Source organism: Hymenobacter baengnokdamensis, assembly GCF_008728635.1.
In the GTDB taxonomy this organism is placed as follows: domain Bacteria; phylum Bacteroidota; class Bacteroidia; order Cytophagales; family Hymenobacteraceae; genus Hymenobacter; species Hymenobacter baengnokdamensis.
This window is the reverse complement of the sequence record NZ_CP044285.1, coordinates 2,290,655-2,347,255: the sequence shown is the minus strand read 5'-3', so window position 1 is coordinate 2,347,255 and position 56,601 is coordinate 2,290,655. Positions and strand designations below refer to the sequence as shown.

Below are 56,601 nucleotides of genomic sequence, written 5' to 3'. Positions count from 1 at the left end.
AATTTATAGAGAAAAGTGGTGAGTTCCTCGAAGCTGATGAGATGGGACTTGGTGGAATCAAACTTAAAAAGCATCCTCTTCCAGTTTTAGAGCCGCTTAAGCTCTTCTCTAAGATTTATATTTACTCAAACACGGAAATTCCTTCAAAAGACAAAGCAACCTTCTTAAGATTGTTCCCTGACCGTGTTGAATTTAAGCGTAAGAATATCCGGATTGATGAGCCTAAAGGTATTGAAGCAGAATATGAGCTTATTAAATCTGAACTTGCCATATTTTCCGCTAAGAACTTAAACCTTGATTTTAGCCTAGTTTGGAGTCGTGCTATTAATCAGTCTCTCCAAAGCATATTTAGTGAATTATCAGCCGCGCATAGCTCGTGGTTAAAAGTATTGTATGATACTAGCAAAAACGATAACCTAAATGCCATACTAGAAGTCATTGAATTGATGAACAATTTACTAGCAGAAGAGCTAGTACAAGACACTAAGTTGCGGGAGGAGATAATTAAGCAAGCCGATTCCACTGCTTTACCATCTAACCCGGATAAAGGTGCAGCTAAACTTTTCCAACGTATCTATTACACTGCTGTGCCAAATCAAGATGTTCCAATTATGACTGGGGATATTTTCGATTTACCAGGGGATACCTATGGCATCCTTATTACACCAGAATGTGACGTATATATTCGCGATAAAATCACAAAAGCACCTTCTCTAAAGGGCATGTTAGAGTTGCTTATTTTCGACAAATCCAACCTGCTTACTGAATTTTCTCCGCCTAAACCAGAGGACAAAGGGCAAGTTCAAAAATTCAATCAAGATGCTCAGGCTAAGCATATTCTACCTTCTTTCCCTTATCTAGGGGAATCAAAACTTATTCCGGCTGTTATTACATTCAATGCTGCTTTCCGTTCAGTTCTTAGCAGCGAAATTACCACGGATAAACGCCGCTATAAGCTTAACGCTCCCTATATACAGCAGTTGCGTCAGCGGTTCTCATCTGCTCACAGCAGAGTAGGAGTACCAGCAATCACTGAACTGGTTAGAAAATTTAATTTATCACAAGCTAAAGAGTACCAAGATTCTTTACCAAAACCAGTTGCTCTTGCTACAGAAGAAACTAAAAAAGCAGTTGAGGAACTGCGCCCTCGTACAGTTCCAGACAGTGAAAGAGCTCTTGCAGAAACCTCTATCTCTGAACAATCCGAAGACGTTACAGCACCAATAATAACTGACACGTCCGAAGCCGATAATAGAGCAACTACATTGTCCACTGATGAAAGTAATTCGCCAACTGCATAGGGACAAGTTCACCAAAAAGGCTAGACCCACATCCAAATTATTATTTGCTGGGTGCAGCAGCAATTGTGCTTGTTCAGCGGCGAGCGTACCCACCTAGAATGGGGAGATGCCGAACAGGAACAAGTAGGCAGCATCAAAGGCAGTTACTACGCCGACATAAACGACCAGTTGGGGTCATTAATCTGACCTCGGTCAAAACCGAGTAGGCCGCCGACTTCAGACGCGGAAGTGATAGCACATGCCCTGCCGACTCAAAGGCTCCCTGCTGAACAGCGCGGCGACGGGCAGCCAGCGCCCGTGGCAGCCGATTTTGAGTTTGTATAAGATGGTCCCTACAACCTCGGCTGGGGCCACGCGTGAGCGGTGGCTAGTGGTCGGAAAAGGCACATGAGGCAGTAGCCAAGTCATAATGATATCTTTGGGCAAGACTTCCACGAGTCGGCGTGGGGAATTTAGTTGGGACACACTCCGAAGTTCTCCCCGCCGTGGGAGTCTTTTCTGCTTTTAGCCTGCTTCCCTTCCCAAGTAGCTTCATTGACACGGGACAATCCATTCAGAGCCATTAAGTGCCTCGATAGGTAACCTTAACTACTGACGGTCCTACTCAAATCGTACACGTGTAGGAACACAAAAACTTTCATCGTAGCTTTGCAAAAGAAGAGGGCCGCCAAACGATTGTTCGACGACCCTCAGGCGGGCAGAGTGAGGTTGGAATTCATCCCCCGGTTTAGTTATTCCTGAATAGCAGGTTTGGACCCTGCTATTTGTTGGCGGTTTAACCTACTAAGAGTTGCCCTAAATCGGCGGTCGCTACTACGACTGCCGATTTTTTTTTGCGCTTTGCTACTGTTGTTCAGTTAGTAAGCAGCACAATGCAAGCGAATTGAAGTTCAATTATTATGGTTGGGCACGGGATTCAACGAGTAGCCTGCTTCAATTACACGAGTATTGAATTTGGCTTCGTATTGCGGCTTCAAAATACGACGCTCTTCATCGAGATAGAATGAGGAAATTGAATGGAGGTAAAAAGGGAAATTACCTTTGAACACTGGTAGTCCGACTACCTCCTTCCGCTTCCTAGCATGTTTAACGCTATCAATCATTTGCTTTCTAGTGAATTCTATAGAAGGATATTGCTGCTTTAATTCAATTTCAATTTCTTCAGTTGTTAGAAACGTATCTTTTTGCAGGATAGCAGTAATAATTGCTTTTATTATTCCGCCAGGTAATTCGTTCAATGTTGCAACAGATGCATTAATCGCTGGCGGCGAACTCTTTTCCTGAATAGCTAAGGCAATTGAGTCAGTAGCTTGTGAAACGCGTTGTGCCTCCTGAGAAATTGAATTACTATATAGCTGCTTAATAGTTTCAATTGTAATAGACAAATTAGTGCGACGCTCTACAATAGCGGCGATGGCGGCATTGTGACGAAAGTTTTCTGCTTCCTCTTCGCTGGCACATGCGTTGAAGCTATGCTCCAGGTCTAAGAGGATGGCATAACTCGCTTGTGCAGCTGACACTCCATTGCTTTGAGAAGATGAGGTGCTGTTCATAGGTTCGTCCTCCATTCTAACAAAGATAGGGAACAAATAACTTAGCTAGTACTCCAATCCTCCTTAATTTGTTCAAACTGCTCCCTATAAACACATGTAATCCTCCATCTGCGTGGCCAAGCAAGGAGCTGGAGCAACAAACTAAATTTTTACTACTCCAATTAATATCACAAGCACAACTCGACACTATTTACCTGATAACAAGATTCTTAATCTTGCAATATTTCCCAAAACAAATGCTGGCTCAAGCAGAAACCGAGAATTTATTTTGAGTAATTCCTTGTACATCTGCCTCATTTGACAACCTGAGTAAAAGAGCTTACTACATTCGTTGACCGCAGTGAATGCGCGCTCATCCTTGGCTGCGTAGTCATTAATTTGCTATTGAGAAGTACGGTGCTGATTAGTGTATATTCGCAGCAATTGACTACCTAACCTTTTTTGATAAGCTAGTAATACCTCCTGTTTTTCTTTGAGTTGCTGCCTGTCCGTGGTTTCCTGAACCGGCCAAGTTTACCCCGAACCACACGCGAACAGATAGACCAGCACTCACGCCAAGAGGCGTGGGGCTGTCCTGTTGCGTGTTAGCCGTTCTTGGCCGGACGGAGGAAACGTGGGGTGGCAACACGCCTCGATTCGTTTTCTCACTTTTCACTTCCTCCCTCTTTTCGGCCAATGTATACCGTTACTTACTCATTCGTTAACTTCTCAAAGTCAGCAGGTAATGTGGTACGGTAAGCACCTACGACGCCTGCGCAAGGCACGCCAAATGCTGAAACGCCAGCAGCAGCAGTTACTCGACCTTGAACTTGAAGGGCTGGTCGCTATTACGCTGCATAGTGTAACTGGCAGGCTTACTATTACCATGGAGCACGAAGTAATCATGCAGGCAGTAGACCTACTGCGCGAGGGCCTACGTGACCGTCGCAAGCAACTCAAAACGGAAGCCAAGCAGTTGCGGTATAACTGGAGTGAAACCGAAATACTACAGGACCGCTCCGCCCAACGCTCTCAGTCCATGCCGGGTTTGCCTAGCTGAGCACCGCAACTACATCGCTTCTGCCACGCATGACAGCCTACTTCATAAGTGCAATCAACCTAGCATAGGCCTGTTATAGACGTTTTTTCTTATGCATCGAGAGGGCTTGGAAGTATCTGCCTACGTACAAGTTCTCGATGACTACCCTTTGGAACCAGAAGGGGATAGCAGGCATCGCATATAGAAAGGGTGTGCTGGTAATGGGGTAGCGTTTCACCATTTCCAAGAAGCGCTCGGGCCAATCTGTTAGCAACCATTGGGCCTGTCGTAGCACGCCGCTTCGGACTCGCAGTGGCAACAGTTCAATCGATACCTTACCCGTCCGAATCGTAAAATTCTCCTGTAATGGGCTCCAGCCCGTTTCAGTATCTATGGCCTGCTGAAGAGCCGCGCTGGCCGAGCGGGCGTTGATAAACTGCTTTACTAATTGGCGTAGCACGACGAAGTAGAGATGCGGATGGAAGACCTGCTCGTTCCATCCTTCGTATAGGATACGCTCCAATTCCCGCTGGTCGGCCAGTACTGGGGCTGGGGCGTGCTCCGTAGGTATCTTAGCTAAATCAAGGCCGCAGTTAAAGCAGTGTGAGATAGGTCTATCGGCCAATTCTGATTTACGGCCCAGCTCCACCCGGAAGAAGGTTACAGGCTGCCCGCAGCCGGGGCACCGGTCTTGCAGGTATACCCCACACCGGGTGCAGGCGTACGAAATTGCCAGTCGCCAATGCGTGCGAAAGTATGGAGTCTCCCCATCCCTTCGTAAACATAACGGGCAAAACAGCAACCCATAGTAGCGCCGCGTGCGGTGATAAATGCCTAGTGGTAACACCCAAGGGGCGATTCTGCCCTGCCCGCTGTGCAGATATAATTGGCCCTCGTAGCGACGCAGGACCGTCTGCTCTACCTTGGCTAGCGGCGTGCCGGTTCGCTGGGTTAGGATGTGCAACATACTCTCCGGTGCGCTACGGTCAAGGTCCGTGTTCCACACGTTGGCACCTGAAAACAACATCTTGCCAAATGTGTGCGTCTTAATCAGGTGGTCGTGGGCCAGGCGAGTCAGCCAGCTGGACAGCAGTTCGTCGGTTTTCGGGTAAGTTGCACATGGGAGGCGGCTGGCTTGGCTCATCACTAGTCTGCCATTAATTTCTCGTAGTTGGATAAGTCGGACCGCGTAGAGTAATCCAATTTCCCAAGCAAGCCCAGGCTGATATATTCCTCTTTCGTATCAACGGCCTGAATGGCGGCCCGCTGTAAAATATTAGTCAGCTCTCCTAGGCTTCCTTCGCTCAGACTCAGAAGCTTGTAAGCCAGTTTTTCCTCGCTCAAGTTAGAGGGCTTCTGCAAGGGGAGCAGGCGTTCGAAGGTCATCAACAGGCGGATATACTCCTCGCCCATCCGCCACCGGGGCAGGCCGATAGGCTCAAACCGACTTGCTAGCTGCTCATCGTGCTGGATGGCGTTGAACGCGGTACCAATGCCTGCGCCGACTAGCGGCAGCATCAGTTCATTGGATAAGTACTTGAGCACGTTCAAGAATTGACGCTGCTTGGTCTGGTTACCGGCCAGCACGTGCTGGATTTCGTCAATGATGAGCAGCCGGGTTTCTAGGCGCCGAAGCGTATTAATAACCTGGCGCTGCTTACGGTCACCCCGGTCGGCAACCCGGTAGGGCGTTCCTGTTATATCAAGCAGCGCGTGGTAAAAGCTACGCTCGTCCGCATCGGGTGGGGCCTGGAGGTAGAGTACCGGGGCGATGAGGTGCCCATCCTCTTCCCGGGTATAAGAGGGGTGAGCAGCCGCAAAGCGTCTGATGATGTGAGTTTTGCCATTGCCGGTATCCCCCACCACGAGTAGGTTAGGCATCCGGTAAGAAGGCGGGTGATGCAACAGGTCGTGCATCTTCTGCCCGATGCGGCGGGCCCGAGCATAGGGGATCCACTTCATTTCCCTAATTTTTCCTTTTCGTTCGGCCACGGGCAGTTCCAGCATGGCGGCTGCCTCTGGAGATAGGTGCGGTAGGCTCATAGGGCGTAAAATCCTGCGTCGTCAAAGGGTTGAAGAGTAGCTGTCGACCAGGAAGGGGGAGTATTCTCAGGTTGACTTAGCGGCTCGACTAGTACAGTTGCCGGGGCTACACTGTCTAGCGGCTCCGTTTTGGTACGCATGAATAGTTCCTCCACAGGTACCTCCTTCAGCATCCGCAGGACGCTGGGAGTCATGGACTGGGTTTTCTTTACTGCCGCTAGTTCTTGCGCCCGCATCCGGTCATAGGCAGCAAAAATGCTATCCTCGTCCACCTGCGCTACTCCCTGCTGCTTGAGTTGCCGAATGGCGGCCCGGTGTTCCCAGATGGAAATGCTGGGGCGGCTGGTGTTACGGTATGGAATCCGGTGATACAGATTGGTACCCGGCTCCAACAGGTACAGGACACTAAGGTCGCGGGGGTCACGCTTGAAGGTGAGCAGTTGCTTGCCTCCGTGCTTGCCACTGCCCGGCGTCCGGCGGTTAACGTAGGAGCGCAGCACATCGGCATAGTAGTACACATGGTCTACCTGTACCCCGTATTGCTGCACCGAGCGCTCGATGGCGGGCATGAAATCCAGCCGGACCTGCCGCTCGTCGTAGTAACGCTCCGGTAAGCCCGTACCCGGCTGGTCAGGCGTACCCAGGATGCCAGCGCGGAAGCGCTCATAGGGAGTCTGGTAGGTCATGCTGTGTACGCGCTTATGATACACCTCGGTAATGTATGTCGTCAGCCACTGCTCGAACTCGCGGAGCGTGAACGCGGCCATTTTCTCCGAATCGTACTCCCCTCGCTGCTGGGGATTAGAAAACGTGGCCCCGGGCAGCGTGTGCACCTTGCGCATTGTATGGCCCATCATCCGCTCGATGTGGCCTCCATAGTGAGGAGTCCGCACGGGTCGGTATTCCAGCCGAATGTCATATTTCTCACAGGCCCGTAGCAGCATGTTTCCCCGAAACTCGCGGGCGTTATCCAAGTGGAGCACGGCGGGCACCCCCCAGCAGGGCCACTCCCCCTCCACCCCCACCTTGGCCAGCCACGTTTCCTTCGGCAGCAGCATATGGGCGATGCACAGACCTGTGCCGATGGCTCCCGGCGGGTCGTAGGATAAGTGGATACCCATTATCATACGCGAGTACGTATCAATGGCCATCGTCAGGTAGGGCTTGCCAAGTGGCTTGCGATACACCTCGTCCACGAGAATGATATCTACCTTGGTGTGGTCCAGCTCCACCAGTTGGAGCGGGTACTCGGCATCGGGTAACTCGCCCTGCTGGGGCCGGTAGCGGTCCTGAGCAGCCTTGTTACCTAATCGCCGGCGCGTCGTCTCCTCCTCTTCTAATTGGTGGATGCGCCGCCGAACCGTCTTCTCCGTCGGTACCTTCAGCTTGGGCTTGGCCTGCTGGCAGAGCCGCCTTACCTCCTCTACTACTTCGTTAGCCGTCTTTTTCTGCCGGGTCAAGTAGTGAGTGGTGATGGCCTCGGTAATAATCGCATTCTGGGCCTCACCCAGCCGGGACTTATCTTTGCCCCCCGAGCGGGGCAAATCGACCAGCGACCGCACAGAACCAGTGTCATCGTAGAGCTTCAACCAGCGATAGATAGTGGACCTGCCCACTTCATTGTCCTGACAGGCCTGGTCGACAAGTGCCAGGTTCCCGCGGTCCGCCAGGATGGGTTGAAGAATGGAAAACCGGTGCTCGGCCTTAGCCCAGGCCTTTTCTGGGATGCTGAATATATCATCCCGTGGCTCAGTCTGCCTGGCCGCCTCGTCAAGTGGCCGTAGGTCAGCCACGGGAATGCGCACGGATTCTCCCGTGGCCTCATACTCACCCAGTACCAGATGCAGGTCGAGCGTGTACCGGATTCGAACAGGCTGCTCGCGGTAGAGATAGCGCTGGCCGGGTTTTGCTTCTATCTTAACCATGACGCGATAAGGATTGGTTATGCAGGCTCCAAAGCGGGCTACTCATCGTAAGCGGCTCTAATAAATTACAGCCCAGTTGGTGGGTACTCACCAGGTGCCACAGCACCGGCAATAGCTCCGCCTGCCGCTCCGGATTTTCGAAGGCTACCAATAGGACCTCGGCCGGGGTTGCACGTCCCAGCTGGGCCAACACTTCTAGCAGTAGTTGTCGGTATTCGGACCGCACGACGAGGGTCGAGGAGCGGAAGCGCAACAAGAACTTGGCATTCTTCAGATACGGGGTTTTTATTTCCGCCTCAGTCCAGATGCTGAACTCCCACCCTTGGGCCTGCGCGTACTGCCGGGCGGCTTGGAAGCGGGCTACGAACTCTTCCTGCTTGGCTACTAGGTCGGCCGCATACTTGACTTCTATTAACTGTGGGGGCTTACCCGCCACATAGCGAGCCAGAAAGTCAGGCGTGTAGCGCCGAGTCTTCCCCTGGTCAACGTAGGAAATGGTAACAGGCTGTTCCACAAATTTCACGACCTGTGGGTTGAACTCTAATAGGCAGCACATATCGCGCTCCAAGGCAGACTCTGCGTGGACAGCTCGCCCATTTTTCTCCGATGGCTGAATAGCCCGCAAAGAGCGAGTGGTAAACTTAAAATTTCGGGCCGGTAGCATAACTGTTCCCACCTACTTGTGCTAAAATACAAACTATTCTTACTCACTTGTGCTAGTTTTCCCAGCTACTTGCGCTAGTTTTCAGCCAAAAACCCTAGCATTTTCCAATTTACTAAGAAAATTGACATGCACGCCTGGAAGTAAGCGTACCCAGGCGTGGTGACAGCCGGCTGCTGGCCGACCAGGCTTTTCGCTTTTAGTAAAAACGGCTTTTCATTTTGAAAATACTATCCTCCCGCTTGGCTTGCTGCCGGGCGGGTTTTTTTATTTATTATTCTGATTAGTAATAGTTTATAAATTAATTGGCAGTGTTCCTGCCGGCTCGGCACTGGTATTGGCAATAGGTACGCATCCCTCACCTACCTGCTTTTACCGACATGGCCATTCTGGATAACCTGGCGAAAGCCGCCAAAGACTTTTTCGTCGAGCCCGGCGACGAAGCCCCGGCAGTAGCTGCGCCGGCCCACGCCGTGCCGCCCGCGGCGCTGCCGGGCACGGCCCTGCCGCTGGCCGACCTGCCGCCCGGCGTGGCGCAGCCCGAGCAGCGCCACCTCGACCACATTGCCCGGCTGCTGGCCGGCGACGGGCGCGACTTTGCGGCCTTCACCAAGATGGTGAAAAGCCTCACGGCCAGCGGCCTCAGCGGGCCGCTGCTCTACCAAACAGCCTTCAACGCCTTCACGGCCATGACGGGCCAGGACCTGCCCACGCTGCTCACCTCGGCCGACGAGCTAACCCAGAAGCTGGCCGACGACCGCGCCAACGTACTCGCCCGCCACCGCGAAAAACTCGGCGAAGCAGCACCCCGGCAAGGTCCGCCCAGCGCCCTGGCCCAGCTGCGCGAGCAGGAAGCCCAGCTGCAAGCCGCCGTGGCCGACCTCAGCCAGCAGCTGGCAGCCAAAAGCCAACAACTCCGCAACACCCAGCAGCAGCTGCACCAGGAGCAGACCAAGGTGCAGGCCGCACTGGCCAGCTACGAGCTGGCCAGTGCGGCGGCCACGGCCGAGCTGCAGGCTCATCAGCAAGCCACTAAGTCCTTTTTAATCAACTAGCTAAAACGCTTTCTACGCATGAAAACCTTGCTTTCATCGAACCTCAACCCGACCCTGCCCAAGTGGCAGCAGCCCGAAAAGGTAGCCGGTTGGGTGGTGCTGGGCGGCGCGGCCGCCGCCGGCGTGTACTACTGGGGCCAGATTGTGCCCTACCTCGTTGACATTGTGTTCAATAGCGTAAAGCTGGGCATTGGACTCGGGGCGCTGTTCGTGCTGTTTTTGCTGGGCACGAATAAGCGCATTCAAACCGGGCTCTGGTACGCCGGGCAGCGGATTCTGCGCACGGCGGCGGGCATTTTCGTCAACACCGACCCCATCGGCATCATGGAGGACTACATCTCGAACACCGAGAAGGAGGCCCGGCAGATGGAGACGGAAGTTGGCCGCATCGAAGGAGCGCATGAGCTGGTAAAGCGCAAGCTGGCCGCCAACGACGCCCAGATGAAAGAGTACCTGGCCCTGGCCGACTCGGCCACCCGCCAGGGCGAAAAGGACGCCGCCGAAGCCTACGCCAGCCGCGCCGCCCAGATTCTGGATTACAACCAGCGCCTGCAGCCCATGGCGACGACGACGGCCAACGTGAGCGTAGTGATGCGTCAGATTCTGAAAGCTGCCCTGCGCCAGATTGACGGCAGCAAGTTCAAAGTGGGCCTGCTGAAAGACGAATACGAGCTGGTGAAACGCACCAGCTCGGGCATGCGCGCCGCCATGAATATCCTGCGCGGCGACCCCGACAAGAAGTATTTCTTCGACCTCGCCACCGACCGCGTGGCCCAGGATATGGCCCAGCAATTGGGCCAGATTAAGCAGGCCATGCGCTACTCGCAGGAGTTCGTGAAGGAGATGGACATCCAGAACGGCGTGATGAGCGAGAAGGGCCAGCGCCTGCTCGACCGCTACCAGAAAGGTGACTTCAACGCCCTGATGGACAACGACAAAAAACCCGCTTCTACCTCCGTAGCCGCCACTAAACAACGCTCCGATGATGCCTATTCTAGCCTGCTTGATTAGTGGCTGCCTGGTGCTGCTGCTGCTAGCGGCGCTGCTGTAGCGCGGACTCTGCGAGTCCGCGCGTCGCGTCGCCTACTTCCTTTTTCTTCAACCTTTTACTTACTCGCGGACTCACAGAGTCCACGCTACTTGCCATGACAACTCGCGGTAAAATCGTGCTATTCGCACTCTTTCTGGCCCTCGCTTACTTTGGATTTAACAAGCTGATTGCCAGCGGCAGATTCTTCAAAAAAGCCGATACCCAATCGGTACTCCTCAGCTCCATCGAGCTGCCGGCGGCCCCCAGCGGCAGCCGCGCCACGCTGGTGGTGCCGCTGGCCCCGCTGCCCGGCACCGCCCCCGCCGAAAACGGCACGCCCGTAGTGTGGGAAGTGATGGCCTGGAACTCCCAGATGGCTGGCATGCTCGCCAACGGCGGCCCCCGCACCACCATGGGCTCGGCCCTGGCCGCCAACAAGGTCGATATGCAGATTGTGCGCCAGGACGACGTATCGAAGATGCAGGCCGACCTGGTGAAAAATGCCCTCGACCTGCAAAGCAATCCCAGCACGCCGGGCCTGATTGTGAGCATCATGGGCGACGGCCTGCCGGCCTTCTCGGCCGTGCAGAGCCAGCTGCAAAAGGCGGGTACGCAGCTCCAGGTCATTCCCTACTCGGTGGGTAAAAGCTTTGGCGAAGACAAATTGATGGGGCCGAAGGAATGGCTCGATAACCCCAAGGCCGCGCTGGGCAAAACCATCGCCTGCTACCTGCGCGACGGCGACCACAACATTGCCCTGAAATGGTGCGCCGACAACGGACTGAAAGTGAACCCCGACGAAACGACCTACGACCCGGAGGCAGTAAACTTCATGGCTGCCAGCGACTTCCTGGCAGCCGCCGAAAAGTACATCGTGGGCAAGCCCGAGTCGCGCACCAAGGTGGTAAGCGGCCACAGCACCGGCGTAAAAGTGGACGTGGTGGCCGACGCCGTCGCCACCTGGACGCCCGGCGACGTGAACATCGCCAAGCAAAAAGGCGGCCTGGTGAACATCGTGAGCACCAAAGACTACTCGAACCAGATGCCCAACATCATGGTGACGACCAAGCGCTGGTACGACGCCCACCAGCCCGCCGTGCTGAGCCTGATGACGGCCTTCGCCGTGGCCGGCGACCAGGTGAAATCGCACCCCGAAGCCCTGACCCGCGCCGCCGACGTCTCGGCGCAGGTGTACGGCGACCAGGACAAGCCCGGCGCCTACTGGCTCAAGTACTACAAAGGCACCAGCGAGGCCGACCGCACCGGCCAGGTGGTGGAGCTGGGCGGCAGTAAGGCCTTCAACTTCAACGATAACCTGACGCTGTTTGGCCTAGACAACGGCGGCACCAATATCTACGCGGCCGTATATAAGACCTTCGGCGACGTGCAAAGCAAGCTTTACCCCAAGGAAATGCCCAGCTACGTGCCGCTGACCCAGATGCTCGACCTGAGTCTGCTGCGCAAGCTGCAAGCCCAGTACAAGGGCAAGACCCTCGCCCCGGCCGAAACCCAGTCTTTTGCCGCCGACGATGAAATTCGCCGCAGCGTGAGCAAGCGCGCCTGGAACATCGAGTTTAACACCGGCCAGAGCACCTTCACCCCCGCTGCCCAACGCGAATTGAGCCAGCTCTTCGACGACCTCGTGGTGGCCGGCCGCCTCAAAGTGGCCGTACACGGCTACACCGACAACACCGGCAACGCCGATAAGAACCAGCAGCTCTCCGAGGCCCGCGCCGAGGCCGTGGCCCACTGGCTCGAAGCCAAGAGCGCCAGCGCTTTCCCGCAGGGCCGCGTGCAGGTGTACGCCCACGGCGCCGCCGAGCCGGTAGCCCCCAACACCACCGAGGCCGGCAAAGCCCAGAACCGCCGCGTGGAAGTAGTGCTGGGCAACTAAGCAGTAGCGTGGACTCTGCGAGTCCACGCCACACCCCGCCATGAGCCCTCTCTTCATTCCCAATGCCCACCCGCGCCGCGCTACCCTGGCCGCCTTGGTGGCCGGCCAGGTGCTGGCCCTGCTGGCGCTGTGGCTGTTCTACCCGCTCCAGCTTTTCCCGAGCCTCGGTGATGTTTTTCGGGCCCTCGGCGACCTCATCACCAGCCAGGGCTTGTTGCAGGAGCTGTGGGCCAGCCTGCTCACGGCCTTCCAGGCGCTGGGTATTGCGACGGTGCTGGCGCTGTTTATTTCGTATCTCACGGCGCTGCCGTTTTTCCGGCCACTGGCGTTTGCGGCTTCCAAGCTGCGCTACCTTACGCTTACGGGGCTCACGTTTTTTATGGCGCTGCTACTTAGCTCGGGCCATCAGGTCAAGCTTTCGGTGCTGGTGTTCGGGGCCACGGTGTACCTCGTCACGGGCATGACACGCGTCATCCTGGGCACCACGCAGGAGGAGCTGGACCACGCCCGCACCCTGGGCCTGGGCGAGTGGGGCAGCTTCTGGCAGGTAGTGGTGCGTGGCAAGCTGGCCGACATGCTCGAAGTCGTGCGCCAGAATTTCGCCATTATCTGGACCCTGATAACGCTCGTGGAAACCCTCTACCAATCGGAAGGAGGTATCGGTCTTTTGCTATATAAACAAAACCGCTACCTGCACCTCGATGGCGTGGTAGCTATTCAGCTGGTCATTCTGGCCGTGGGCGTGGCGCAGGATTATGGCTTCGAGGCAGTAAAGAAGGTATTTTTTCCTTACGCCGAGCTGGGTAAAATGTAGCGTGGACTCTGCGAGTCCGCGCGTGGGAACGCCGGTGAGTCGTTCGGCCATCGGCCTACGCGCGGACTCGCAGAGTCCACGCTACAAGGGGGTCACGTATGTGTAGGGCCACTGCTGCCAATCCGTTACCAGACCAGCTTTTACCGGGTTCTCCGCTACGTAGGCCATAATACGCGCCAGCTCTCCCTGGCGTACTACGTGGTCGTAGCTCTCGGCTTGCCAGAAAGCCCCCGTGCGCCCCAGGAGCTTATTCGCCTGGGTGGCCGTGTAGCCCTTCAGGCGCTGCAAGGTTTTCACCAAAGCCGGCGCGCCAATGGGAAGCACCGCAACCAGGTGTACATGGTTGGGCATTAGGCAGTAGCCGAGCAGGTCGTAGCCTTTACCATCAAGGTAATGCAGCGACTGTCTTACCAGAGCAGCTACTTCGGGCTGCGCCAGCCAGACCGGGCCGCAGTCGGCCCTGGCCAGCTGCACATCAAAACGGCCGAAATACCGCTTCTGCGCTTCGTAGCGCTGGTCAGGACTCAGCTCCAAACGATTTCGCTTCAGCTCGTCTTCCTCGCGCCACTGCGCCAGTAATTGCCGAGGCAATGAGCCCGCCAGCCGAAAGGTGAGAAAAACAGCCTTGCCCGGCGGTAAACGGTGGGGCAGGCGACGCTCATACTGAATCAAATCGGGCATGCCCGCAATATACCAATGTAGCGTGGAATTTGCGAGTCCGCCCGTGGGAACGACGGTATCAGCTCACCTTTATCCACCTACGCGCGGACTCTGCGAGTCCACGCTACTGCCCATGTAGCGTAGACTCTGCGAGTCCGCGCGAGTGAACGACTATCTTCTCCCCTCTCACTACTTACCTACGCGCGGACCCTCAGAGTCCACGCTACCATCTGCCATGACCGCTCTTCCCCACTCCTACAAAGACCCGCTGCTCACGCTGCAAGATGTGTCGATGCGCTTCGGCTCCGAAGTCATTCTGCGCGACCTCAACGTGCAGGTGCTCGATGTTATCCGCCCCGGCGTGTGCCAGGGGCAGGTGGTGGGCATCTACGGGCGCTCGGGCATCGGCAAGTCGGTGCTGTGCCGGCTGCTGGCGGGGCTGGCCACGCCCAGCACCGGCACCGTGCGGGTGGGCGAAGCCCAGCAGCCCGTGCAGGCCGGCGCCGTAGGCTACGTGCAGCAGCGCTACCCGCTCTTCAACCACCTCACGCTGCTCGACAACCTGCTGCTGGCCGCCCGCCGCAAGCACGCCTCCGCCGAGGCCCAGGCCCGCACCGACGCCTACCTGAGCCGCTTCGGGCTGGCCGCCCACGCCCGCAAGTACCCGGCCCACCTCTCGGGCGGGCAGCGCCAGCGGGCGGCCATCGCGCAGCAGCTACTCTGCTCCGACCACCTCATCCTGCTCGATGAGCCCTTTTCAGGCCTCGACGTGGCCATGATTGACGAGGTCAAAAAAATCATCATCGAAGTCACCACAATGGACGAGCTGAACACCGTGCTCATCGTCTCGCACGACATTGCCACCACCACGGCCCTCGCCGACCGCCTCTGGCTGCTCGCCCCCGAGCGCAACCCAACCACCGGCCAGCTGCTGCCCGGCGCCACCATCAGCCCCCGCCACCAGTACAACCTGGCCCAGCTCGGCCTGGCCTGGCACCCCGACGTGGAAGCCGAACCCGAATTCGCCCAGTTTGTGGAGGGGATAAAGGCGGAGATTCGGGGGAGTTAGAATAACTTGCGAAGCAATGAGAACCCAACTGTAAACGAACACAACCTTATCACAATCAAATCACAAAAACATGTCATCAAATTTTATCGACTTCTTAGCAGCTGTAGGTTCAATACTTTCAGCAATAGTGGCTATTGCCGCTTTATATTACTCATATTACCAATTTAAAAATTCTTTAGCTTATGCTAATGCCCAGGCAGACTCTCAAAATAGTGTTAAGAAATATGAGGTCAAACGCGACTATCAAAATACTATTTTGGATTGGTTTGCTGAAACCACAAAAATCTTATTAGAACTGCGTTTCCTTCTGATGAGTGGAACAAAAGAGTACCAAGAGAAAAAAACTTGCTTGCTTGCCGACTTATCCACCCAGATAGAATTAGGCAGGCTGTTCTTTCCAAATATTGACAAGCATGATGGGTTTGGATTAGAAAAACCAAAAGCGTTTCAGGGATACCGAAATTTGACACTTGACTTCTTAGTTTTTAGCTTCAATATTTTCCTAAACGAAGATGCACGTCAATTTGAGAACCATTTAGTTAGGCTTCAGCGTGAGTTCACTTCTATTATTTGTGAAATACTTGACCCAAAGGAATTTTTAAATGAAACTGAAAGACATTCAGGCAGATACTTCTCTGGAAACCTAAGTTACGAGGAGTTTTTGGATAAAGACCCTAATAATATCGACCTCTTCTTTCCAAGGCGGCCTAAATAGTTTTCCCTAATTTAATTCGAATTAATAATTTTCATGCCCACCGGAACCCTGCTCCTCATCGACGACGAAGCGCGCTTGCGCCAGCTGCTGGCCCAGGTGCTGGAGCTGGAAGGCTACGTGGTGCTGCAAGCCCCCGACGCCTACCGGGGCCTGGCGCTGCTGGCCGAGCACGCCGCCGAGGTGCTGGTGGTGCTCTCCGACGTGAAGCTGCCCGACGGCCACGGCGTGGAGCTGCTGCCGCGCTTCCGGGCGCTGGCTCCTTTGGCTGAGGTGGTGTTGCTCACGGCCTTCGGCACCATCCCCGACGGAGTGAAGGCCATGAAGCTCGGGGCTTTTGACTACCTCACCAAGGGCGATTTTGAGCAGCAGCTGGTAGTGGTAGTGGAGCGCGCCGCCGAAAAGGCCCGGCTCCAGCGCCGCGTGCACGAACTGGAAAAGCGCGTGGGTCAGCGCCACAGCTTCGAGAGCATGATTGGCGAGGCGCCGGCCCTGCGCCGCGCCCAGCACCTGGCCCGGCAGGTGGCGCCCACCGACTCGACGGTATTGCTCGAAGGCCCCACTGGCGCGGGCAAGGAGCTGTTTGCTCAGGCGCTGCACGAGGCCAGCGGGCGCCGGAGCAAGCCGTTTGTGGCCGTCAATTGCAGCGCCTTCCCCAAGGATTTGCTCGAATCGGAGCTGTTTGGCTACAAGAAAGGCGCTTTCACCGGGGCGCTTACCGATAAGAAAGGGCTGCTGGAAGAAGCCAGCGGCGGCACGCTGTTTCTGGACGAAATCGGCGAGCTGGAGCTGAACGTGCAGGCCAAGTTCCTGCGGGTGCTGGAGATGCAGCAGTTTACCAAGCTCGGCGATACCAAGCCCACGAGCGTGAACGTGCGCCTGGTGGCCGCCACCAACCGCAACCTCAAGCAGGAGGCTGCCGAAGGGCGCTTCCGGCCCGACTTGTACTACCGGCTCTCGGTGTTCACTATCCTGGTGCCTTCCCTGAAGGAGCGCGCCTCCGACGTGCCGCTGCTGGCCGGTTTTTTTCTGCAGCACTTCGCGGCCCGGCTGGCCAAGCGCCTGCCCGGCCTGGCCCCCGATACCGTGGCTGCGCTGCAAGCCTACGCCTGGCCCGGCAATGTGCGCGAGCTGAAAAACGTGCTGGAGCGCGCCGCCATCCTGGCCCCGGCCGGCGAGCTGCTGGCGCTGGAGTATTTGCCCGAAGAATTCCAGACTGGTGCCCACCCGGTTTTCTCTACTGACGACGAAAGCCTGCGCGCGCTGGAGGCGCGCCACATCAAGCGGCTCATGGGCGACTTGCAGGGCAGCAAGCCGGAAGTGGCCAGGAAGCTGGGCATTGGCCTGACGACATTATATAGGAAATTACAGGAATACGGATTGGAGGAGTAATTCACTTTTCGTATTCAAATAGTAAGTTACGAAAGTGTAAACGAACACCCTGCTGGCTCCGCTGCTGGCGCGAGTTTAGCGCAGCGTAACTCGCGCCAGGTTTTCGGGGGTGGCTGTGCCTCCCATAGAACGAGCTAACCAAACGACCCGAGCGGCGCGGTCCCGCCTTGCCGCTAACGCGGCAGTGGAGGTGCAACCTCCACAAGAGAAAAGGCACGAGTTACGGCTGCGCCTAAACTCGCGCCAGTAGCGGCCAGCCCCGCTGCACCTTTGTTTTAGTATCTGAACCCATGTCTCTAAAAACTCAAATCCGTCTGGGGGTATGCCTGATGCTGGCGCTGCTGCTAGGGCTGGGCTCCTACGTGCTGCTCACCATCGCGCGGCTTGAAACCGAGACGCCCAGCGTGCAGCTAACCAATGCCCTGGCCGCGCAGCACGCGGTATGGCTGTTCCTGTTCATTAGCAGCGCCCTGGGTATTGTGCTGATGGTGAGGCTGCCGCGGCTGGTAGTGCGCCCGCTGCACCGCCTCACCGCCGATGTGGAGCGCGTGGCGGCGCCCGGCCCGGTTACGCGCGTGGCCGTGACCCGCAACAACGAAATCGGCAGCGTAGCGGCGGCCGTCAACCGGGTGCTGCGCCAGGCCGAAGATGAGCGCCGCGCCACCCTGGCCGAGCTGATAACCCAGCGCAACCGCACCGACAGCCTCGTGCGTGGCCTCGACGAAGGCTTGCTGCTCATTGACCAGCACGGCCTTATCGTATTAGCCAACCCCGTGGCGTGCCTGCTGCTGGGTCAGCCGGCCAAAGAATTGCTCGGCCAGCCCGCCGCCGCCGTAGCCCGCCACAACGAGATGCTGCGCGAGTGGCTGCACGCCCTCGATAAGCCGGCCGCACCGCCCGCCGACTCTGCCAGCAACCCGGAAGCTAACCGGCCGGCCGGCCCAGTATATACGGTGCGGCCCCACGGCGAAAACCTGCATTACCAGCTCACGGTGAGCCCCGTAACGGAAGTTAATGAGCAGCTGCAACAGGCGGTGCCGGCCGGGCATGTATTCTGCTTGCGCGATGTTTCGGCATTTAAAAACCTCGACCAGGTGAAGTCGGAGTTTCTGGCGACCATCTCGCACGAGTTGAAAACGCCGCTCTCCAGCATCAACCTCAGCCTGATGCTGCTGCAAGACGAGCGCCTAGAGGCGGCCCGACGGCAGGAAATAGCGGGCGGCATTCGCAGCGAAACCCAGCGGCTGCTGGGCATGGTGGGCCAGCTTATCGAAGTGGCGCGGCTCGATGCGGGCCGGGGCATCAAGCTGACCCTGGGGCCGGTGCCGCTACCCGAAGTAGTGCGCTACGCCACCGACATCGTGCGCGCCCAGCTTACCGACAAGGCTCTGCGCCTGTCGCTGAAGCTGGCCGAGCCGCTGCCCGCCGCCCTGGCCGACGTAGAAAAAACTACCTGGGTGCTTATCAACCTCTTATCTAATGCTATTCGCTACTCGCCGCACGGCGCGGGGCTTACCATCCGGGCCGTACCCTGGGGCGAGATGGTGCAGCTGAGCGTGGAAGACGAAGGACCCGGCATCTCGAAGGAATACCACCAGCGTATTTTTCAGCGCTTCGGCGGGGTGCCGGGGGCGGCGCAGGTGCGCGGCGGCTCGGGCCTGGGGCTGAGTATTTCGCGCGAGTTTATTACGGCGCAGGGCGGGCAGCTGTGGGTCGAGAGCCAGCCGGGGGCCGGCAGCTGCTTCACTTTTACGCTACCTGCTGCGAATTAAAATCGCGGTGCGCCTGGCCCAGCCGGCTGTGCTGGCACTGCGAGAGCCAGGCCGTCAGGGCCCCTTCCTCCGCGAAAAACCCTATCTGGCTACTACCCGCGCCGGGGCCGCCGAGCTCCGCCAGCAGCGTCGGCGTGAGCAGATAGCCCAGGCATACGGGCCCATTCAGCTGCTGAGTAGCCCGCTCCAGAAACTCGGTGGTGAGCCAGCGCTGGGTAGCCTCGTCGGGGGCGTTGCGGCTGCGAATGTCGATTTGCCAGAACGAGCAGCCCACTTCCTGCGCCAGCTGCAGCGTGGCGCGGTAGCCCTGCCGCAGCTCGGCCGCCGACACCGGCCGCCGCCAGCGCGCCACCAGCAGCTGCACATCGGGGCGGTAGCGCAGCTCCAGAAAATCGACCTCCGGCTGAGGGCGGGCAAGCGTGGGCTCGGCGTTCATGGGCAATACGTGAAGGGTGAGGACCGACAGGCGGTGCGTGGGTTTCGACTGCAAAGCTGGCCGGTAGTTTAGCCTGAATCAGCCTTTGTTCGCCCGGTAGCGCCACTTTCCAGACCAACCGGGCGTTTTCTTCGGGCACCTTGCGTTACATATAATTTTTACTATGTATTGCAGCGTGAGCGCTGGGTTAAGAAACCCTGCCCCGCCCCTCTTATCGCTTACTTTGCCTTCATGATTTGCCGCCTGCTACGCCTGCTTCTTGTGCTTTCCCTTCCCGCTGCCGCCCTGGCCCAGCCCGCCGCCGAGGCCGCCCGCTACCCGCTCAGCCAGTACCCTTTTTACCAGGGCCCCGACCTGGGGCTGACCTTCGACCGTCTCGGGCAGGGTACGCTGCGGGTGTGGGCGCCTACCGCCGACGCGCTGCGCCTGCGCCTCTATGCAAGCAGCGCGGGCGGCGGGCCCACCGCCATCTACCCGCTGCAACGCAGCACCAGCGGCACCTGGACCCTGAGCCTGCCGCCCGGCACCACCGGCTTTTACACCGTGCAGGCCACCATCGCGGGCCAGCCGCGGGCCGAAGTGCCCGACCCCTACGCCCGCGCAGTGGGCGTGAACGGCCATCGCGGGGCCTGGCTCGACCCGGCCACTGCCGCCCCCGTGGGCTGGGACGACGACCGTCGCCCGCGCCTGCCCGCTACTACCGACATACTGGTGGGTGAGGTAAGCGTGCGCGACCTGTCGGCCGACCCGCAGTCGGGCATCGTGCACAAAGGCCAGTACCTGGGCCTCACCGAAACCGGCACCGCCGGGCCGCAGGGCGTGAGCACCGGCTTGCAGCACTTGCAGGAACTGGGTATCACGCACGTGCATTTGTTGCCAGTCAACGATTTTGCGGCCATCGACGAAAGCCGGCCGCCCTCGCCCGACCGCTACAGCTGGGGCTACGACCCGCTCAATTACTTCGTGCCCGAAGGCTCTTACGCCACCAACGCGCTCGACCCGGCCGTGCGCATCCGCGAGTTCCGGCAGGTAGTCCAGACGCTGCACCAGCACAATTTGCACGTGGTGGTTGATGTGGTGTTCAACCACGTGGCCGACGCGGGCAGCAGCGCGTTTGAGCAGCTGGTGCCGGGTTATTATTTCCGCCACACGCCCGATGGTAAGCTCTCTAACGCTACGGCCTGCGGCAACGAAATCGCCTCCGAGCGGCCTATGGTGCGCAAGCTTATTGTGGATGCCGTGAGCCACTGGGCCCGCGCCTACCACGTCGATGGCTTCCGCTTCGACCTAATGGGCGTGCTCGACCTCGAAACCATGCGGGCCGTGCGCGTAGCCCTCGACCAGCAGGACCACCGTATTTTCGTATACGGCGAAGGCTGGGCGGCCGGGGCCAGTCCGCTCCCCGAAGCCCAGCGCGCCGTAAAGGCCAATATTGGCCGGCTCGACCGCATCGCGGCCTTCGGCGACGAGCTGCGCGACGGCGTGAAGGGCCACTACGCCCACCAGGCCGAAGCGGGCTTCGTGGGCGGGCAGCCCGGCCTGGAAGAGAGCGTAAAATTTGGTATCGTGGCCGCGACCCAACACCCGCAAATCGACTATAGCAAAGTTAATTACAGCCACGCGCCCTGGGCCGGTCAGCCCGGCCAGGCGATTAACTACGTGGCCTGCCACGACGACCGCGTGCTGTGGGATAAATTAAAAATCGCCAACCCAACCGCTCCTGAAGCGGAGCTGATTCGCCTGGATGCCTTGTGCAATACCATCGTGTTCACTTCACAGGGCGTGCCGTTTTTACCCGTTGGCGACGACTTTCTGCGCACCAAAAAAGGCTCTTCCAACTCCTATAATCTGCCCGACAGCGTCAATCAGCTCGACTGGGGCCGCAAGGCAAAGTATAGAGAAGTGGCCGAGTTCTACCGCCAGCTGCTGGCACTGCGCAAGGCGCACCCGGCCTTCCGCCTGCCTACGCAGGAGCAGATTACCCAGCACCTGGTGTTTTTGCCCGGCCTGCCGCCCGGCACCATCGGCTACCAGCTGAAAGACCACGCGGGCGGCGACGCCTGGCAGACCATCACGGTGCTGTTTAATGGCCGGCGCCAGCCGGCAGCCGTGCCCGTGCCGGCCGGCAGCTACAAAGTGGTGCTGCGCGGGCTGGAAATCAGGCAAAGCGGGCTGGAAACGCTGCGCGTAGGCGCCAGCGGGGTGGCGCTGCCGGGCAGCACCGCCTTGCTACTGGTGCAATAGTCAACGGGTGGCGGCTACGGTACTTGTACTAACGGCACCTTCCTGCGCGCTTACCCAGGCCATAATCGCCTGAATATCTGCCTTCGACAGCTGCGGGAAAGCCGGCATCTGCTGCCGGGCATTGTCCTCGAAAAGCTTAACGGCATACTCGTCGCCGCTGGCAATGACCTTGCTGGAATTATGCACCCACGCCACCACCCACCCCACGCTGCGGCGCCTGCTGATGCCGCCCAGGGCCGGGCCCACTACTTTGTCGTTCACGGCGTGGCACTGGGCGCAGTTGTTTTTGAAAAGCGCATCGCCGGCCGCAACCGCCGCTGCGTCGGCGGGCGGCGCGGGCTGGTAAGCTACCGTCGGCGTAGTGTGGTTGCCGGGCCGGGCAGCCGCCGGTCCTTCACCGGCAGGCAGCATTTGCTCGGCAATGGCGTCCTCGACGGGGGCCAGGCTCACCAGCCCCGCCGCACTCAGCGTTAAAAACCCAATTAGCAACACGATAAGGCCCATTGCCAGGGAAAGCACGAAGGCAGCCGGGTTGGTACGCATGGCAGCAGTTAGGTAAGTACATCATAGAGTGTACCTACATAACTCGGCAGCCAGGATTTTGCTTACTGAAAATTCATTTTTCGGCGACTATTTTCACGCCGGGCCAACCTGCTGCTAGCGCACCTGTCGCCCTTTCCAGCGGTAGCCGTGGCCACGCTGCCCGGCCAGGCCCACGGCCAGGCTATAGGGCGCATACAGCAGCTGCAAGGGCAACAGCCAGGCCAGCCAGCGCCGCCGCTTCAGCAAGCCCAGCACCGGCCAGAGCAGCCAGGCATCTGCTCCCAGCTTCAGCAGCCAGCCAGCTGCCACCCAGGGTCGAAGCAGAGGGAAGAACCAGCCGAAGACCAGTCCCAGCGCCAGGCTGAGATTGGCAGTGAGCACAAGCAGCGCCAGCTGGCGCGGGGCGGCCGGGCGGTAGTGCGGCCACTTGCTGGCCCAGCGCACGCGCTGCCACAGCAGGGCCCGCAGCGTGGCCGGCGCGGGCGTATCGACCAAAGCCGCCGCATCGGCCAGAAAGCGAACCCCGGCCGGGTAGCGCTGGTGAATTTTATGCAGCAAAAACTCATCGTCGCCGCTGGCCAGCCCCTGGTTGTCGGCGTAGCCGCCTACTTCGTGAAAGGTAGCGCGCCGAAAAGCCAGGTTGGCCCCGTTGCACATGGTGGGCCGGCCCCGCCCGATGCAGCCCGCCCCCACCCCAATGAGCCCGGCAAACTCCAGCCCCAGCAGGCCATCAAACCAGGCCCCGCCCGGCGTGAGCCGCACCGGCCCGCTGATAAAATGAAGCGGCTGCCGGGCTGGCTCCCGGCTTTCGATAACGGCTGCGTAGGCTTGCAGCCAGCCGGGCGCGGGGCAGCAGTCGGCATCGGTGCACACCACCCAGGCGGTGCGGGCCTGCGCCTCGGCGGCAGCCAGCGCCGCTTTCTTGCCCGTGAGGCCGGGTGGCAGCTTGATGAGACGTAAGGCAAACGCAGCCTGCGCCGCTGCGGCCGCCACCAGCGCCGCCATGCCGTCGGTAGAGTGGTCGTCGGCAATAAGGACTTCGAACAGGTGCGGCGGCAGCGTCTGGCGCTGCAAGGCGAGCAGCAGCTGCGGCAGCGCAACGGCTTCGTTGCGAGCCGCAATGAGTACGGTAAGCAAGGGCGCGGCAGCTGGCTCGCGCTCCCGGATGACGGGCCGAAAAGCAGCCGGCAAGCCGGGCACAGCCGCACTACTGAAAATGCCCCCCCGCAGCCAGCTTAGTACAGCTGCGTATAGGAGCGGCCCCAGCAGCAAGGTTATGCCCGGCACTACCATTATCAGCGGCTTTTTCGCTCGCGCAGCACCCGCAGGCCGGGCAGCAGCAGCAGCCCCAGGGCGCTCGGCAGCGCAATATTAATGACCCACAGGCTGAGGCTGGCGCTCAGTACCGGCAGCACCGGCTGGCCCAGCAGCCCAAATAAGTGCGTGGCCGACAGCTCACGCACGCCCACATCGGCCAACGCGTTGAGGGAGGGTACCAGCGACTTAAACAAAAACGTGCCCGCCACCGCCGCCACTGCCGGCCCCAGCGGCGTGCGCACACCGTAGGCATAAAGCAGCAGCAAAAATTGCCCGCAGAACAGAACATATCGAATAAAAGATATTAACAGCACCGCGTGCAGCTCGCCCGCCGTATAGGTTGGCATCACGGCCAGGTAGCGCCGGAAGCGGCGCAGCGGCTTAAGCAGCGCCAGGGCTGCCAGCAGCAGCCGAGAGCGGTAGAGCGGCAGCAGCGCCGCGGCCCCAACCAGTGCAGCGGCCACCGCTACGCCCACTTGCGCGGCGGGGTAGCCGCCCAGGTAAAATGCCAGCAGAAAGTACAGCAGCCCCGCGCCACCCGCCAGCACCGTAGCCACAAACTGGGCATAACGGCCCAAAAACACCGCCCCCACGGCTTCGAGCCGCCGCCGGGCGTGCAGCTCCAGGATGCGGGCGGCGTAGTCGCCCACCCGGTTGGGCGTGGCAAAGCCCAGGGTAAGGCCCAGCAGCACCGCCCGAAAGCTGCGCCCAAACGAGTGCCCCGGCTCCAGGTGCTGCGCCAGGCGCTGCCACTTCCAGGCTTCCAGGCCCCAGTTGAAGGGCACCAGCGCAAGGGCGGCCAGCACGGGGCCGCGCCCCCGCCCGCTAAGCGTAGAAGCCAGCAGCTGCCGCCAGGCCGCCGCCGTATCGGGCGCGGCAACTACCGAGTGGTACAGCAGCCCCAGGGTAAGCAGCGTGAGGCCGATTTTGCCCAGCCGCACCCACCCTGCAGCGCGGCGCGGCGGTTTCGGGGGCATTGGGGCGTAACTTTGGGCTAGATGGCCGTTTCCCGCACCTTGCCCCCCCCTACTCCCGCGCAGCGGCTCCCGCCGGCCGAGAAGGTCATCATGGGCATCGACCCCGGCACCCAGATTATGGGCTACGCCGTTATTGAGGTGCGCGGGCAGCGCATTGATGTGCTGCAATACGACGTTATCAACCTGAAGGCCCTGGGTTCGAATCACGCCGTAAAGCTAAAGCGGATTTTCACCCGTATGCTCGAGCTCATTGATGAGTTTTTGCCCGATGAGCTGGCCATCGAGGCACCCTTCTACGGCGTTAATGTGCAGAGTATGCTCAAGCTGGGGCGGGCTCAGGGCGTGGCCATTGCCGCCTGCCTCTCGCGCGATATACCCTTTGTTGAATATGCCCCGACGAAAGTAAAACAGGCCGTAACCGGCTCAGGCTCGGCCGATAAGGAGCAGGTGGCCCGCATGCTGCGCCAGACGCTGACCCTGCCGCCCATCGAAGAAGCGCCGAAGTTTCTGGACGCCACCGATGCGCTGGCCGTGGCCCTGTGCCACCACTATCAGCAGGGCAACAACGCGAAGGCCGGCAGCAAGAGCTGGGGTAAATTTCTGGAAGACAACCCCGGCCGCACCCTGGCCGCCACCACGGCCCGCAAGCCCGTCGGCAGCCGCGCAAAATAAAATGTGGCCAGCCCCCGGATTTTTTTTCGTCTGGCAGGAGGCTACGTTCACACACAGAATCAGCTAGTCCGGATAATTAACAGTGCCGGCTTTCGGGCGACTAGTACATTTGTACAAGTCAACTTTTTCTGCCTTTGGTGCAACCTGTTGCCCCAAGCTTCGTTAGCCGCTCTATTATGAATAATCACTATACTATCCGCCTTTACGTAGCAGCTCTGCTCGCACTTCCGCTGCTGGCAGCCATACCGGGAACGGCCGCTGCTCACCCTTTTACTACCAACGGGCCAGCTGCCAGGCAGCCCCATGCGATAGTTGCGCCCGCTCCTGCCTCGTGCTCGTGCTGCGCACCTGCTGCACCGGCGGCCAAAAAGCCGGCAGCCCCCAAGAGCACCGCCAGCCTGGCCACCCCAGCCGCTGCGCCGCCCGTTGCGGAGGCCCTGGCTCCGCAAACCGTACAGCTTAAAGGCATCGTGCTGAAGGCCGACGGCCAGCCCTGCGCCGGGGCCAGCGTGTACCCGGCAGGTGCTCCACGCCAGCTCGTGGTAACCGATGCGAAAGGCACCTTTACCCTACCAGTGCCGGCCAGCATGCCCGTCTCGCTGCGGGTCGAGTATTTTGGCGAAGGCAGCAGCCGGGTAGAAGTTCCCGCTAAGGCCGCTACCGAGCCGCTGCACATCACGCTCGGCCAATAAGCTGCGTTGTCTGTATCGTACCGGGTGGCTTATAAAAGCCAAAACCTCCTTTCAGTACCCGAGAGGAGGTTTTTTTATTATCCGCTGGTGATGAATGGGGGCCGCACTGCCTGGGCGCGCGTCGGCAGCTATCCGGCTAGCAGAGCCTGCTGTCCGCATACTAGCGGCTTGGCTGCCCAGGGCACCCGCTACTTTTATAACACTACATCTAGCCCCAGCCGCTTTCCGGAACCCTATCCTTTCTGCTGCTATAACAAACTTTCCGGCTGCTAACCGGGCCCGCCTAGCCGGTGCGTAAGCTACGCAGCGCGCCGCCTTTACGAACCGGCCCGCGGCCCCAATCACCCAACGTATTCGGGCGATTGGGGCCGCTAAGCTACGTGTAGCTCCGCCCCGGGCAGATAGCCTGGGACGGCTTTCCGGCTACCACTTTCCGAATGAGGGCAGCGCGGACCTGAGAATCGGCGCCTGCATGGCTAACGGAAGTGCGTTTGCTATTTATAAGGTAATCCAACGACGCCAGTTTGTTGTTTAGAGTCGGGCAGCTTGCTTGCCGCTATACGCAGCTTATTTTCGTCTTTTCACTACTATGTCTTTGCCTGCCGCCCCGGCCCCCCCAGCGGGTGACTCCTCAACCGACCTGCACACGCTGGCCAGCCTGTCGGAGCACAACCCCAACCCCATCGTGCGCCTTGATGCCACGGGCCGGCAGCTTTATGCAAATGTCGCGGCCCGGACTCTGCGCCACGGCTTGAGCCGGGAAGAGCAGGTGCGGATACGCCGCCAGCTGCGAGCAGTAGCCCGTAATGGCGCACCGAACCAGGAAATTCAGGTAGGTGAGCGTTTTTTTATGTTGCAGGTGGCGGCTACCGAGCCCCCTACCGGCTGCATAACCCTGTACCTGGCTGAAACTACGGACCGCGTTCGCGCCGAGCGGCAGCTTGCCGACCAGCAAGCCTTTATGAGCGCTATTCTGGATGCTACTCCCAGCTTAATCTTTGTGCGCGATGAGACAAAGCAAATGGTGTTCGAAAACCGGGCAACCACCGAGCTGCGCCGCCAGCTGGGCTACCTGCATCCAACACATGCCCAGCCCCCTACCGCCCGGCAGGCTGAAGAATGGAAAGGATATATAACCACTGATGCATACGTTTTAGCTACCGGCGAGCAGATAACGGTGGAGGTGCCTACTACGCTGGCTTCGGGCGAGGTACGCTATTTCTGCACTATCAAGCGGCTGCTGGAGCGGCCCGATGGCACCCGCCAGGTGCTGGTACTCAGCAACGACATCACGGAGGAAAAGCTGGCCACCGATACCCTCGCCCGGCAGGAAAAGCAGTACCGCGACCTGATGATGCACTCGCACGCGCTCATCTGCACCCACGACCTGCAAGGCGAGCTGCTTTCGGTAAACCCGGCAGCGGCCGAGCTGCTGGGCCGGCCGCTGTCGGCCCTGCCGGGCTGCCTCCTGCACGAATTGGTAGCCCCCGACCACCGGCCCGCAGTAACGAGATACCTCCAGGGCTTTGCTACCACCGATAGCCAGCGGGGCACACTGGCTATCAACGATAACCAGGGCCGGACCCGGTACCTGCTCTACGACAACTACCTGGTGCGCGAGGCCGGCCAGCCGCTTTACGTGATTGGCTACGGCCAGGAAATTACCGAGCGCGTGCTGGCCGAGCAGGAGCTGCTGCGGGCCAAAACTGCGGCCGAAGCAGCCGTGCGGGCCCGCGAAAACTTTCTGGCCAATGTCAGCCACGAAATCCGGACGCCCCTCAACGGGGTGCTGGGCATGGCCAGCCAGCTTGGCAAAACCTTGCTCGACGGCCGCCAGCAGGAGTTTGTGCGCACTATCCGCCACGCGGGGCATCACCTGCTGCACGTTATCAACGACGTGCTCGACATGGCCAAGATTACCTCCGGCAAGCTGGAGATGGAATCGGTGGCGTTTAACCTCTGCGACTCGATGGGCGAAGCCCTACGCCCTCTTATTGCGCAGGCCAATGAAAAGGGCATTCACTTTGCGGGCACGCCCCTGCGCACTACCTGTAGCTACCCCTGGGTGCTCGGCGACCCGCACCGCCTCAACCAGATTCTTATCAACCTGGTAGGCAATGCCTTGAAGTTTACCGACCCAGGCGGGCGCGTGCTGGTTATTGGCGAGCAGCTGGCCGAAACTGCGACAACCATCACGGTGCGATTCAGCGTGGAAGACACCGGCATTGGTATCGCGCCTGAAAAGCAACAGCTTATCTTTGAAGGGTTTACCCAGGCGTATTCCGATACTACGCGGCGCTTTGGCGGTACCGGGCTGGGGCTCAGCATTTCGCGGGCGCTGGTTGAGCAGCTGGGAGGCCAGCTCATGCTCAGCAGCGTGCTCGGGCAAGGCAGCACCTTTGCCTTTATGCTGACGCTGCCCAAAGCTCCCGCTCCCGTAACAGCGGCGCCGCTCGTCGACGCCTACGACACCGGGGCCCTGCGGGGCCGCCGGCTGCTGGTAGTTGAAGACAATGAGATAAACCGTACCGTGGCCCGGCTGCTCTTTGAGGGCTGGGGAGCCATAGTGGAAGAAGCCAAAGACGGCCTGGCCGGGGTGCACCGCGTGCGCGACGAAGCACTCTACGATGTGGTGCTCATGGATATTCAGCTGCCCGGCCTCAATGGCCTCGACGCTACGGCCGCTATCCGGGCGCTGCCCGACCCTCAGCGGGCCAACATACCTATCGTGGCCCTTACGGCCAATGCCTTTCGGGCCGACCGAGACCGCTACCTGGCCGCCGGCATGAATGCGTGCCTGGCCAAGCCTTTTGAGGATGAGGAAGTGTACCGCACGCTGGCGCAGCTGCTACCTGCCCCGGCCGACGCCCCGGCCTACGACCTGGCCAAGCTGCGGGTGCTGGCCCGGGGCCGTGAAGAATTTGTACTGAAAATTATTCGCTCGTTTTTGCGCAACATGCCCGAGAGCCTCGCCCAGCTACGCCAGGCCGCCACCGAAAACCGCTGGGGCGAAGTTGCCAAAATTACCCACCACATCAAGCCCAGCCTCGAATCGGTGGGTATGCACCAGGTAGCCGCCGCCGTTGAGCAGCTCGAAGCGGCCACCCCCGCCGACTACCCGCATCTGCCAGCCGCCGCTTCTCACCTGGCTACCCATATCGAGCGCGTATTAGCACAGCTGGCCCACGAGCTGCCGCAGGAACAAGGTGGGTAATAAACAGCGGACCGCAGGTAGCAACTACTTTTAATTACTAATCTGTCACTTAGGAAAATACGCTAAAAAAACTAGTCATCCCTAAGTAAACGCCAGCTGAAAACGACGCCCTTTAGTTACAACGCATTGCTAACCAAGCGTTAGCGGCCCTATTACCCATTCCTCAGAGGCTGCGCAAATGGCGGGTAAATTCTTCCTGGTAAGACTTGCCAACCGGCACTTCGCAGGAGCCGATTTTTAGTACATTGTCTTCAACTGCCTCAATGCGCTGCATATTGACGATATAAGACCGGTGCACGCGCACGAAATGAGCAAATGGCAGCCGCTCGCTCAATACCTTGAGTGTGAGGTACACAATGTGCTTCTGGGTAGGCGTAACCAACACCGAATAAGTAGAGAGGGCCTCTATGTAGAGCACTTCGTCAAAATTTACCTTTATTGAGCGGGTGCCTACTTTCACAAAGAGCTCAGGGGCCACCGCCGGGGCCGGCGCAACGGGCGGGGGCCGGCGGGCCACGGGGCGGCGGGCCGCCACTACCTTGGCTATCGCCTGGCTAAAGCGGGCGGGCTCCACAGGCTTCACGAGGTAATCGATGGCCTGCATATCGAAGGCGGCTACCGCAAAGGTGCGGTGGGTGGTTACCAGCACGATAGCGGGCGTGGGCTTGGGCAGCAGCCGGGCCAGCTCCAGGCCCGTGAGGGTGGGCATCTCCACATCGAGCAGGAGCAAGTCGCAGCGTCCGCCCTTGCGAAAAAAATCGAGGGTTTCGAGCCCGCCTGGCAGCGAGGCTACCAGCTTTAGCTCGGGCGTCAGGTCAACCAGGTGCTCCAAGGTGAGCCGGTTGATTTCATTGTCATCGACGATGATGCAGGTGAGAGGAGCAGCAGGCGTCATAATAGAAGGGGTGCCAATACAGACCGCTGGTTGCAGACTATTCCTTACGAAGGTACCGGCTGAAAGGCTGCCTTCCACGCTGGACAGGAAACCGGGCCAACGACTTAGAGCGACTTCCAGGTTAGTGTACGGGGCGGGCTGCCGGCAGCCCGCTGCTCTCAAACCGTACAGCAGCTGCCAACCTATATACGAACCTGAGAGCCCCTCTGGTACGTATTGCGGGGCGGTGAATAACCTCCTGTAGAAGGGAGCAGCAAGCTACTAGTCGCTGTTCGGTCAGCTGATGAGCTTGTTTCACTCACCAACTTAAAAACGCCCGGCGTGCTACACCGGGCGTTTTTCGGGGGCTATTGCCCGGTGCTACAGCTGCACGTCGCCGCGCAAAAAGGTAACGGCGTAGCCCCCAATGTCGACACGGTCGCCGCGCAGGCGGCACCACAGCTCGCCGCCGCGCGCCGACTCCTGGCGGGCAAACATATCGGTTTTGCTTAATTTTTCAGCCCAGAACGGAATGAGCGTGCTGTGCGCCGAGCCGGTTACCGGGTCTTCGGGCACGCCAACCTCGGGGGCGAAGAAACGCGACACAAAATCGACGCCATTGCTGCCGGGCGCGGTGGCAATCAGGCCAATATAGCCCAGGTCGATAAGGGCAGTAAAGTCGGGCTTAAGCGCCAGCACCTCATCGGCGTGGGCAAACTCAACCACCAGGTCGCGCGAGGCCAGCACGGCCCGCGGCGTGGCCGCGCCAGGCCCGAGCGACTGTATCAGCACTTCGGGGTGCTCGGCCAGGGCCAGCGGGCGCGGCGGGCGGCTCGGAAAGTCGAGCACCAGCTTACCATCGGCTTCGCGGCGCACCTTCAGCAGGCCGCTTTTGCTTTGAAACACGATTTCGGGCTTGGCAAAGCCCCGCTCATTCCAGAGTACGTGGGCGCTGGCCAGCGTAGCGTGCCCGCAGAGGTCAATCTCAAACGTCGGCGTAAACCAGCGCAGGTGAAAATCGGCTTCCTGGCCGCTGAGCGGAGTAAAAAAGGCAGTTTCGGCCAGGTTGTTTTCGGCCGCAATCAGCTGCATGGTTTCGGCCGGCAGCCATTCGTCGAGTGGGCATACTGCCGCGGGGTTGCCGGTGAAGGGCCGCCGCGCAAAGGCGTCGACCTGGTAGATGGGAATAGTCATGGAGAGCTTGCTTGGGTGGGTGACATTTCTGGCGCACTACATTTGGGGGGAGCTTGCCAGGGAAAACAAGTACAAAGATGCAGCCGGCTGCCAAGCGCCCGGCACTTACAAATAAGAAAGCCACCAGTATGAGTGCCGCTGCTTATAGCCCTGGTACCAGCGGCAGGGCCAGTACATCAGCCCCACCACGCACCCCCACACCACGTAGGCCCGCAGCAGGCTGGGGTGGTAGCCGGCCGGCCAGTCTTTAACCGGGGCAAACGAAAGGTTAATGGCTTTGCCAAAGGCCAGGGTAGTCCAGATAAATGCTCCCCCGCTCACCAGGCAAAAATGCAGCACGAAGTAAAACAACGGCACCCGCCCATATATACTCAGCCAGCGACCAAGCCGGCCGGGCAGGCCCTCGGTTGCCGACAGCAGCAGCAACGCCACGCCCAGCGTGAGGCTCAGAAACAGCAGCGACGGCGGGTACTTGGTGACGTCGAGAAACGATAGCAGGCTATACCCCGGCCCCCGCGGCTGCGTACTCCACGGCGCGGGGTCGCCGTACCAGTTGGTGGCGCGCAGGCCTACAAAAAGCAGCAGGGCAGCCACGCCCGCTAGGCGCAGCCAGCGCGTGCGCTGGGCCAGTCCGGCGCGGAACCACGGCCCGGCCGCATAGCCCGCGGCCATCACGGCCGTCCAGGGCAGAATAGTATAGGCAGCCAGCAAAGGCACCGGGCTCATCTGGAAGAAGGCGGGCCCCCCGTAGAGCAGCGCCCAGAGCAGGTTGCTGGCCGTTACGGGCTGGGCCGTAGGAAGCAGGTGCTGGCCGGCAATCATGGCCAGCGCCAGGGTAACCAGCAGCCAGCGCGGCAGCCAGATAAGGCCGGCCAGCAGCACCATGCTCCAGCCCAGCACCCAGATTACTTCCAGCAGCACCAGATTGTAGCCCCATTGCAGCAAGAAGTTGATAAGCACCAGCTCCAGCACGACCAGCCAGAGCCCCCTCGTCAGCAAAAACCGGCTCACTTTGCCCCGGCCTGCTTGCTTTTGCTGATATAAAAAGATGCTCACTCCGGCCAGAAACACAAACGTGGGAGCGCAGAAGTGCGTAATCCAGCGCGTCAGAAACAACAGCGCCGAGGCGTGGGCCACGTCTTCGGGCCGCACCCTGGTAGCGCACCAGAACTCCCGAATGTGGTCGAGCGCCATGATAACCATCGCCAGGCCGCGTACTACATCAACGGCCGGCACGCGCGTGGTAGCGGCCGGCCCGGCTGGCAGCGGCAATGAAGTAGTGGCTTGCAACATACGCAGGAGAGTGACAGTTGAGGCCGAAAATATACTACTCCAACTCCCTAAGTCAGCTCTTTCACACTTATTATTAAATATTTACTATATTATAGCCTAACACAATTTCGCTTACGCGAAAGAAAATCAGCGTAGTTTCCAGGTCGGTATTCGGGGCGGGCGGTCAGCTTTTTGGCCGGTAGTCCGCTCGTCTGGCGCGCCCGACGTTTAGGCGCCAAGCGGACAGCCGGCTCAACCCCGGCAGCCCGCGCCATGCGCTTCCGGTATGCCACCTGTAAAACGCCGTAGTATCTATTCGAGTTGAATGCCAAGGTTATCTGGCGGTTGTAGCGGCGCATCCTGGCGTCTCAGCGTTGAACGATACCTGAACGAGATTTTTCGGGCGGCGCGGACACCAAAACGCAAAGATGCGTCTTTACACAGGGGGCCTGCCTATTCTGGCTAACCCAAACTGCTTCTTAATCATCAGCTGTCCCGTTACGGCCAGCTTGCCCACAAAAAAAAAGGAGCAGCCTACCGGGTGGTAGACTGCTCCTTTTTGTCGAAAGAAAGTCGAACTAAACGAGCGACACCTTTACTGCGTTCGGGCCTTTTTTGCCCTGAGCAATTTCAAACTGCACTTTGTCGTTCTCGCGAATTTCGTTTACGAGGTCGGTTACGTGGACAAATACGTCCTCGCCGGTGCTGTCTACTTTGATGAAGCCGAAGCCTTTGGTTTCGTTAAAGAATTTTACGGTTCCTGTCTGCATGATGCTAGGAAAAATGGTGAGAAAGCAAGCAGCAGCGAACCTGTTTTATGAATGCAGCAAGCTGCATAAATGGTACTGACACGTGGCGATTTGCCTTTTAATGCTGTAAAGATACGGTCTATTTGGTAGATGGCCCCCGCCTCATACGCTTAATTAGCTGGCCACGACACAAGAATTTTATGTAAGCAGCACATATTCAATGATTTTTAGGCGAGTAGCATACCTGTCAGGAAAGCCGGGAAGCTGATACTAATAAGTAACCAGGGACTGAAAAAAGTACTTTTCGACGAAAAAACCATATAACTGGGCCCTTCCAGGTGCGCCGTGGACAAGACACCTGCCCCAGCGACTGGGCCTAGCTGGTGGCACCCGCGCTGCGGTTTACGTAACTACACTTTTCCAAGCAGCGGCGGCTGCCTACTATCTCGCCACCATTTTTATTCTACCTGATGGCCCCCGATTATAAGCCCATTGCGTGCGGATTTTACGACGTGCTGGAAGCGGCTGCCACTTGCCGAAAGCAGGTGTATCTGCAATACTTTAACGACTTGCGCGAGCTGTGCCAGGGGCCGAGCACCATCAATACCTTTTTTACCCGCGACCACGCCGAGTTTGCGCAGCTGGCGTCGGGCGAGGAAATAAGGCTCGACCGTATCATTCGCCTCGACGACACGCCCGCGCCAGACTTTGCGGAATACCCGGATTTTCGCTGCGGCTGTTAGCCACGCACGCACTGGTAGCGCACGAAGCGGCAACTCACGCTACGCTTTAGGGCTGCTCGGCTGACCAGTGATTTTATATTGGTTTCCCCTGCTGTCTACTAAATATAGCCTTTGGCAATTATAGCACGAGCTGCCGCGAGCTGGCGGTCATAAACTCGCTTAGTACTTGCTGCATGGTTGAGCCGGCCCCGGTTTGCACCAGCTGCGGCGGGGTGAGGTAGCCAGGCAGGCTCAGAAAGTAGTCGCTGGGCAGCGGCGCAAAGCTCATATGCCAGCCCGTGAACTCGCGCCGGGGCATAAAGCCATCGGCCAGCCTTTCGAGGCGGCCGTGACGCGGGTCGGCGGCAATGCGGGTGTATAGGGGGCGCACCGCGCCGGGACAGCCCTCCAACACCTGCATAAAGCGCCCGCCACCGTACATGAGGACGCCCGTAATATTTGCTTTCTGATTGAAACACCGCGACCGCCGCAGCAGTTGCACTAATTCCGCCTCCCGGAAGTCAACAATGGCCGTACTGATATAGACGATGCTATAACAACCTTCTGGTTCACTATTCATGCTCAACGCCTCGGCGTAATTTTGAATATTTCTGAGGCCTTGCTGCTAATGGCTTACTGAGAAAAAAACAATTTATTCTGGCTGCGAGTACAAATTTACACTACACCGCGCTAATCTCTTTTACATGAACTTAAAAACTTTTCCTGCCAAACCCCTTACTGCCGATATCGTACTCATTGGGGCAGGCATTATGAGCGCCACGCTGGGGATTCTGCTTAAGGAGCTGGACCCCGGCCTGACGATTGCCGTGTATGAGCGCCTCGACGCGGTGGCGGCCGAAAGCTCGGATGCCTGGAACAACGCCGGCACTGGTCACTCGGCTTTTTGTGAGCTCAACTACACGCCCCAGCGCCCCGACGGCAGCATCGACATTTCGAAAGCTGATAAGATTGCCGAGCAGTTTGAGCTGAGCAAGCAGCTCTGGGCCAGCCTTGTGCAGGGCGGCCAGCTGCCCGACCCCGAAGCATTCATCCATAGTATTCCGCACATGAGCTTTGTGTGGGGAGCTGAGAACGTGGAGTACCTGCGTAAGCGCCACGCCGCGCTGCTGGGCTCGCCCCTGTTTGCCGGTATGGAGTTCAGCGACGACCCCGCGCAGATTGAAAAATGGATTCCGCTGGTAATGGACGGCCGCGACCGCAGCCAGCCGGTAGCGGCGACGCGCATGGCCATCGGAACCGACGTTAACTTTGGGGCCCTCACGCGGGCGCTGTTCACCCAGCTGAGCCAGCAGCCCGGCGTCACGTTTGAGCTAGGGCAGGAAATAGAAGATTTCCGGCATAAGGCCGATGGGCTGTGGCGCGTAAAAGTGCGTAGCCGGGCCACCGGCAAGAGCCGCAAGGTGCGCACGCGGTTTGTATTTATCGGGGCGGGCGGCGGCTCGCTTACGCTGCTCGAAAAGTCGGGCATACCGGAGGCCAGCGGCTTTGGCGGCTTTCCGGTGAGCGGGCAGTGGCTGAAATGCACGCGCCCCGACGTTATTGCGCGGCACAACGCCAAGGTTTACGGCAAGGCCGCCGTCGGCTCGCCGCCCATGTCGGTGCCCCATCTCGATACCCGCCAGATAAACGGCCGCCGCGAGCTGCTGTTTGGTCCTTACGCCGGCTTCAGCACCAAGTTTTTGAAGAAAGGCTCGTACGCCGACTTGTTTCGCTCGATTGAGCTGGGCAATATCAGGCCTTTGCTATATGCCGGCGCCCGTAATATTCCGCTTACCAAGTACCTTATCGGCCAGGTATTGCAAACGCCCGAGCAGCGCATTGCGGCCCTGCGCGAGTATTACCCCGAGGCCCGCCCCGAAGACTGGCAGCTCGAAGTAGCGGGCCAGCGCGTGCAGGTTATCAAAAAAGACAAAAAGGCTGGCGGCGTATTAGAATTTGGCACTGAAGTAGTTACTGCGGCCGATGGCTCGATTGCCGCGCTGCTGGGGGCTTCGCCGGGGGCCAGCACGGCCGTCAGCATCATGCTCGACCTGGTGCAGCGCTGCTTTCCCGAGCAAGCCGCCTCGCCCGAGTGGCAGGCTACTTTTCATCGGCTGGTGCCCTCCTTTGGCCAGCCCCTGGCCGCTAATGCAGCCCTTACGGCGGCCGTGCGGGCGCACTCGGCCGAGGTACTGAAGCTGGCGTAGGGCCCGGCGCTTTCTGGTTTTTAATGCATAATAAATGATGACCTGCCTGCTACTCATTGATGTTCAACCCGATTTTTTGCCGGGCGGCGCGCTGGCCGTGCCCGACGGTGATGCTATCCTGCCGCTGCTCAACGACTTGCAAACGCATTTCGACCTGGTAGTAGCTACCCAGGACTGGCACCCGGCCGGGCACCGCAGCTTTGCCAGCGCCCACCCTGGGCAGGCGCTTTTTGCCGAGATTGAGTGGCAGGGCCTGCCGCAGCGCCTCTGGCCCGACCACTGCGTGCAGGGCTCACCAGGGGCCGCCCTGCACCCGGCGCTGAGTCTCGACCGCGTGGAAGCCATTTTTCGCAAGGGCACCGACCCCGAACTGGATAGCTACAGTGCTTTTTCTGACAACGGGCACCGCCGTGCCACCGGCCTGAGCGCCTACCTCCGCGCCCGTGGCATTACGCAACTATTTGTGGCCGGGCTGGCTACCGATTACTGCGTGTACTTTTCGGCTAAAGATGCGCGCCGCGAAGGCTTTGAGGTAACTGTGCTTGAAGATGCTACCCGGGGCATTGCCGCCGAAACTATTGCCGCCGCCAAAGCCGATTTGCTGGCACAGGGCGTGCGCTTTACGCAGGCCCGCGAAATGCTGGCGAAAAGCAGCAGAAAAGAGCGCCCGGCTTCACCGAGCGTAGCCTAACGCTCTTTTTGCTGTTTTTCAAGTATTTATGGGTTTATCGTCACGATGCTGCCGTCGGCATTATGCGTTAGCTCGGTCACTTTTACGTTGCGCAGCCAGGTTTTATTGCTCAGCTCCGTGTCGTGGTAGAAGATATACCATTTGCCTTTCACCTCCACGATGGAGTGGTGGGTAGTCCAGCCTTGCACCGGGGTCATGAGCACGCCTTTGTAAGTGAAGGTGCCGGTGGGCGAGTCGCTCACGGCATACACCAGCAGGTGGGTATCGCCGGTCGAGTAAGAGAAATAATACCTGCCCTGGTACTTATGCAGCCAGCCGCCTTCAAAAAAGCGCCGCTTCGTATCGCTCGCCAGCAGGGGCTTGCCGGCTTCATCCACTATTTTCAGCTCCTGCACCGGGCCGGCAAAGTGCTGCATATCGGCGCTTAGCCGGGCCACACGTGGGCCAATCGCCGGCTCGTTACCGTCGGGCTTTTTATCCGGCGCTTTAGGATTATAGGTACCCGTAGCCCAGCGCTGGAGCTGCCCGCCCCAGAGGCCGCCAAAGTACATATAGGCCTTGCCATCCGCATCGCTAAACACGGCGGGGTCGATGCTGTAGCTGCCCGCGATGGGCGTAGCCGCCGCCTTAAAGGGCCCGGTAGGCGACGGGCTAGTGGCCACCCCGATACGGAACACGTCCTGCTTGTCCTTCACCGGAAAGTAGAGATAGTAAGTGCCATCTTTAACGGCTGCGTCGGGAGCCCACAGCTGGCGGCCGGCCCAGGGAATATCTTTGATAGCAAGCGCCACGCCGTGGTCAGTCACTTTACCACCCACGCTGTCCATCGACAGCACGTGGTAGTCGCGCATGGCAAAGTGGTCGCCGCTGTCATTTTCCGGGATGCCCGACTCGATGTCGTGCGAGGGGTAGATGTAAATCCTGCCGTTGAAAACGTGGGCCGACGGGTCGGCAGTATAGATACTTGTAATCAGTGGCTCAGCTAGGTATTTGGCAGTAGCTGAGCCAGTTGTGGCGGCCGGGGCCGCTGGGGTAGTAGCCGGCTGGTCGGCCTGCCGGGCAGGTCGGCTTTGGCAGGCAGCCAGGGCCAGCGGGGCGGCCAGCGCGAGCGCCGAACGGCGAAAAACGAGCTTATGAAGCATGAGTAGAAGCTGCTGCTTTGGTGGGGCCGCAAGCTACACGTCAGTTTTTTGCCCTACCTATCGGTTTCGTTTAGATAGGGTTACCCGCTTTGCCAACCCTGAAAAGCAACTCCTGCAGCCGCTACTCCGCCGGCTGTTACCCGTTCATTTGCTTGAAGCGGGCATCCAGCTCGGCCCGTGATGCCTGCCGAATGGCTTCGGAAGTGCCAAAGCCGACTTCCTCCTCCCCGGCTGCCAGGCGTGCCACAATGCTGTCGGCAAACTCATCGACCGGGGCCGCCCAGGTGTGCAGGCCCACTCCGCCCAGGTCGGTATTGACGGCGGGCGGCACTATTTCGAGCACCCGAATGCCAGTATCGGCCAGCTGCCGGCGCAGCGAGAGCGTAAACGAGTGCAGCGCGGCCTTCGTGGCGCTGTAGATGGGCGCGGCGGCCATCGGAGCAAACGCCAGGCCCGACGATACGTTGATAACCACCGGCTCGCGCTGCTGGCGCAGGTGCGGCAAAAGCAGGGCGGTGAGGTGAATGGGTGCTTCCAGATTAATGGCAATTTCCTGGCGCTGCGCCTCCCAGGCTGCCAGGTCGGCGGGCAGTTCAGCCAGCTGAAAGCGGTTTTGGATGCCCGCATTATTGACGAGCACATTCAACCCCGGAAAATCGGCCACTACGCGCTGCACCAGCTGCACGCGGTCGGCCGCCACGGCCACATCGCAGGCGTAGAAATGCAGGCCGGGTACCTGCTGCTGGGCCTCGCGCAGCTTGTCGGGCCGGCGCCCGCAGATGATAACCTGGCTGCCCGCCTGCACAAAGCGCCGGGCCAGGGCCAGCCCAATGCCGGTAGCGCCGCCCGTAAGGAGGATAGTATTAGTAGCGAGATTCATATTTTACCGTTGTTTGGTGCGGGTTGGCTGATTAAGTAAGAATTTTGGCAAAAGTTTACCTAATCGTTGCGAAAACTGTTACGAGTACTCATTCTTTTTGGCCGCCACTCCCCGCCAGCCGCCTCTTTATGGAAACGATAACTGCTGCCACCCCAGCCGATGCCCCGGCCCTGACCGCCCTCATTAATCGTGCTTACCGTAGCGAGCAGGGCGGCTGGACCGCCGAAGGCCACCTGCTCGAAGGCCCGCGCATCGACGAGGCCGGCTTGCTGGCGATGCTGGCCCTGCCGCACGCCCAGCTCTTAAAAGCCGAAACCGACGGCATTCCCACGGGCTGCGTGTACCTGGAGGCGCAGGGCGAGGTACTCTACCTGAGCCTGCTGGCGGTAGCGCCCGAGGCGCAAGCCCACGGCCTGGGCCGGCAGCTGCTGGCCGCCGCCGATGCCTACGCCCGGCAGCTGCGGCGCACCAAGGTGCGCATGAGCGTGCTGGCCGCCCGCCCCGAGCTGCTGGCCTGGTACGAGCGCCACGGCTACCAGCCCACCGGAGCCAGCGAGCCTTTTCCGGCTACCACCCGCTTTGGCCGCCCCCGCCAGCCCCTTACCCTACTGACACTGGAGAAAAATATAGATAATTCCTAATATTTATGACGCGACTCCCGGGGCTACGTTAGCTGTTGCACCAGGGCCAGCAGCTCGCGCTGAATGGCCTGGGTATGGTCGTGGGCATACCAGGCGTGCAGCTCCCGAATGAAGTCATCGTGGCTCATGCCTTCGGCTTTGAGCTTGGTTATCAGCGCCTGAGCGGCGGCCGGGCGTGGTCCCCAGTGCGTGGCTTCGGTGAGCGTATCGGCGTGCAGCACCACCAGCTTGGGAATAGAGCGGCTGGTGCCCGTGAGGTAGCGGTCGATGAGGTCGAGGTTGTGGTCGCGCAGCACGTAGGCGGTGCGCACGTGGCCGGCGCTGGCCTGGGCCACGGCTTCGAGCACGGGCACAATCTGGGCCGCGTCGCCGCACCAGCCTTCGGTAATAATCAGCCAGCAATAGCTTTGACGCAGGGTAGCTACGGCAGTGGCCAGCTCGGGCAGCACCTTCACGGTTTTATCGAGGCGGCTCATGCGCTGCACGTTGAGTTGGGCATAGGCCAGCAGCTCGGCCGACTGCTCGGGGCCGGTGGTTTTGCCTTCGGCCAACAACTCATCAAGCAGCTGGCGATAAGCTGGGTAAGAATAGGCGGCGGCCAGGCGCGCGGGGCTCACAACCGGGGCGGAGAGTGTAGGAAGCATAAGCGTAAGCAAGAGAATGCGGCTATAACAAGCCAACTCCTCTTTTGGCTGACTGCTGCGCTAACCGCCGGGCAATTTCTAACTTTACGACATGAAAAACACCTATTTCCTGGCGGCGCTGGCCCTCGGAGCCGCTGCCTGCCAGTCGTCGGGTGCTCCTACTGCCGAAGCGGCCCGCGCCGCGGTGCGCCACTACCTGCAAAGCCAGCCCAATGCCGCGCTCTACGTGCCCGACTCGGCCAGCGTGGTAGAGGTGGCTACCCACTGGCAGGTATTGGTGCCCCGCACCGATTGGGCTCGCCGCATGCCCAGCCGCGCAGCCTTTGCGGTTGATAAGCAAAGCGGCGCCGTAAGCACGCGGGCCGTTAAATAGCCCATTGCCAGGACACTACGGGAGATTTGGCCGGTAAGCGCACCCCTGCCGCGGCCGCAGCCGTATGGCAGGGAAGTACAGTATATTTCCTTGCTTTTCCCAGCTTTTTTATGGACCAGGTAGCCGCTGGCGTGCACCAGCTTCGCATCAAGCGTTTTGTAAACGTGTATTTTATCGAAACCGGCACGCCCGGCGAGTGGGTGCTGCTCGATACCGGCCTGCCCGGCTCGGAGAAAGAGATTATCGCGGCGGCCGACCAGCTGTTTTACCCCGGCTCGCGGCCCGAAGCGATTATACTTACCCACGGCCACCTCGACCACCTGGGCTCGGCCAAGGAGCTGGCGCAGCACTGGCAGGTGCCGGTTATCGCGCATCCGCTGGAGCTGCCTTACCTCACGGGCCGGGCGCTGTATCCGCCGCGCGACCCTACCGTGGGCGGCTCGCTGGCCTTTATGAGCCGGTTTTTTCCGACGCAGCTGCCTAATCTGGAAGGCGTAGTTGAAGCCTTGCCCCTCGACGATGAGCACCCGCCGCACCTAGCGCAGTGGCGCTGGCTGCACGTGCCGGGCCACGCGCCGGGCCAGATTGCCTTGTTTCGCCTGGCCGACCGTACCCTGCTCGGGGCCGATGCCTTTGCCACGACCGACCACGAGTCTATCCCGGCGGTGCTGCTGGGTATTCCCAAAATCAGCGTGGCCGGCGCCCCTTTTAACTACGACTGGCAGCAGTGCCGACAGTCGGTAGCTACGCTGGCCGACCTCGAGCCGGCGGCCATTGGCTGCGGCCACGGCCCGGTTATCACCGGCCCCGAAGCCGCGGCGGGCCTGCGCCGCCTGGCCGATAACTACCAGCTGCCCGCGCAGGGCCGCTACCTGCACGAGCCCGCCCGCACCGACGCCAGCGGCGTTGAGCACCTGCCGCCGCCCGTTGAAGACAAGCTGCCCCGGCAAGCGGCGGCCCTGGGCGCCGGCCTGCTGCTGGCCGGCGCTACCTGGCTGCTGGCCGGCGGTCGCCGCAAGCGCAAGAAGACCAGGGCTTAAGTGCCAACAATTAATTTAGGGCGAAACCCCTGCTGCTGCCCGACTTTTGCTCGCAGGATAGCGGCAGGGGCTTCCTTTTTTAATATATGAAAAATAAAATATTACTGACTACACTCTTTACATTGCCCGCTCCGGGCTTGCCGGTGGCCTTTTATACTACCTATAGCTACACGGCCTACACCGTGGTCGACCTCACTACCGGCGAGCCGCCGACGAGCGTGCCGGGCGTGGGCGGCACGCTGGCCCTGCGAGCCGATGGCACTTACGACAAGCGCCTGAGCTTGCTTATGGGCGACAGCGGCCCCCGGTTTTTCACGCAGCACGGCAGGTTTACGACCAAAGGCGACAGCATTATCTTCCGCTTCACCGACCTCAAAGGGCCCGACGTGCAGCGGGGTACGTTTCGCTATGTGGCCGCTACGCGCCGGCTCACCATCACCATTGATGGGTACCCCAAAGGCAATAAAGGGGTGTATGAGCTGCTGGCGACGAGCAGCCCGCCCGGCCGGAAAAAGTAAGCTCTGCGGGGCCAGCGGCTGGCGGCCAGCTCACGCTTACGCAAGCTGCCGGTAGCTCAGTCGTTATCGTTCCAGTTGTCGCGGTCGGCCTGAATGCCGGTGAGGAACTTGGTTTGCACTTTAATACCCTTGAGCGAACCCCTGGCGCGGAAATAATAGCCCATGTAGAGGCTCGGCACCATAAAGACCCAGGCGGCCGGCCCCGGCTGCGAGGGGTCGAGGAGCACCAGCAGGGCCAGTAGTACCCACACAACAGCCAGGCCCGCCAGTACTTTGCCAAAGGTAGTGCGCGCAAAAATGCGGGGCCGCTCGGCCGCCAGCCCGCTCGGCACCGCCGCGGGCCGGGCCAGCTCCAGGCGGCTAACCAAGGCTTCGGTCCAGTCGTCGAGGCTCAGGAGGCCGGCAGTGGGCTGGCGCAGGCGCTTGCCAAAGCGAAGCTGGGTGCCACCATGCAGCTGAAGCTCCAGTATTTGGTAATAGGCTTCCTGGGGCCGCAGGTAGTTGGCAATGCGTGCCAGCGGCAGCTCCTGGGCCGGCTGGCCGGCGGCTGGCTGAATGTACAGGCTTTCGGGTCGCAGCTCCAGCCGCACGGCGCGGTAGCCCCGGCGCCAGGCCAGGTAGCCTACCGCCAGCAGCGCCACAGCCAGGGCTACTACGCCCGCACTAAAGCCACTGGCGAGGCTTACCAGGCCGATGACGAAGCCGGCGACCGGCGCCAGCACCATCAGCCAGATATAGCCGAGCTTTACTGCAAAGGCTTCGCAGGTAGGGGGGGCTACCGGGTTGGCAGGCTCCCGGTCAGGAGCGGAAAGAGAAGGCGAAGAAGTTTCCATGGGAGCAGGGATAAGTTTGTAAGAAGCAGTCAATCAGTAACTTTTACCAGGTAAGGCAGTGACCCTAGCGTAAGTGGCGGCCGAATGAGTGGGGAGCTGCCCCTTCCGCAATGGTACCAGTGCAGGAGTACAGCCCCAGTGGAATAGCCTTGATAAACAGCTTGGTACCAATGGGCACCTGCCGGGTAATGGCTTGCCCCTGGGTGCCGGCGGGCAGCGGGGCCAGAGGCGTAAGCGTGACGCGCACCGTGGCGCCCGGATAGCGCGTCTGTAGCGCTTGTCCGCCGGGGCCATTCCAGCGGCATTCCACTGCCAGGTCGGTTTTGGGGCAGTCCGACCACTCCCTGGCGTGGGCTTCCCCCGCTGGGCACAAGCCAGCAGCCTGACTATCAGCTGGATACCTGGCCGGCGGTGGGCTACCTACCCCGCCGCTGAGCTGCGCGCCGGCAAAGCAGCTGATACTGATAATGGCGTAGTGGAATTTCATACTCAAGTCGTTTAGCAGTGAGCAGATTATAGCGTAGAGACTTACTTACAGCGGCCTGGCGCCCCCGACCCTACTGCCTGGCCTAATCCGTGCTATTGGAGCCGCTGGGCCTGTCTTTAAGCCGGATACTGTAGGTCTTGCCTTCGCGCTCCACGGTAAGCTTCTGGGTACCATCCCAGTCTTTGCTGGCAAAAGGGCCGGTTTGCCACTTAACGGTAGCAGTGACCCGGTCGAAAGCATAGGTACCGCTGCCCGCACTTTTGCCACCAGGCAGGAAAAGCTGGTAGTTGCCGCCCGGCTGCAGCAGAAAGTATCCGTTGTAGGCGCCAAAGCTGGTAGCGTAGCTATAAATGAGATACTTGCCCATGCGGGGGCCATTGGCGGCCAGCGCATCAGCCTTGGCTTGGGTATTGCGGGGCCGAATCCAGTAGCCTTCTACCCAGTCGTCGGGATGCGCATTATCCTCATAGTGCAGGCGGAACGAAACTTTTGCCGGGCTCACGGCCAGCACCGTAGCCGGGTGGTAGCCATTGGGCCCGGCCTCTACCCGGTCGCCTACGCTCCAAACGCGTACCTGGGCCGAGGCGGTCAGCGGGCCAATCAGCACTGCCAGCACTACTACAACGTTGAACCAGAGCCTGGTTAGCTGGCTGCCAGCTGCCGACGACAGCAATAAGGAGCGCCTGGGAAGTTGGCCGCAACCCGGCTGGGCAGGTTTGTAACGCATAAACCGAGTCGGCTATAGCCGTTTATAAGCCACGTTATCGAAATAAAACCGCACTACGCGGCCGGTTTTATCGTCCATCTCAAAGGGAAAAGCCACGCCGCGCCGGGTCTGGCCCTGGGCATTGGTAAGAGTGAGCACCCAGCCGTTGAGGCTCCAGCGGCCCGCCCCGGCTCCCGAGGCTCCGGCGTCGTAGGTGGTGTTGCCACCCGTGTCTTTGCCGCTGAAGCTGGAAGCGCTGCCCCCGCTGTAAGTACCATCGGCCCGAAAGGTGAGGTCGCTCGATACTGCCGCGCTGCCGCTGCTGGTACTTATCGAGTTGCCCCCTTCAAAGGTGCCGGTTAGCTGCTGGGTATTGGCAAAAGGCTGCACTCCCAGAAAAATACCCGTGTCCCAGTTGAAGGCATTGCTGTGCACGTCTTGCAGGGCGCTGGTGCTCGTGTGGCCATCGGCCCACCTGATGGTAAGCGTGTTGCCCGTCACGGTGTAGCTGCCGCGCAGGCCGGCGGGCAGCGCCGCCAGGTCGGCCGCCCCAAACCCGGTGGGGTTCTGGTAGGCCTGCCCGGCCGGCGTGAAATAGTAAGCTGCCTTTTCCAGCGAGTGGCTGCCAATCCAGTAGCGCGTCATAAAAAACAGGCCCAGCGGCTTGCCTCCCGCTACCCGGCCAGCCAGCGGCGCCGCAATGGCCGCGCCAGCAGGCGCGGCGGCCCGCGTTGCCACGGCCACCGGCCGGGCCGCCGGGGCAGGTGCCGCGGCGGCCGGTGGCAGCCCCTCGCCGGTAAGGGCTTTCTTTTTGGCCAACGCCTTTATCATGCCATCTGAGTCATCGACGCTCATGTAGGCTGCGTAGGCCTGCTGGTAGGTAGTAGCCGCCGCGGCCCGGTTGCCGGCCGCTTCGAGCTGCTGGCCGCGCTGGAAGAGCGCCGCGCCGCTGGCCGCCTGCTGGGCGTGGCTTACCCACGGCAAGCTCAGCAGCGCTGTGTACATAAGGGCATATCGAACACTGGCCATAGTTGTAGCTTTTAGAGGTAGAAGCCGGCCGCTACGCAAGCCTTAGCGCAGGCCGGTATTTTTGTAGGAGGTGCCGTTGAAGCGAAAAATCTTCGTCTGGTCGGTTTTCTCATCCCAGTCGGTGCGGAAGGCTACCCCGCGCGCGGTGCCCTGGGCATCGGTCAGGGTCAGGTACCAGCCGTCGAGCTTCCAATGGCCCGCCTGCTGAGCCCCCGTTGAGGCGGCATCGGTGTTGAAGCTGCTGTTATCGGCGTGGTGCGACTCCGAATGCGAGGCCGCGTAGCTGTCGCGGGTGAAAGTGCCGTCGGGTTTGAGCACAAGCGTGCGGAACGCCGCGAGCGAGTTGGCATCGACAGTCACGGCCGCGTTATGGCCCTCGAAGGTGCCAACCAGCTGCCGCGGGTTGGCCAGGGGGGCCACGCACATAAACGAGCCCTCGCAGCTAAAGCCCGACGGGTCGGCGTGGTAGTGGCCGGTTTTGGTGGTGCCATTGGCCCACTTGATGGTCATCTGCTGGCCGGTTACCGCGTAGGTGCCGTGCTGGCCAGGACCCACTGCCGCCAGCGCCGCAGCCGAAAAATCAGTAGGGTCAACGTATACCTGCCCGGCCGGCGTGAAGTAGTACGTGTGCTGGTTGTTGAAATCGGACGAGCTGACGAAGAAAAATAGCCCTACTGGCTTGCCGCCGGCCGTGCTGCCGGGAAGCAGGCCGGCCGCGCTGGTGTCTTTGCCGCTGCTCGATGAGCAGGCTCCCACTGCCAGGGCCGTGCTTAGCAGCACGCCCCAGGTCAACAAGCTTAGTTTGAGGAAGCGCAACGCATTTTTCATACTATTTTTTGGAAAGAAGTTGAAAAGAAACAGGCGGCCTGCTGCCGCAGGCTCGATAGTTGGGCAGGGTCTGCACTGGCGGGCCGAGGCCAGCCTGCCGGATGGAAAAGACATATAAGCTGCGGCTTGCAACGACAATGAATCGATTTGCGCGGATTCGTGGTCAGTGTACACATTTTGCCAGATTGACTCCCCTCTCCTTTTCATTCCGCGCATCAAGCGGCGTAGGAGCCAGCTCCAAAGGAGGCTCGTGAGGCGAATGCAAGAACAAAACCCGTACACCGACCCGGATTCCGCCATGGCTATCTGTTCCGCATGCTGCTTTTCGCGCATGTATTTCGGCGCTATTTTGCCAGGCCTGGTTCTATAAAATCAGGACAGTCAGTAGATATTACGAAGTGAAAATATTTATATTATTAATATTAATTAAGATTAATTAATCCGTTTATAAGTACTTGGAAAGGGTAAGATGTAAAAAGACAAGGAGTGCTTTACCGTAATTTTCGGTGCTCAGCAAATAGCACTTGCGCTGGTAAGCGGCAGCTAGCTGTGCCAGGCGATACCATCCACTACTAAATCAGCTTATTAACTACTGCCTTAGCGCACTACCAGCGCCCCTTTGCCGCTGGTGGCCACGCGGCGCTGCCCAGCCGACAAGGTGCCGTAGTTGCTTCCAAAGCTGAAGCCCGGCGTGTTGGCATTGAGGCCGGTGAGGTTGCCGCCGCCCGCCGCCACGATATTGCCGCCGCCCGCGGCTACGAGATTACCACCACCGGCGGCTACGAGGTTGCCACCACCCGCCGCCACCAGATTGCCGCCCGCATCGAGCAGCGACACAGCAAAAACCTGGCTGCCCTGGGCCACGACCATTACTGTATTATTGCCCAGCGGGGCCACGCCAATGCGTAAGCCGCTTTGTTGCAGCTGCTTGATGTAGCCCATCAACTCATCGCGGCTGCCCCAGGTGCCATTATTGTACAGATGAATGTTGCACTCGCCCGTCTCACCCTGCCCCACCGGCTTGCGATTGTACAGCTGCTGGTAAATCTGCCCAATCCAGGGGTCGCGGCATTGGGCAGCGGCGCTCAGGGCACCGGTAAGGCATAGCAGCAAGGTTAGCCGCAGCGTGTTCAGCGTAAGCGTATACATAAAGCGGAGGGCTAAAAGGGTGAAAGTGAGGAATGCGCCGGCCCGACAGGGTGCCGGGTGGCTTGCGGATAAAAGTAGCTTTCGGGGTGCCCCGCCGGGAAGAAAGTAGGGCAACCGGGGCTAAAAGTCGATGAAGCGGCGCTGGCGTCGGCCAATACCACGGCTGGTGCTTGAGGAGCGGCGGGCGCAGTGTACCTTGCCCGGGCGCTGGCTGCCTTGTTTGCTTTTGGTCAAGGAGTTGGGCGGCCCCGGAAACTTACTTTCTGCTTTCACATGCTACCTGCCAGCTCTCCACCAGCCTCCTCTCTCCGCTGCGCGGTGCTCGACGACGACCCGCTGAGCTGCGACCTGGTAGCCAGCTACGTGGGCCGCGTCCCAGCCCTGGCTCTGCACGGCACCTTCGCCCAACCGATGGCGGCCTTCGAGTTTCTCAACCGCACGCCCATCGACTTATTAATCAGCGACATCGAGCTACCCGGCCTCAGCGGCCTGGAGCTGGTGCGCAGCCTGCGCCAGCCGCCGCTGGTACTATTTCTTACTTCGCACCCCGAATACGCGCTGCCCACCTACGAGCTGGACGCAGTCGATTTTTTGGTAAAGCCGCTGACGTTTCCGCGCTTTCTGCGCGCCATCGACAAGGCCTTACGGCTGCACGCGGGGCAGTCGTGGGCCGAAGCTGCGCCCCCAGCCGACGACACCTTTTTTATTCGCACCGAGCAGCAGTTTCTGCGGCTGCGCTGCGCGGAGGTGGCCTATGCCGAGGCCATGGGCGACTTTGTAAAGGTGCACCTGCTCAGCGGGGCCGTGCACGTTACGCTGGTCAGCCTCAAGCATTTCGAAGAGCAGCTGCCGGCTCACTGCTTTCTGCGCACCCACCGCTCATTTTTGGTAAACGCGACCCATATCAACGCTGTTACGGCCGATGAGGTCCGACTCGGTCCCACTCTTACCGTGCCTCTGGGCCAGAGTTTCCGCGAGGGCGTGCTGGCCCAGGTGGTGCAGCAGCGCCTGGTAAGCCGCCACCCCGGCAGCGGGCGCTAGCGGCCGGCATCTACTACGGCATTTCGCGCGAGCACCGGCCCATCAGCCGATACGGCTGCTTCCGGGGCAGCTGGCAGCCGCAGGTAAAAGGTAGTGCCCTTACCGGGTCCGGCACTTTCCACTTCCAGCTCACCCCCGCTGCGATGAGCGTAGTCGTGGCTTAGTACCAGCCCCAGCCCGGCGCTGGGGGCCCGGCCTGGGGCTGAGCCCGAGCGGCGGGGCAGGCTAGCGGGCGCCAGCGGCTGGCGTGGGGTAGGCTCGGCCAGCCCCTGGCCGGTGTCGGCCACGGCGAGCTGCCAGCGGCTGCCTTGGCGCTCAGCGGCTATCGTTACGCGGCCGCCGGGCGCAAATTTGAGCGCGTTGCCGAGCAGGTTGCGCAGCACGATACGCACGGCGGCCGGGTCGGCCAGCACCCACTCGCTGCCTCCCAGGGTGTTGCGCAGCGTGAGGCCAGCCGCCTCGGCCGTGGGGCCGAGCAGACTCACGGCATCCTCTACAGCAGCAGCCAGCGACAGCGGCTCGGTGCGCACGGGGCCAGCTACGCGCATTTGCAGCGCGGCCCAGCCCAACAGGTTTTCGAGCAAAACCAACGTTTGGTCGAGGGTTTGGGTAAGGTGCTGGGTGTACTGGCGCAGGCGCTCGGGCGGCAGCGGCGGGCCGCTCAGCAGCTCGACAAACGTGTGCAGCGAGTGCAGCGGGGCTCGCAAATCGTGGCCGATAATAGAGAACAGGCGGTCTTTAGTCGCGTTCAGCTCGGTTAGCTCGGCGCGCTGCTTCTCCACCAGGCGGTTGCGCCGCCGCAGCTGCCAGGCCAGCCACGTAAGGGCCAGCCCGCCCAGCGCTACGGCCACCAGGCCGGCTATCAGGCCCCGCACCTGGCGCTGGCGCAGGCGCAGGGTTTCGGCCTGGGCCGCACTGGTGCGCGCCAGCGCCTGCCGGCGCTCCCGCTCCTGGCTAAGCTGAAAATCGCCCTGCAAGCGGCCAATCTGCTCGGCCTTGGCCTGGCTGAAGAGCGAGTCGTTGGCGGCCTGGGCTTGCTCGGTGTAGGCCAGGGCCTGGCGGTAGTCGCCGCTGGCCTTGGCCAGGGTAGCCAGCAGCGCGGCGGCGCTCTGGGCATCGGGCAGGTCGTGGATGCGCCGGGCCAGCGCCAGTGCCTCGCGGGCGTGGGTGGCCGCCAGGGCCGGCTGTCCATTCTGCTGGTAAGCGCTGGCCAGGCCCGCCAGCGTGGCGGCAATACTACTGTTGTCGGCGGCGGCCCGCAGCAGCGCCAGAGCCTGGGTATACGTGGCAATTGCCTCGGACCGGCGGCCGGCATCGAGCAGGTAATTAGCGTAGCTGCCCAGCACCTGGCCCACATCGGCGGGCTCTTTCAGCTGCTCGAAGCCCGCTATCGCTTTCTTAAAATAGCTTTCGGCTTCCGGCCGGTGCAAGTGGCTTAGCACAATGGCCAGGTCGTGATACGCCTCGGGCCTGCCCCGAAAATCGGGCACCGCGTCGAGGCGCGGCAGTAGCTGCTGGTAGGCCCGCAGCGCCTGCGCATACTCTTTCTGCTTTAGATAAACGTTGCCGATATTGCCCAGCGCGTTCACTTCGGTTTGGGCGTCGTGGTGCTGGCGGGCCAGCTGCACGGCCTCAAACAGCACTGCCACGGCGCGCGGATAATCACCCCGATTACTATATATGGAACCCAAACCATTCAGCGCCTGCGCCGTGCGTGGCCAGTCGCCGCGCGCCTCAAAAAAACGCCGGGCTGCCTGCACCGATTCCAGCGCGCAGGCGTAGTCGTCCTGGGCATTGCAGAGGCGGGCGCGGTTGAGCAGCGCCGAGCCCATTTTACGCGTTTCGTGCAGCCGATGCCCCAGCGCAATGGCCGAGTCGAGCAGCACCCGCGCCCGCGGAAAATTCCCCTCGTTCTGGTAGCTCACGCCCAGCGCGCTAAGTGCCCGCACCTGCCCGGTGGCAAAATGCAGCTGCTCACTCAGGTGCTGGGCGCGCCGCAGGGTGGCGCGCGCCTCGGCGTAGCGCCCCAGCTGAGCCAGGTCGAAACCCAGCTCGTTGAGCGTTTGGGCATGGCTGGTGTCGGCGGGCTCAACGGCCGCGCGGCGGCGCAGACTATCGACTTCGGCCTGCGGACCAGGCCGGCCACCAGCGAGGGCTTTTCCGGCCCATATTTCCCCACAAAAGACCAGCGCCAGCGCCAGCCGTTTCCAAGTAATGAGTTGACCCATACTACCTAGCGTTAGGCGCACAAGGTAGCAGAAAATCTGAAGTTTTGGTGCACCTGGCTGCCCCTGCCGGCTCGGCTTGCCGCCCCCGCCCCAACCTTGCTAACTTGCGCCCGCATTCGGGCCGCTCCTCCCACCCCGCCGCCTTAATTGCTCATTGCTCACTGTTAATTGATAATTGAAAAGATGGGACGCGCATTTGAATTCCGGAAAGGCCGCAAAATGAAGCGCTGGGACCGGATGTCGAAAGACTTCACCCGCATCGGCAAGGAAATCGTAATGGCCGTGAAAGAAGGCGGCCCCAACCCCGATACCAACGCCCGCCTGCGCACGGCCATGCAAAACGCTAAAGGCGTGAACATGCCCAAAGACCGCGTAGAGGCCGCTGTGAAGCGCGCCACCGGCAAGGACGAGAAGGACTACCAGGAAGTGGTGTATGAAGGCTACGGCCCGCACGGCGTAGCCATCGTGGTCGAAACGGCCACCGACAACCCCACCCGCACCGTAAGTAACGTGCGCCTGTACTTCAACCGCAACAACGGCGCGCTGGGCACGGCCGGCAGCTCCGACTACACCTTCACCCGCAAGGGCGTGTTTAAGCTGGCCGCCGAAGGGCTCGACCGCGACGAGCTGGAGCTGGAGCTCATCGACGCCGGGGCCGAAGACGTGTACGAAACCACCGAGGAAGATGAGCACGGTGCCGAGCACAAGTACATGGTAGTCGAAACGGCTTTTACCGATTTTGGTCAAATGCAGAAAGCCCTGGATACCAAAGGGGTAAACATTGTAAGCGCTACCTTGCAGCGCGTGCCCAACACCACCGTTTCGCTCAACGACGAGCAGGCCGAGGAAGTCGAGAAGCTCATCGACAAGCTGGAGGAGGACGAAGACGTGCAGGCCGTGTACCACACGATGGGGTAGATATTTATTTCTTCATAATTATTACGCAATTGTGCGGATAGCTTTACCACATAACTTCAATGCTCTAGCACTTCTGCCTTCCGATGACGTTTCGCCGCCTGTTCCTTGTTGCGCCCGCAGTAGCGGCCCTGTTTCTTACCGGCTGCAAAAAGGATGAGCCGTCGCCTACCACTGGCAATGTGCACATTACCTATACCTACGACGCGATATTTTACGGCTATTCACTCTTCACGGAGGAGGGCTGGCGTACTTATATCCTTACCGGAAGTGGCGGCCCATTGCGAAGCGGCTCGTCTTCCGACCGGCCGCCAATCGTCATATCAAATACCCGCTTGAAGACTGAAATAATTATCAGCACGCTAAATCCAGGCAATTATGTGTTCGTTATTCAATCTTCTACAGCTAAAACTGTGCAGGTAGTAGCCGGGCAAACCACTTCCTACACGTTCGACTTATAGCGTATTGGCGTGTTTCGGCATGTACCTGAGCGCCGCTAGTCTTGCCCGACTAGCGGCGTTTGTCGTTTCTTGCGATTCCTTATGAAAATTCTACCACTCCTCCCCTGCCTGCTGCCCTTGGCGGCCCTGGCCCAGCCCTCCGCCCCCCAGCCTGCCCCCGACCCCAACATCCAGCGCTGGGTAAATGAGGTGTCGAGTAAAAACCTCGAAGCCGACGTGCGCAAGCTGGTCAGCTTCGGCACCCGCCACACCCTGAGCGATACCAAGAGCAAGACGCGCGGCATCGGCGCGGCCCGCCAGTACGTGTTCGACGAGTTTAAGAAGTACAGCAAGGCCGGTGGCGGGCGCATGGCTGTCGAGATGGACACCTTCACGCTGAAGGCCGACGGCAAACGCGTCGATAAAACCACGCTCATGGCCAACGTGCTGGCCACCATTCCCGGCACCGACCCCACCGATACCCGCGTGCTTATCATGAGCGGCCACATCGACTCGCGCGTGACCGACGTGATGAACCGCACCGCCGACGCACCCGGCGCCAACGACGACGCCAGCGGCGTGGCCGCCGTGATGGAAGTAGCCCGCGTGCTGGCCGGCCAGAAATTCCCCTGCACCATCCGCCTCGTGGCCGTGCAGGGCGAAGAGCAGGGCCTGCTCGGCTCCGACCACCTCGCCAAGCGCGCTAAAAAGGAGGGCTGGAATGTGATAGCGATGCTCAACAACGACATCGTGGGCAACTCGCACGGCTACGACCCCGAAATCACGGATACGCTGCACCTGCGCGTATTCAGCGAGGGCGTGCCGGCCACCGAAACGCCCGAGCAGGCGCGCATCCGCCGCCAGCTCAGCTCCGAAAACGACGCGCCCAGCCGCCAGCTTGCTCGCTACGCCCAAACTGCCGCCCGCCAGTACGTGAGCGCCGGCGGTTACTCGGTGCTGCTGGAGTATCGCCCCGACCGCTTCCTGCGCGGCGGCGACCACACGCCCTTCAACCAGCAGGGCTACGCGGCCGTGCGCTTCACCGAAACCAACGAAAACTTCAACCATCAGCACCAGGACCTGCGCACCGAAAACGGCCTCGTGTACGGCGACAAAACGGAGTTCATGGATTTCCGCTACCTGCGCCGCACCACCCAGGTCAACCTGGCCACCCTGGCCAGCCTGGCGCTGGCCCCCGCCGCCCCGCAAAAAGTGGAAGTGCTCACCGCCAAGCTCACCAACCGCACCGAGCTGCGCTGGCAGGCACCGCAAGGCGGCCCCGCCCCCGCCGGCTACGTGGTGCTGGCCCGCGAAACCAGCGCCCCGCAGTGGCAGCAGCGCTTCCCGGTAAGCGGCACTACGGCCGACCTGGCCATCAGCAAGGATAATTACATTTTTGGCGTGGTGAGCATTGATGCGGCCGGGCACGAGAGTGCGGCCGTGCTGCCGGTGGTGGGGCGGTAGCTATTCGCTGGATTTACTACTTACTCAATCTAGTTATCACTGATTGAAGATGAACGCTTATGGCAAAAAAGAGCGTCATGAATTGACAAGTTCAGCATGACGCTCTTTTTGCAATCACTTGAGAGACAATTAGTAATAACCTTATACTACATACATACACATAAACACTTCAGGGCTCGCTGATAGTAGATATTAAATTTATCTTCAATGGATAAGACATTCAAAATCCTACCGAACAAAGTACAGTCATTGGTAATACGCGACCTCAAGAAAAGTGGAATCACTGTTTTTATAAGTACAGCCACGCTTTTTTTATTATTAATGCTTGCTTTTAAAGGCATTTCTCCTATCAAAAATGCATTTATTCTTTTCTTAAGCTTAATAGCAATCATCGTAACTATATTATTTTTCATTTTTTGGCAAACATATAACTTCAAAAAATTATTTTACGCTAATTACAAGATAATTATTACTAATAATCAAATAAGAAAAATTATTGACTTCAGTAAAAAAGAGTCGTTATTTAGAATAAATAGGATGCCCCTAGAAAATACAAAGCAAATTTATCCACAAAATAATATTGCGATAAATATTAAAGACATAGATAAGATTATCGAAACGGCACACGGGCTACTTATTAAAACTAAATATGCAAATAATTTTTTTGGCTCAGGGCAGATTCTTATTCCTAAAGAAATAGAGAGCTATGGAGAAATAAATAATATATTGAGCATTCAGATTGCCCCAGCTGGCGCGGGTTTAGCCCAGCGTAACTCCAACCTTCCGGGGGAGGCTGTACCTCCCATAGAACGACCCGTTTGAACAGCTTGGCGGCGCAGTGCCCCCTGTACCGGCGCGAGTTTTGGCGCAGCCGTAACTCGTGACATATTTTCGGGGGAGGCTGTGCCTCCCATAGAACGAGCTAGCCGAACAGCACTAGCGGCACGTTTCCGGCTTGCCGCTGGCGCGGCAGTGGAGGTACAACCTCCACGGTGTAATCGGCACGAGTTACGGCTGCGCCTAAACTCGCGCCAGTTAAGTGTTAGTATAGAAAGGTATTCCTGTCTACATTAACCAGGAAACCTTTTTATTTTCGGGGCAGTAGCTATGAGCAACAAGAAAAACAGCTTTACGAAGCCAACAAGTAATTTTTTAGGCGTTGCCTTTCTATTATTCTTATTTCCTGCTTATGTACTTTTAGGCATCGTATCAATTTTAGGAAACGCTGGCTTCGAGTGCGAAGAATCGATGAAAATAGTCTGGTACATTGCAACATGCATTTGTGGGCTACTACCTATTATTTTTTTCTTTTATTTAAGGAATTCAAAAACGTGGTTTTCTGATTCCCAAATCAAGGTTCGAATAATAATTTTCAATTCTATACTCTACGCATTTATTCCAGCAGTTTTGGAACCGTGTTGGAGTACTACCCGTACCTTGTGCTACGTCACTGATGGCCAGAATGGAATTGAGTTGGCGTTTAGTGCCTGGCTGGCTCTACCAATTTTATTGCTTCTAAGCTTTGTATTTGAGCGAATTTTCAAAAACAGGTCGTTTCTGAATGACGCGAACTAAGCTTCGACAAACTCGCATCAGTAATTCTGAAGCCAGTATTAAGCGTAATTATGAGTAATTTAAACCGGTTTATCGAGGCGCAAAAAGCGGATTACCAGCAGGCCCTGGCCGAAATTAAAAATGGCCGTAAGCGCAGCCATTGGATGTGGTATATCTTCCCCCAGATTCAGGGGCTAGGCTTCAGCGATATTTCCAGGCACTACGCCATTCAGGATTTGGCCGAGGCGGAAGCCTATTTGCAGCATCCGGTTTTGGGCCGCCGGCTGGTAGAGATTTGCCACGCCCTGCTTGGTCTTCACAACTCGGATGCCAACCAGATATTGGGTAGTCCTGATGACTTGAAGTTGAAATCGTCGATGACTTTATTTGCTGCCCTGCCCGCTGCCAATCCGGTTTTTCAGGCGGTTTTAACCAAATTTTTCAACGGCGTGGGCGACGACAAAACGCTGCGTATCCTTGGCAGTAAAGCCTAACCAAGGGCTGGTACGCAACCGGTGGCCAGTCAGAGCTCCGCCTACATACTAAAAGAGCGTCATGCTTCGACAAGTTCGGCATGACGCTCCTTAGTTGGGTGGCAGATGCTTAGCCGGCCAACAGACTATTTCTTCCCGCTCACCTCGGCCAGCAATTGCTGATTGAGCCGCGTATATTCAGCTTTCGAGATATCGTTCTTATCCACTTTCACCAGCTCCAGCGACTTATTGGCGGCCTCGGCGGCTTCTTTGTTTTTGCCCTGCTTTTGCAGCAGCTTGGCTTTCCAGTAGTAGCCGTAATATTCGGTGGGGTTGGCCTTAATAAACTCATCGAGCCAGCCCACGGCGGGGTTCAGGTCGGGCTGGTTGGTGTTGTAGTAATACTGCGCCGCCATTACGTACGGCTTCTTCTCCCCTTTCATGGCCTCCCGAATCTGGGCCAGCACAATAGGGTCGGGGTTGGCGGTAAGCGGCAGGCTCACTTGCGTGCGCTCCCAAGTCAGAGTAAGGTCGGCGGCGGCGGGGCGCAGGTTTTCGAGGCTGAGCGACATACTCTCCTGGGGCGCGGCCAGCTTGCTGGCTTTGGCCAGGATGCGGGCTACATCGAGGCTTTGCTTGTACTCGTAGGCGCCCCACTGCGCGGTATCGCGGTTGAGGATAATCGTCCAGTCAGCTTTGCCCGGAATGGTGAGCAGGGCGTAGGTGCCGGCCGGCACGGTCTGGCCCGCTAGCTTCACCTCTTCGCCAAACCGGATTTTGGTGACTGTATTGGCGCCCGTGCGCCACACCTGGCCGTAGGGCACGAGGCCGCCAAAGGCAGTGCGGCCTCTCAGTGAGGGACGCGAATAGCTCATTTCGACAAACGAAGTCGAGAAAGCTTCCCGGATGCGCACGCCGGGGCTGGGCTGCGGAATAGTAAGCTTTGTTTGGGCCTGGGCGGCGGGGGCCAGTAGCGCGCTCAAGGCAGCGGTGGCGGCAAAGAAGTAGGCGTATTTCATGGTGGCAAAGATAAGCGGAGCCCCGGCTGGAACCACCGAACAACTACGTCATTCCTAAGTTCTTAGTACAGTACAACGTGTAGCGCCTATCCCTTTTCCACTCTGCCCATGAAGATACTGCTCACCGGAGCCACCGGCTATATCGGCCAGCGCCTGCTACCCGTGCTGGCCGCGGCGGGCCACGAGGTAGTGTGCCTGGTGCGCGATGCGCGCCGCTTCGCCCTGCCCGATACCATGTCGGAAAGCCTGCGCCCGCAGGTGCAGGCAGTGCAGGCCGACCTGCTCCGGCCTGATTCGCTGGCCGGCCTGCCGCTCGATATAGATGCGGCCTACTACCTGGTGCATTCCATGAGCGGCCACGGCGAAGATTTTTTTCAGCTGGAGCAGACTTCGGCCCGGCACTTTGCCCACTACCTCGACCGCACCGCGGCGGGGCAGGTTATCTACCTTTCCGGCATCGCCAACGACCACGACCTGAGCGTACACCTGCGCTC

The 56,601-nt window shown here is 59.5% G+C and carries 53 protein-coding genes (2 of these 53 only partly in view); 27 read left to right on the top strand and 26 right to left on the bottom strand.

The features are described 5' to 3' along the window. On the top strand, nt 1-1,301 hold the 3' portion of the coding sequence (locus tag F6X24_RS10020) for a hypothetical protein (RefSeq protein WP_151087862.1). It extends 175 nt beyond the left edge of the window; 1,301 of the gene's 1,476 nt are visible here — the last part of the coding sequence; its start codon lies beyond the left edge, outside the window; the stop codon is at nt 1,299-1,301. A gap of 890 nt (nt 1,302-2,191) precedes the next feature. Here the strand turns inward: F6X24_RS10020 and F6X24_RS10015 are convergent. The 5 genes from F6X24_RS10015 to F6X24_RS09995 all read right to left on the bottom strand — a co-directional run bounded on the left by F6X24_RS10015 (nt 2,192) and on the right by F6X24_RS09995 (nt 8,354). Next, nucleotides 2,192-2,869: a hypothetical protein gene (locus tag F6X24_RS10015; protein WP_151087861.1), complete on the bottom strand. Its 678-nt coding sequence runs from the start codon at nt 2,867-2,869 to the stop codon at nt 2,192-2,194. A gap of 1,097 nt (nt 2,870-3,966) precedes the next feature. Continuing rightward, entirely contained in the window at nt 3,967-5,016 is a 1,050-nt protein-coding gene (locus F6X24_RS19455; protein WP_151087860.1) for a TniQ family protein, read from the bottom strand. Nucleotides 5,017-5,018: 2 nt separating this feature from the next. Further along, entirely contained in the window at nt 5,019-5,834 is an 816-nt protein-coding gene (locus F6X24_RS10005) for a TniB family NTP-binding protein (protein WP_191906278.1), read from the bottom strand. Between the two features lie 77 nt (nt 5,835-5,911). Continuing rightward, the gene (locus F6X24_RS10000; protein ID WP_151087858.1) at nt 5,912-7,840 is read right to left on the bottom strand and encodes a helix-turn-helix domain-containing protein; all 1,929 of its coding nucleotides are present in this window, start codon (nt 7,838-7,840) and stop codon (nt 5,912-5,914) included. Next, a complete protein-coding gene (locus tag F6X24_RS09995; RefSeq protein ID WP_191906277.1) occupies nt 7,833-8,354 on the bottom strand; it encodes a TnsA endonuclease N-terminal domain-containing protein in 522 nt (173 codons plus the stop codon). The genes F6X24_RS10000 and F6X24_RS09995 overlap by 8 nt, the downstream gene beginning before the upstream one ends. A gap of 527 nt (nt 8,355-8,881) precedes the next feature. Between F6X24_RS09995 and F6X24_RS09990 the strand changes: the two genes are divergently transcribed. From F6X24_RS09990 to F6X24_RS09975, 4 genes are all read left to right on the top strand, one after another. Then, a complete protein-coding gene (locus tag F6X24_RS09990; protein WP_151087856.1) occupies nt 8,882-9,556 on the top strand; it encodes a hypothetical protein in 675 nt (224 codons plus the stop codon). A gap of 18 nt (nt 9,557-9,574) precedes the next feature. Beyond that, entirely contained in the window at nt 9,575-10,567 is a 993-nt protein-coding gene (locus F6X24_RS09985; protein WP_151087855.1) for a hypothetical protein, read from the top strand. 134 nt (nt 10,568-10,701) lie between these two features. Beyond that, the gene (locus tag F6X24_RS09980) at nt 10,702-12,480 is read left to right on the top strand and encodes an OmpA family protein (RefSeq protein ID WP_151087854.1); all 1,779 of its coding nucleotides are present in this window, start codon (nt 10,702-10,704) and stop codon (nt 12,478-12,480) included. 40 nt (nt 12,481-12,520) lie between these two features. Then, nucleotides 12,521-13,294 (top strand): ABC transporter permease, encoded by a 774-nt coding sequence (locus tag F6X24_RS09975; RefSeq protein WP_151087853.1) that lies wholly within the window; start codon nt 12,521-12,523, stop codon nt 13,292-13,294. 81 nt (nt 13,295-13,375) lie between these two features. Here F6X24_RS09975 and F6X24_RS09970 read toward each other — a convergent pair whose 3' ends face one another. Next, nucleotides 13,376-13,975 carry a transposase gene (locus F6X24_RS09970; RefSeq protein ID WP_151087852.1) on the bottom strand — a complete coding sequence of 200 codons (600 nt, stop codon included), beginning with the start codon at nt 13,973-13,975 and terminating at the stop codon, nt 13,376-13,378. A 214-nt stretch (nt 13,976-14,189) separates the two neighbouring features. Here F6X24_RS09970 and F6X24_RS09965 point away from each other — a divergent pair, with 214 nt between their 5' ends. The 4 genes from F6X24_RS09965 (at nt 14,190) to F6X24_RS09950 (ending at nt 18,899) form a co-directional block, all read left to right on the top strand. Continuing rightward, the gene (locus F6X24_RS09965; protein WP_151087851.1) at nt 14,190-15,023 is read left to right on the top strand and encodes an ATP-binding cassette domain-containing protein; all 834 of its coding nucleotides are present in this window, start codon (nt 14,190-14,192) and stop codon (nt 15,021-15,023) included. Between the two features lie 70 nt (nt 15,024-15,093). Next, entirely contained in the window at nt 15,094-15,738 is a 645-nt protein-coding gene (locus tag F6X24_RS09960) for a hypothetical protein (RefSeq protein ID WP_151087850.1), read from the top strand. Nucleotides 15,739-15,771: 33 nt separating this feature from the next. After that, nucleotides 15,772-17,127, top strand: coding sequence for a sigma-54-dependent transcriptional regulator (locus F6X24_RS09955; protein ID WP_151087849.1), 1,356 nt, complete (start codon nt 15,772-15,774; stop codon nt 17,125-17,127). Between the two features lie 290 nt (nt 17,128-17,417). Next, entirely contained in the window at nt 17,418-18,899 is a 1,482-nt protein-coding gene (locus F6X24_RS09950; RefSeq protein WP_151087848.1) for a sensor histidine kinase, read from the top strand. On the opposite strand, the gene F6X24_RS09945 is transcribed toward F6X24_RS09950, so the two are convergent. Continuing rightward, nucleotides 18,877-19,389 (bottom strand): hypothetical protein, encoded by a 513-nt coding sequence (locus F6X24_RS09945; RefSeq protein WP_151087847.1) that lies wholly within the window; start codon nt 19,387-19,389, stop codon nt 18,877-18,879. The two genes, F6X24_RS09950 and F6X24_RS09945, sit on opposite strands and share 23 nt — an antisense overlap. Before the next feature lie 207 nt (nt 19,390-19,596). Here F6X24_RS09945 and pulA point away from each other — a divergent pair, with 207 nt between their 5' ends. Further along, entirely contained in the window at nt 19,597-21,579 is a 1,983-nt protein-coding gene (gene pulA / locus F6X24_RS09940) for a type I pullulanase (RefSeq protein WP_229725017.1), read from the top strand. Here the strand turns inward: pulA and F6X24_RS09935 are convergent, their stop codons facing one another. The 3 genes from F6X24_RS09935 to F6X24_RS09925 form a co-directional block, all read right to left on the bottom strand. After that, nucleotides 21,580-22,122, bottom strand: coding sequence for a c-type cytochrome (locus F6X24_RS09935; protein ID WP_229725015.1), 543 nt, complete (start codon nt 22,120-22,122; stop codon nt 21,580-21,582). A 114-nt stretch (nt 22,123-22,236) separates the two neighbouring features. Continuing rightward, nucleotides 22,237-23,322 (bottom strand): glycosyltransferase, encoded by a 1,086-nt coding sequence (locus F6X24_RS09930; RefSeq protein WP_191906276.1) that lies wholly within the window; start codon nt 23,320-23,322, stop codon nt 22,237-22,239. Nucleotides 23,323-23,417: 95 nt separating this feature from the next. Beyond that, nucleotides 23,418-24,416: a lysylphosphatidylglycerol synthase transmembrane domain-containing protein gene (locus F6X24_RS09925; RefSeq protein ID WP_151087844.1), complete on the bottom strand. Its 999-nt coding sequence runs from the start codon at nt 24,414-24,416 to the stop codon at nt 23,418-23,420. A gap of 21 nt (nt 24,417-24,437) precedes the next feature. Here F6X24_RS09925 and ruvC point away from each other — a divergent pair, with 21 nt between their 5' ends. The 3 genes from ruvC to F6X24_RS09910 all read left to right on the top strand — a co-directional run bounded on the left by ruvC (nt 24,438) and on the right by F6X24_RS09910 (nt 28,994). Then, nucleotides 24,438-25,088: a crossover junction endodeoxyribonuclease RuvC gene (gene ruvC, locus F6X24_RS09920; RefSeq protein ID WP_151087843.1), complete on the top strand. Its 651-nt coding sequence runs from the start codon at nt 24,438-24,440 to the stop codon at nt 25,086-25,088. A 176-nt stretch (nt 25,089-25,264) separates the two neighbouring features. After that, nucleotides 25,265-25,780 carry a carboxypeptidase-like regulatory domain-containing protein gene (locus F6X24_RS09915; protein ID WP_151087842.1) on the top strand — a complete coding sequence of 172 codons (516 nt, stop codon included), beginning with the start codon at nt 25,265-25,267 and terminating at the stop codon, nt 25,778-25,780. Between the two features lie 589 nt (nt 25,781-26,369). Then, nucleotides 26,370-28,994 (top strand): hybrid sensor histidine kinase/response regulator, encoded by a 2,625-nt coding sequence (locus F6X24_RS09910; protein ID WP_151087841.1) that lies wholly within the window; start codon nt 26,370-26,372, stop codon nt 28,992-28,994. Between the two features lie 163 nt (nt 28,995-29,157). Here the strand turns inward: F6X24_RS09910 and F6X24_RS09905 are convergent, their stop codons facing one another. The 4 genes from F6X24_RS09905 to F6X24_RS09890 all read right to left on the bottom strand — a co-directional run bounded on the left by F6X24_RS09905 (nt 29,158) and on the right by F6X24_RS09890 (nt 33,104). Beyond that, nucleotides 29,158-29,889 carry a LytR/AlgR family response regulator transcription factor gene (locus F6X24_RS09905; RefSeq protein WP_151087840.1) on the bottom strand — a complete coding sequence of 244 codons (732 nt, stop codon included), beginning with the start codon at nt 29,887-29,889 and terminating at the stop codon, nt 29,158-29,160. A gap of 360 nt (nt 29,890-30,249) precedes the next feature. Next, complete coding sequence (locus F6X24_RS09900; RefSeq protein ID WP_151087839.1) at nt 30,250-31,062, bottom strand: PhzF family phenazine biosynthesis protein; 813 nt, start codon at nt 31,060-31,062, stop codon at nt 30,250-30,252. A 105-nt stretch (nt 31,063-31,167) separates the two neighbouring features. Then, entirely contained in the window at nt 31,168-32,355 is a 1,188-nt protein-coding gene (locus F6X24_RS09895) for a DUF1624 domain-containing protein (protein WP_151087838.1), read from the bottom strand. A gap of 557 nt (nt 32,356-32,912) precedes the next feature. Continuing rightward, nucleotides 32,913-33,104, bottom strand: a complete 192-nt coding sequence (locus F6X24_RS09890; protein ID WP_151087837.1) for a cold-shock protein — start codon at nt 33,102-33,104, stop codon at nt 32,913-32,915. 449 nt (nt 33,105-33,553) lie between these two features. Here F6X24_RS09890 and F6X24_RS09885 point away from each other — a divergent pair, with 449 nt between their 5' ends. Then, nucleotides 33,554-33,826 (top strand): hypothetical protein, encoded by a 273-nt coding sequence (locus F6X24_RS09885; RefSeq protein WP_151087836.1) that lies wholly within the window; start codon nt 33,554-33,556, stop codon nt 33,824-33,826. Between the two features lie 118 nt (nt 33,827-33,944). Here F6X24_RS09885 and F6X24_RS09880 read toward each other — a convergent pair whose 3' ends face one another. Further along, on the bottom strand, nt 33,945-34,385 hold the full coding sequence (locus F6X24_RS09880) for a BLUF domain-containing protein (RefSeq protein ID WP_151087835.1): 441 nt from the start codon (nt 34,383-34,385) through the stop codon (nt 33,945-33,947). Nucleotides 34,386-34,509: 124 nt separating this feature from the next. Between F6X24_RS09880 and F6X24_RS09875 the strand changes: the two genes are divergently transcribed. Further along, nucleotides 34,510-36,012 carry a malate:quinone oxidoreductase gene (locus tag F6X24_RS09875; RefSeq protein WP_151087834.1) on the top strand — a complete coding sequence of 501 codons (1,503 nt, stop codon included), beginning with the start codon at nt 34,510-34,512 and terminating at the stop codon, nt 36,010-36,012. A gap of 34 nt (nt 36,013-36,046) precedes the next feature. Continuing rightward, nucleotides 36,047-36,703: a bifunctional nicotinamidase/pyrazinamidase gene (gene pncA / locus F6X24_RS09870; protein ID WP_317132478.1), complete on the top strand. Its 657-nt coding sequence runs from the start codon at nt 36,047-36,049 to the stop codon at nt 36,701-36,703. A 26-nt stretch (nt 36,704-36,729) separates the two neighbouring features. Here pncA and F6X24_RS09865 read toward each other — a convergent pair whose 3' ends face one another. Continuing rightward, complete coding sequence (locus F6X24_RS09865; RefSeq protein ID WP_151087833.1) at nt 36,730-37,845, bottom strand: glycoside hydrolase family 43 protein; 1,116 nt, start codon at nt 37,843-37,845, stop codon at nt 36,730-36,732. A 136-nt stretch (nt 37,846-37,981) separates the two neighbouring features. After that, nucleotides 37,982-38,725, bottom strand: a complete 744-nt coding sequence (locus F6X24_RS09860) for an SDR family oxidoreductase (RefSeq protein ID WP_151087832.1) — start codon at nt 38,723-38,725, stop codon at nt 37,982-37,984. 128 nt (nt 38,726-38,853) lie between these two features. Between F6X24_RS09860 and F6X24_RS09855 the strand changes: the two genes are divergently transcribed. After that, on the top strand, nt 38,854-39,366 hold the full coding sequence (locus tag F6X24_RS09855) for a GNAT family N-acetyltransferase (RefSeq protein ID WP_151087831.1): 513 nt from the start codon (nt 38,854-38,856) through the stop codon (nt 39,364-39,366). A 23-nt stretch (nt 39,367-39,389) separates the two neighbouring features. Here the strand turns inward: F6X24_RS09855 and F6X24_RS09850 are convergent, their stop codons facing one another. Next, nucleotides 39,390-40,010 carry a thioredoxin family protein gene (locus tag F6X24_RS09850; protein WP_151087830.1) on the bottom strand — a complete coding sequence of 207 codons (621 nt, stop codon included), beginning with the start codon at nt 40,008-40,010 and terminating at the stop codon, nt 39,390-39,392. A 91-nt stretch (nt 40,011-40,101) separates the two neighbouring features. On the opposite strand from F6X24_RS09850, the gene F6X24_RS09845 reads away from it, so the two are divergent. The 3 genes from F6X24_RS09845 to F6X24_RS09835 all read left to right on the top strand — a co-directional run bounded on the left by F6X24_RS09845 (nt 40,102) and on the right by F6X24_RS09835 (nt 41,941). Continuing rightward, nucleotides 40,102-40,383, top strand: coding sequence for a hypothetical protein (locus tag F6X24_RS09845; protein ID WP_151087829.1), 282 nt, complete (start codon nt 40,102-40,104; stop codon nt 40,381-40,383). Nucleotides 40,384-40,493: 110 nt separating this feature from the next. Further along, nucleotides 40,494-41,423 carry an MBL fold metallo-hydrolase gene (locus tag F6X24_RS09840; RefSeq protein WP_151087828.1) on the top strand — a complete coding sequence of 310 codons (930 nt, stop codon included), beginning with the start codon at nt 40,494-40,496 and terminating at the stop codon, nt 41,421-41,423. An 86-nt stretch (nt 41,424-41,509) separates the two neighbouring features. Beyond that, nucleotides 41,510-41,941 carry a hypothetical protein gene (locus F6X24_RS09835; RefSeq protein WP_151087827.1) on the top strand — a complete coding sequence of 144 codons (432 nt, stop codon included), beginning with the start codon at nt 41,510-41,512 and terminating at the stop codon, nt 41,939-41,941. Between the two features lie 56 nt (nt 41,942-41,997). Here the strand turns inward: F6X24_RS09835 and F6X24_RS09830 are convergent, their stop codons facing one another. The 6 genes from F6X24_RS09830 to F6X24_RS09805 form a co-directional block, all read right to left on the bottom strand. Continuing rightward, nucleotides 41,998-42,774, bottom strand: coding sequence for a hypothetical protein (locus F6X24_RS09830; protein WP_151087826.1), 777 nt, complete (start codon nt 42,772-42,774; stop codon nt 41,998-42,000). A 64-nt stretch (nt 42,775-42,838) separates the two neighbouring features. Then, the gene (locus F6X24_RS09825) at nt 42,839-43,261 is read right to left on the bottom strand and encodes a hypothetical protein (protein WP_151087825.1); all 423 of its coding nucleotides are present in this window, start codon (nt 43,259-43,261) and stop codon (nt 42,839-42,841) included. Between the two features lie 82 nt (nt 43,262-43,343). Then, the gene (locus F6X24_RS09820) at nt 43,344-43,988 is read right to left on the bottom strand and encodes a hypothetical protein (protein WP_151087824.1); all 645 of its coding nucleotides are present in this window, start codon (nt 43,986-43,988) and stop codon (nt 43,344-43,346) included. Nucleotides 43,989-44,000: 12 nt separating this feature from the next. After that, entirely contained in the window at nt 44,001-44,972 is a 972-nt protein-coding gene (locus F6X24_RS09815; RefSeq protein WP_151087823.1) for a hypothetical protein, read from the bottom strand. Between the two features lie 66 nt (nt 44,973-45,038). After that, on the bottom strand, nt 45,039-45,824 hold the full coding sequence (locus F6X24_RS09810) for a hypothetical protein (protein WP_151087822.1): 786 nt from the start codon (nt 45,822-45,824) through the stop codon (nt 45,039-45,041). Between the two features lie 597 nt (nt 45,825-46,421). Next, nucleotides 46,422-46,973, bottom strand: coding sequence for a hypothetical protein (locus tag F6X24_RS09805; RefSeq protein WP_151087821.1), 552 nt, complete (start codon nt 46,971-46,973; stop codon nt 46,422-46,424). A 273-nt stretch (nt 46,974-47,246) separates the two neighbouring features. Between F6X24_RS09805 and F6X24_RS09800 the strand changes: the two genes are divergently transcribed. After that, nucleotides 47,247-48,014, top strand: coding sequence for a LytR/AlgR family response regulator transcription factor (locus tag F6X24_RS09800; protein ID WP_151087820.1), 768 nt, complete (start codon nt 47,247-47,249; stop codon nt 48,012-48,014). Here the strand turns inward: F6X24_RS09800 and F6X24_RS09795 are convergent. Then, a complete protein-coding gene (locus tag F6X24_RS09795; protein ID WP_191906275.1) occupies nt 48,011-50,263 on the bottom strand; it encodes an ATP-binding protein in 2,253 nt (750 codons plus the stop codon). The two genes, F6X24_RS09800 and F6X24_RS09795, sit on opposite strands and share 4 nt — an antisense overlap. Nucleotides 50,264-50,425: 162 nt before the next feature. Between F6X24_RS09795 and F6X24_RS09790 the strand changes: the two genes are divergently transcribed. The 5 genes from F6X24_RS09790 (at nt 50,426) to F6X24_RS09770 (ending at nt 55,109) form a co-directional block, all read left to right on the top strand. Continuing rightward, on the top strand, nt 50,426-51,160 hold the full coding sequence (locus F6X24_RS09790; RefSeq protein WP_151087818.1) for a YebC/PmpR family DNA-binding transcriptional regulator: 735 nt from the start codon (nt 50,426-50,428) through the stop codon (nt 51,158-51,160). Between the two features lie 83 nt (nt 51,161-51,243). After that, complete coding sequence (locus F6X24_RS09785; protein ID WP_151087817.1) at nt 51,244-51,618, top strand: hypothetical protein; 375 nt, start codon at nt 51,244-51,246, stop codon at nt 51,616-51,618. 81 nt (nt 51,619-51,699) lie between these two features. Then, on the top strand, nt 51,700-53,061 hold the full coding sequence (locus F6X24_RS09780; protein ID WP_151087816.1) for a M20/M25/M40 family metallo-hydrolase: 1,362 nt from the start codon (nt 51,700-51,702) through the stop codon (nt 53,059-53,061). Between the two features lie 207 nt (nt 53,062-53,268). After that, nucleotides 53,269-53,883: a hypothetical protein gene (locus F6X24_RS09775; RefSeq protein WP_151087815.1), complete on the top strand. Its 615-nt coding sequence runs from the start codon at nt 53,269-53,271 to the stop codon at nt 53,881-53,883. 803 nt (nt 53,884-54,686) lie between these two features. Further along, entirely contained in the window at nt 54,687-55,109 is a 423-nt protein-coding gene (locus F6X24_RS09770; protein WP_151087814.1) for a DUF1810 domain-containing protein, read from the top strand. Nucleotides 55,110-55,234: 125 nt separating this feature from the next. Here the strand turns inward: F6X24_RS09770 and F6X24_RS09765 are convergent, their stop codons facing one another. Beyond that, a complete protein-coding gene (locus F6X24_RS09765; protein ID WP_151087813.1) occupies nt 55,235-56,107 on the bottom strand; it encodes a DUF2911 domain-containing protein in 873 nt (290 codons plus the stop codon). Nucleotides 56,108-56,215: 108 nt separating this feature from the next. Between F6X24_RS09765 and F6X24_RS09760 the strand changes: the two genes are divergently transcribed. Continuing rightward, nucleotides 56,216-56,601, top strand: partial view of an SDR family oxidoreductase gene (locus F6X24_RS09760; protein ID WP_151087812.1) — the 5' portion only. It continues 1,081 nt past the right edge of the window; only the first 386 of its 1,467 coding nucleotides appear in the window; the start codon lies at nt 56,216-56,218; the stop codon falls past the right edge of the window.

Coding starts and splice junctions, on each gene's coding strand:
- F6X24_RS10015 (WP_151087861.1), bottom strand. CDS start 2,869: ATGGAGGACGAACCTATGAACAGCACCTCATCTTCTCAAAGCAATGGA.
- F6X24_RS19455 (WP_151087860.1), bottom strand. CDS start 5,016: ATGAGCCAAGCCAGCCGCCTCCCATGTGCAACTTACCCGAAAACCGAC.
- F6X24_RS10005 (WP_191906278.1), bottom strand. CDS start 5,834: ATGAAGTGGATCCCCTATGCTCGGGCCCGCCGCATCGGGCAGAAGATG.
- F6X24_RS10000 (WP_151087858.1), bottom strand. CDS start 7,840: ATGGTTAAGATAGAAGCAAAACCCGGCCAGCGCTATCTCTACCGCGAG.
- F6X24_RS09990 (WP_151087856.1), top strand. CDS start 8,882: ATGGCCATTCTGGATAACCTGGCGAAAGCCGCCAAAGACTTTTTCGTC.
- F6X24_RS09985 (WP_151087855.1), top strand. CDS start 9,575: ATGAAAACCTTGCTTTCATCGAACCTCAACCCGACCCTGCCCAAGTGG.
- F6X24_RS09980 (WP_151087854.1), top strand. CDS start 10,702: ATGACAACTCGCGGTAAAATCGTGCTATTCGCACTCTTTCTGGCCCTC.
- F6X24_RS09975 (WP_151087853.1), top strand. CDS start 12,521: ATGAGCCCTCTCTTCATTCCCAATGCCCACCCGCGCCGCGCTACCCTG.
- F6X24_RS09970 (WP_151087852.1), bottom strand. CDS start 13,975: ATGCCCGATTTGATTCAGTATGAGCGTCGCCTGCCCCACCGTTTACCG.
- F6X24_RS09965 (WP_151087851.1), top strand. CDS start 14,190: ATGACCGCTCTTCCCCACTCCTACAAAGACCCGCTGCTCACGCTGCAA.
- F6X24_RS09960 (WP_151087850.1), top strand. CDS start 15,094: ATGTCATCAAATTTTATCGACTTCTTAGCAGCTGTAGGTTCAATACTT.
- F6X24_RS09955 (WP_151087849.1), top strand. CDS start 15,772: ATGCCCACCGGAACCCTGCTCCTCATCGACGACGAAGCGCGCTTGCGC.
- F6X24_RS09950 (WP_151087848.1), top strand. CDS start 17,418: ATGTCTCTAAAAACTCAAATCCGTCTGGGGGTATGCCTGATGCTGGCG.
- F6X24_RS09935 (WP_229725015.1), bottom strand. CDS start 22,122: ATGCGTACCAACCCGGCTGCCTTCGTGCTTTCCCTGGCAATGGGCCTT.
- F6X24_RS09925 (WP_151087844.1), bottom strand. CDS start 24,416: ATGCCCCCGAAACCGCCGCGCCGCGCTGCAGGGTGGGTGCGGCTGGGC.
- ruvC (WP_151087843.1), top strand. CDS start 24,438: ATGGCCGTTTCCCGCACCTTGCCCCCCCCTACTCCCGCGCAGCGGCTC.
- F6X24_RS09915 (WP_151087842.1), top strand. CDS start 25,265: ATGAATAATCACTATACTATCCGCCTTTACGTAGCAGCTCTGCTCGCA.
- F6X24_RS09910 (WP_151087841.1), top strand. CDS start 26,370: ATGTCTTTGCCTGCCGCCCCGGCCCCCCCAGCGGGTGACTCCTCAACC.
- F6X24_RS09905 (WP_151087840.1), bottom strand. CDS start 29,889: ATGACGCCTGCTGCTCCTCTCACCTGCATCATCGTCGATGACAATGAA.
- F6X24_RS09900 (WP_151087839.1), bottom strand. CDS start 31,062: ATGACTATTCCCATCTACCAGGTCGACGCCTTTGCGCGGCGGCCCTTC.
- F6X24_RS09895 (WP_151087838.1), bottom strand. CDS start 32,355: ATGTTGCAAGCCACTACTTCATTGCCGCTGCCAGCCGGGCCGGCCGCT.
- F6X24_RS09890 (WP_151087837.1), bottom strand. CDS start 33,104: ATGCAGACAGGAACCGTAAAATTCTTTAACGAAACCAAAGGCTTCGGC.
- F6X24_RS09885 (WP_151087836.1), top strand. CDS start 33,554: ATGGCCCCCGATTATAAGCCCATTGCGTGCGGATTTTACGACGTGCTG.
- F6X24_RS09880 (WP_151087835.1), bottom strand. CDS start 34,385: ATGAATAGTGAACCAGAAGGTTGTTATAGCATCGTCTATATCAGTACG.
- F6X24_RS09875 (WP_151087834.1), top strand. CDS start 34,510: ATGAACTTAAAAACTTTTCCTGCCAAACCCCTTACTGCCGATATCGTA.
- pncA (WP_317132478.1), top strand. CDS start 36,047: ATGATGACCTGCCTGCTACTCATTGATGTTCAACCCGATTTTTTGCCG.
- F6X24_RS09865 (WP_151087833.1), bottom strand. CDS start 37,845: ATGCTTCATAAGCTCGTTTTTCGCCGTTCGGCGCTCGCGCTGGCCGCC.
- F6X24_RS09860 (WP_151087832.1), bottom strand. CDS start 38,725: ATGAATCTCGCTACTAATACTATCCTCCTTACGGGCGGCGCTACCGGC.
- F6X24_RS09855 (WP_151087831.1), top strand. CDS start 38,854: ATGGAAACGATAACTGCTGCCACCCCAGCCGATGCCCCGGCCCTGACC.
- F6X24_RS09850 (WP_151087830.1), bottom strand. CDS start 40,010: ATGCTTCCTACACTCTCCGCCCCGGTTGTGAGCCCCGCGCGCCTGGCC.
- F6X24_RS09845 (WP_151087829.1), top strand. CDS start 40,102: ATGAAAAACACCTATTTCCTGGCGGCGCTGGCCCTCGGAGCCGCTGCC.
- F6X24_RS09840 (WP_151087828.1), top strand. CDS start 40,494: ATGGACCAGGTAGCCGCTGGCGTGCACCAGCTTCGCATCAAGCGTTTT.
- F6X24_RS09835 (WP_151087827.1), top strand. CDS start 41,510: ATGAAAAATAAAATATTACTGACTACACTCTTTACATTGCCCGCTCCG.
- F6X24_RS09830 (WP_151087826.1), bottom strand. CDS start 42,774: ATGGAAACTTCTTCGCCTTCTCTTTCCGCTCCTGACCGGGAGCCTGCC.
- F6X24_RS09825 (WP_151087825.1), bottom strand. CDS start 43,261: ATGAAATTCCACTACGCCATTATCAGTATCAGCTGCTTTGCCGGCGCG.
- F6X24_RS09820 (WP_151087824.1), bottom strand. CDS start 43,988: ATGCGTTACAAACCTGCCCAGCCGGGTTGCGGCCAACTTCCCAGGCGC.
- F6X24_RS09815 (WP_151087823.1), bottom strand. CDS start 44,972: ATGTACACAGCGCTGCTGAGCTTGCCGTGGGTAAGCCACGCCCAGCAG.
- F6X24_RS09810 (WP_151087822.1), bottom strand. CDS start 45,824: ATGAAAAATGCGTTGCGCTTCCTCAAACTAAGCTTGTTGACCTGGGGC.
- F6X24_RS09805 (WP_151087821.1), bottom strand. CDS start 46,973: ATGTATACGCTTACGCTGAACACGCTGCGGCTAACCTTGCTGCTATGC.
- F6X24_RS09800 (WP_151087820.1), top strand. CDS start 47,247: ATGCTACCTGCCAGCTCTCCACCAGCCTCCTCTCTCCGCTGCGCGGTG.
- F6X24_RS09790 (WP_151087818.1), top strand. CDS start 50,426: ATGGGACGCGCATTTGAATTCCGGAAAGGCCGCAAAATGAAGCGCTGG.
- F6X24_RS09785 (WP_151087817.1), top strand. CDS start 51,244: ATGACGTTTCGCCGCCTGTTCCTTGTTGCGCCCGCAGTAGCGGCCCTG.
- F6X24_RS09780 (WP_151087816.1), top strand. CDS start 51,700: ATGAAAATTCTACCACTCCTCCCCTGCCTGCTGCCCTTGGCGGCCCTG.
- F6X24_RS09775 (WP_151087815.1), top strand. CDS start 53,269: ATGGATAAGACATTCAAAATCCTACCGAACAAAGTACAGTCATTGGTA.
- F6X24_RS09770 (WP_151087814.1), top strand. CDS start 54,687: ATGAGTAATTTAAACCGGTTTATCGAGGCGCAAAAAGCGGATTACCAG.
- F6X24_RS09765 (WP_151087813.1), bottom strand. CDS start 56,107: ATGAAATACGCCTACTTCTTTGCCGCCACCGCTGCCTTGAGCGCGCTA.